This window comes from Pseudomonas sp. 57B-090624 (assembly GCF_003234055.1).
Lineage (GTDB): Bacteria > Pseudomonadota > Gammaproteobacteria > Pseudomonadales > Pseudomonadaceae > Metapseudomonas > Metapseudomonas tohonis.
The window spans coordinates 1-56480 of the sequence record NZ_QKRU01000048.1 but is presented as its reverse complement, the minus strand read 5'-3'; the positions used below and the strand labels follow the sequence as shown (position 1 = coordinate 56480).

Annotated in this window: 51 protein-coding genes and 2 pseudogenes; 25 read left to right on the top strand and 28 right to left on the bottom strand. The window is 62.7% G+C overall.

Annotated elements, in window-relative coordinates:
- The first annotated feature begins 249 nt into the window (after positions 1-249).
- The gene (locus DMX10_RS21570) at positions 250-1230 is read left to right on the top strand and encodes a GyrI-like domain-containing protein (protein ID WP_111262988.1); all 981 of its coding nucleotides are present in this window, start codon (positions 250-252) and stop codon (positions 1228-1230) included.
- Between the two features lie 579 nt (positions 1231-1809).
- Here DMX10_RS21570 and DMX10_RS32560 read toward each other — a convergent pair.
- From DMX10_RS32560 to DMX10_RS21560, 3 genes are read right to left on the bottom strand one after another with little or no spacing between them, the layout of a single operon-like run.
- Positions 1810-2148 carry a hypothetical protein gene (locus tag DMX10_RS32560; RefSeq protein WP_146603040.1) on the bottom strand — a complete coding sequence of 113 codons (339 nt, stop codon included), beginning with the start codon at positions 2146-2148 and terminating at the stop codon, positions 1810-1812.
- Entirely contained in the window at positions 2145-3086 is a 942-nt protein-coding gene (locus tag DMX10_RS21565) for an RHS repeat-associated core domain-containing protein (RefSeq protein WP_111262987.1), read from the bottom strand. The genes DMX10_RS32560 and DMX10_RS21565 overlap by 4 nt, the downstream gene beginning before the upstream one ends.
- A gap of 12 nt (positions 3087-3098) precedes the next feature.
- Positions 3099-7061, bottom strand: coding sequence for an RHS repeat domain-containing protein (locus tag DMX10_RS21560; protein WP_111262991.1), 3963 nt, complete (start codon positions 7059-7061; stop codon positions 3099-3101).
- A gap of 584 nt (positions 7062-7645) precedes the next feature.
- Here DMX10_RS21560 and DMX10_RS21555 point away from each other — a divergent pair.
- Positions 7646-8449, top strand: a complete 804-nt coding sequence (locus DMX10_RS21555) for a hypothetical protein (RefSeq protein ID WP_111262986.1) — start codon at positions 7646-7648, stop codon at positions 8447-8449.
- Positions 8450-8588: 139 nt separating this feature from the next.
- Here DMX10_RS21555 and DMX10_RS21550 read toward each other — a convergent pair whose 3' ends face one another.
- The 5 genes from DMX10_RS21550 to DMX10_RS21530 all read right to left on the bottom strand — a co-directional run bounded on the left by DMX10_RS21550 (position 8589) and on the right by DMX10_RS21530 (position 14546).
- Positions 8589-9500 (bottom strand): hypothetical protein, encoded by a 912-nt coding sequence (locus DMX10_RS21550; protein WP_146603039.1) that lies wholly within the window; start codon positions 9498-9500, stop codon positions 8589-8591.
- Between the two features lie 555 nt (positions 9501-10055).
- Positions 10056-11180: a TniQ family protein gene (locus DMX10_RS33690; protein WP_158545618.1), complete on the bottom strand. Its 1125-nt coding sequence runs from the start codon at positions 11178-11180 to the stop codon at positions 10056-10058.
- Positions 11135-12016, bottom strand: a complete 882-nt coding sequence (locus DMX10_RS21540; protein WP_111262984.1) for a TniB family NTP-binding protein — start codon at positions 12014-12016, stop codon at positions 11135-11137. The genes DMX10_RS33690 and DMX10_RS21540 overlap by 46 nt, the downstream gene beginning before the upstream one ends.
- Positions 12013-13938 carry a helix-turn-helix domain-containing protein gene (locus DMX10_RS21535; protein WP_111262983.1) on the bottom strand — a complete coding sequence of 642 codons (1926 nt, stop codon included), beginning with the start codon at positions 13936-13938 and terminating at the stop codon, positions 12013-12015. Before DMX10_RS21535 ends, DMX10_RS21540 begins: the two co-directional genes overlap by 4 nt.
- Positions 13935-14546 carry a TnsA endonuclease N-terminal domain-containing protein gene (locus DMX10_RS21530; protein ID WP_173178527.1) on the bottom strand — a complete coding sequence of 204 codons (612 nt, stop codon included), beginning with the start codon at positions 14544-14546 and terminating at the stop codon, positions 13935-13937. The genes DMX10_RS21535 and DMX10_RS21530 overlap by 4 nt, the downstream gene beginning before the upstream one ends.
- Here DMX10_RS21530 and DMX10_RS21525 point away from each other — a divergent pair.
- Together DMX10_RS21525 and DMX10_RS21520 are read left to right on the top strand one after the other, a co-directional pair.
- Positions 14545-15660, top strand: a complete 1116-nt coding sequence (locus DMX10_RS21525; protein WP_371921715.1) for an ATP-binding protein — start codon at positions 14545-14547, stop codon at positions 15658-15660. The two genes, DMX10_RS21530 and DMX10_RS21525, sit on opposite strands and share 2 nt — an antisense overlap.
- Positions 15661-15749: 89 nt before the next feature.
- Positions 15750-16556, top strand: coding sequence for a TlpA disulfide reductase family protein (locus DMX10_RS21520; protein ID WP_111262982.1), 807 nt, complete (start codon positions 15750-15752; stop codon positions 16554-16556).
- A gap of 70 nt (positions 16557-16626) precedes the next feature.
- Here DMX10_RS21520 and DMX10_RS33685 read toward each other — a convergent pair whose 3' ends face one another.
- From DMX10_RS33685 to DMX10_RS21510, 3 genes and pseudogenes are all read right to left on the bottom strand, one after another.
- A complete protein-coding gene (locus tag DMX10_RS33685) occupies positions 16627-17349 on the bottom strand; it encodes a methyl-accepting chemotaxis protein (RefSeq protein ID WP_371921716.1) in 723 nt (240 codons plus the stop codon).
- 132 nt (positions 17350-17481) lie between these two features.
- A pseudogene (locus DMX10_RS33680) lies at positions 17482-18603 on the bottom strand (Cache 3/Cache 2 fusion domain-containing protein); the annotation flags it as partial.
- A gap of 149 nt (positions 18604-18752) precedes the next feature.
- The gene (locus DMX10_RS21510) at positions 18753-19673 is read right to left on the bottom strand and encodes a LysR substrate-binding domain-containing protein (RefSeq protein WP_111262980.1); all 921 of its coding nucleotides are present in this window, start codon (positions 19671-19673) and stop codon (positions 18753-18755) included.
- A gap of 137 nt (positions 19674-19810) precedes the next feature.
- Between DMX10_RS21510 and DMX10_RS21505 the strand changes: the two genes are divergently transcribed.
- Entirely contained in the window at positions 19811-21199 is a 1389-nt protein-coding gene (locus tag DMX10_RS21505; protein ID WP_111262979.1) for a NorM family multidrug efflux MATE transporter, read from the top strand.
- On the opposite strand, the gene DMX10_RS21500 is transcribed toward DMX10_RS21505, so the two are convergent.
- Complete coding sequence (locus DMX10_RS21500; protein ID WP_178082992.1) at positions 21196-22872, bottom strand: bifunctional diguanylate cyclase/phosphodiesterase; 1677 nt, start codon at positions 22870-22872, stop codon at positions 21196-21198. The two genes, DMX10_RS21505 and DMX10_RS21500, sit on opposite strands and share 4 nt — an antisense overlap.
- Before the next feature lie 277 nt (positions 22873-23149).
- Between DMX10_RS21500 and rep the strand changes: the two genes are divergently transcribed.
- Both rep and DMX10_RS21490 read left to right on the top strand, forming a co-directional pair.
- Positions 23150-25162: a DNA helicase Rep gene (gene rep, locus DMX10_RS21495; RefSeq protein ID WP_111262977.1), complete on the top strand. Its 2013-nt coding sequence runs from the start codon at positions 23150-23152 to the stop codon at positions 25160-25162.
- A 125-nt stretch (positions 25163-25287) separates the two neighbouring features.
- Positions 25288-25860, top strand: coding sequence for a xanthine phosphoribosyltransferase (locus DMX10_RS21490; RefSeq protein WP_111262976.1), 573 nt, complete (start codon positions 25288-25290; stop codon positions 25858-25860).
- A gap of 83 nt (positions 25861-25943) precedes the next feature.
- Here DMX10_RS21490 and DMX10_RS21485 read toward each other — a convergent pair whose 3' ends face one another.
- From DMX10_RS21485 to dadA, 6 genes are all read right to left on the bottom strand, one after another.
- Positions 25944-26366, bottom strand: coding sequence for a cytochrome c5 family protein (locus tag DMX10_RS21485; protein WP_111262975.1), 423 nt, complete (start codon positions 26364-26366; stop codon positions 25944-25946).
- Between the two features lie 142 nt (positions 26367-26508).
- Positions 26509-27039 (bottom strand): sterol desaturase family protein, encoded by a 531-nt coding sequence (locus DMX10_RS21480; protein ID WP_111262974.1) that lies wholly within the window; start codon positions 27037-27039, stop codon positions 26509-26511.
- 166 nt (positions 27040-27205) lie between these two features.
- Positions 27206-27754 carry a cupin domain-containing protein gene (locus tag DMX10_RS21475; protein ID WP_111262973.1) on the bottom strand — a complete coding sequence of 183 codons (549 nt, stop codon included), beginning with the start codon at positions 27752-27754 and terminating at the stop codon, positions 27206-27208.
- A gap of 189 nt (positions 27755-27943) precedes the next feature.
- Positions 27944-29011 carry an alanine racemase gene (gene alr / locus DMX10_RS21470; RefSeq protein WP_111262972.1) on the bottom strand — a complete coding sequence of 356 codons (1068 nt, stop codon included), beginning with the start codon at positions 29009-29011 and terminating at the stop codon, positions 27944-27946.
- Between the two features lie 59 nt (positions 29012-29070).
- Complete coding sequence (locus DMX10_RS21465) at positions 29071-29424, bottom strand: RidA family protein (RefSeq protein WP_111262971.1); 354 nt, start codon at positions 29422-29424, stop codon at positions 29071-29073.
- Positions 29399-30697: a D-amino acid dehydrogenase gene (dadA, locus tag DMX10_RS21460; RefSeq protein WP_111262970.1), complete on the bottom strand. Its 1299-nt coding sequence runs from the start codon at positions 30695-30697 to the stop codon at positions 29399-29401. Before dadA ends, DMX10_RS21465 begins: the two co-directional genes overlap by 26 nt.
- A gap of 158 nt (positions 30698-30855) precedes the next feature.
- Between dadA and DMX10_RS21455 the strand changes: the two genes are divergently transcribed.
- From DMX10_RS21455 to DMX10_RS21445, 3 genes are all read left to right on the top strand, one after another.
- Positions 30856-31344: an Lrp/AsnC ligand binding domain-containing protein gene (locus DMX10_RS21455; RefSeq protein ID WP_031287530.1), complete on the top strand. Its 489-nt coding sequence runs from the start codon at positions 30856-30858 to the stop codon at positions 31342-31344.
- Between the two features lie 136 nt (positions 31345-31480).
- Entirely contained in the window at positions 31481-32812 is a 1332-nt protein-coding gene (locus DMX10_RS21450; protein ID WP_111262969.1) for an FAD-binding oxidoreductase, read from the top strand.
- A gap of 87 nt (positions 32813-32899) precedes the next feature.
- Positions 32900-34447, top strand: a complete 1548-nt coding sequence (locus tag DMX10_RS21445; protein WP_111262968.1) for a phospholipase D family protein — start codon at positions 32900-32902, stop codon at positions 34445-34447.
- A 1-nt stretch (position 34448) separates the two neighbouring features.
- Here the strand turns inward: DMX10_RS21445 and DMX10_RS21440 are convergent, their stop codons facing one another.
- Both DMX10_RS21440 and DMX10_RS21435 read right to left on the bottom strand, forming a co-directional pair.
- Positions 34449-35612 carry an MFS transporter gene (locus DMX10_RS21440; RefSeq protein WP_111262967.1) on the bottom strand — a complete coding sequence of 388 codons (1164 nt, stop codon included), beginning with the start codon at positions 35610-35612 and terminating at the stop codon, positions 34449-34451.
- Between the two features lie 166 nt (positions 35613-35778).
- Complete coding sequence (locus DMX10_RS21435) at positions 35779-37272, bottom strand: aldehyde dehydrogenase (RefSeq protein ID WP_111262966.1); 1494 nt, start codon at positions 37270-37272, stop codon at positions 35779-35781.
- 308 nt (positions 37273-37580) lie between these two features.
- Between DMX10_RS21435 and DMX10_RS21430 the strand changes: the two genes are divergently transcribed.
- A complete protein-coding gene (locus DMX10_RS21430; RefSeq protein WP_111262965.1) occupies positions 37581-37943 on the top strand; it encodes a cupin domain-containing protein in 363 nt (120 codons plus the stop codon).
- A gap of 143 nt (positions 37944-38086) precedes the next feature.
- On the opposite strand, the gene rpmG is transcribed toward DMX10_RS21430, so the two are convergent.
- The gene (rpmG, locus tag DMX10_RS21425; RefSeq protein WP_003457707.1) at positions 38087-38242 is read right to left on the bottom strand and encodes a 50S ribosomal protein L33; all 156 of its coding nucleotides are present in this window, start codon (positions 38240-38242) and stop codon (positions 38087-38089) included.
- A 10-nt stretch (positions 38243-38252) separates the two neighbouring features.
- On the bottom strand, positions 38253-38489 hold the full coding sequence (rpmB, locus tag DMX10_RS21420; RefSeq protein WP_039806568.1) for a 50S ribosomal protein L28: 237 nt from the start codon (positions 38487-38489) through the stop codon (positions 38253-38255).
- Positions 38490-38844: 355 nt separating this feature from the next.
- On the opposite strand from rpmB, the gene DMX10_RS21415 reads away from it, so the two are divergent.
- Together DMX10_RS21415 and DMX10_RS21410 are read left to right on the top strand one after the other, a co-directional pair.
- Positions 38845-40422, top strand: a complete 1578-nt coding sequence (locus DMX10_RS21415) for an ABC transporter substrate-binding protein (protein WP_111262964.1) — start codon at positions 38845-38847, stop codon at positions 40420-40422.
- 93 nt (positions 40423-40515) lie between these two features.
- Positions 40516-40980 (top strand): hypothetical protein, encoded by a 465-nt coding sequence (locus DMX10_RS21410; RefSeq protein ID WP_256604842.1) that lies wholly within the window; start codon positions 40516-40518, stop codon positions 40978-40980.
- On the opposite strand, the gene radC is transcribed toward DMX10_RS21410, so the two are convergent.
- Positions 40977-41651, bottom strand: a complete 675-nt coding sequence (gene radC, locus DMX10_RS21405; protein WP_111262963.1) for a DNA repair protein RadC — start codon at positions 41649-41651, stop codon at positions 40977-40979. The two genes, DMX10_RS21410 and radC, sit on opposite strands and share 4 nt — an antisense overlap.
- A gap of 136 nt (positions 41652-41787) precedes the next feature.
- Here radC and coaBC point away from each other — a divergent pair, with 136 nt between their 5' ends.
- The 5 genes from coaBC (at position 41788) to DMX10_RS21380 (ending at position 47610) form a co-directional block, all read left to right on the top strand.
- On the top strand, positions 41788-42996 hold the full coding sequence (coaBC, locus tag DMX10_RS21400; RefSeq protein ID WP_111262962.1) for a bifunctional phosphopantothenoylcysteine decarboxylase/phosphopantothenate--cysteine ligase CoaBC: 1209 nt from the start codon (positions 41788-41790) through the stop codon (positions 42994-42996).
- Positions 42997-43002: 6 nt separating this feature from the next.
- Positions 43003-43458 (top strand): dUTP diphosphatase, encoded by a 456-nt coding sequence (dut, locus tag DMX10_RS21395; RefSeq protein ID WP_111262961.1) that lies wholly within the window; start codon positions 43003-43005, stop codon positions 43456-43458.
- A 40-nt stretch (positions 43459-43498) separates the two neighbouring features.
- Positions 43499-46102, top strand: a complete 2604-nt coding sequence (locus tag DMX10_RS33675; protein ID WP_111262960.1) for a phosphomannomutase/phosphoglucomutase — start codon at positions 43499-43501, stop codon at positions 46100-46102.
- Between the two features lie 16 nt (positions 46103-46118).
- Positions 46119-47024, top strand: a complete 906-nt coding sequence (gene argB / locus DMX10_RS21385; RefSeq protein WP_111262959.1) for an acetylglutamate kinase — start codon at positions 46119-46121, stop codon at positions 47022-47024.
- 136 nt (positions 47025-47160) lie between these two features.
- Positions 47161-47610, top strand: coding sequence for a thioesterase family protein (locus DMX10_RS21380; RefSeq protein WP_111262958.1), 450 nt, complete (start codon positions 47161-47163; stop codon positions 47608-47610).
- A 6-nt stretch (positions 47611-47616) separates the two neighbouring features.
- Here DMX10_RS21380 and DMX10_RS21375 read toward each other — a convergent pair whose 3' ends face one another.
- Positions 47617-48201 (bottom strand): DUF4124 domain-containing protein, encoded by a 585-nt coding sequence (locus DMX10_RS21375; RefSeq protein WP_111262957.1) that lies wholly within the window; start codon positions 48199-48201, stop codon positions 47617-47619.
- Between the two features lie 26 nt (positions 48202-48227).
- On the bottom strand, positions 48228-48869 hold the full coding sequence (gene pyrE / locus DMX10_RS21370; RefSeq protein WP_111262956.1) for an orotate phosphoribosyltransferase: 642 nt from the start codon (positions 48867-48869) through the stop codon (positions 48228-48230).
- 81 nt (positions 48870-48950) lie between these two features.
- Here pyrE and DMX10_RS21365 point away from each other — a divergent pair, with 81 nt between their 5' ends.
- The gene (locus DMX10_RS21365) at positions 48951-49730 is read left to right on the top strand and encodes an exodeoxyribonuclease III (protein WP_031287526.1); all 780 of its coding nucleotides are present in this window, start codon (positions 48951-48953) and stop codon (positions 49728-49730) included.
- Between the two features lie 54 nt (positions 49731-49784).
- On the opposite strand, the gene DMX10_RS21360 is transcribed toward DMX10_RS21365, so the two are convergent.
- The gene (locus tag DMX10_RS21360) at positions 49785-50150 is read right to left on the bottom strand and encodes a DUF4870 domain-containing protein (protein WP_111262955.1); all 366 of its coding nucleotides are present in this window, start codon (positions 50148-50150) and stop codon (positions 49785-49787) included.
- A gap of 22 nt (positions 50151-50172) precedes the next feature.
- Positions 50173-50892 carry a ribonuclease PH gene (rph, locus tag DMX10_RS21355; protein ID WP_111262954.1) on the bottom strand — a complete coding sequence of 240 codons (720 nt, stop codon included), beginning with the start codon at positions 50890-50892 and terminating at the stop codon, positions 50173-50175.
- Positions 50893-51030: 138 nt separating this feature from the next.
- Between rph and DMX10_RS21350 the strand changes: the two genes are divergently transcribed.
- The 6 genes from DMX10_RS21350 to DMX10_RS21325 all read left to right on the top strand — a co-directional run bounded on the left by DMX10_RS21350 (position 51031) and on the right by DMX10_RS21325 (position 56288).
- The gene (locus DMX10_RS21350) at positions 51031-51894 is read left to right on the top strand and encodes a YicC/YloC family endoribonuclease (protein WP_111262953.1); all 864 of its coding nucleotides are present in this window, start codon (positions 51031-51033) and stop codon (positions 51892-51894) included.
- Between the two features lie 11 nt (positions 51895-51905).
- On the top strand, positions 51906-52526 hold the full coding sequence (gene gmk / locus DMX10_RS21345) for a guanylate kinase (protein WP_111262952.1): 621 nt from the start codon (positions 51906-51908) through the stop codon (positions 52524-52526).
- 122 nt (positions 52527-52648) lie between these two features.
- Entirely contained in the window at positions 52649-52912 is a 264-nt protein-coding gene (gene rpoZ, locus DMX10_RS21340) for a DNA-directed RNA polymerase subunit omega (RefSeq protein WP_111262951.1), read from the top strand.
- Positions 52913-52972: 60 nt separating this feature from the next.
- On the top strand, positions 52973-55081 hold the full coding sequence (gene spoT, locus DMX10_RS21335) for a bifunctional GTP diphosphokinase/guanosine-3',5'-bis pyrophosphate 3'-pyrophosphohydrolase (RefSeq protein ID WP_111262950.1): 2109 nt from the start codon (positions 52973-52975) through the stop codon (positions 55079-55081).
- Between the two features lie 29 nt (positions 55082-55110).
- Entirely contained in the window at positions 55111-55491 is a 381-nt protein-coding gene (locus DMX10_RS21330) for a RidA family protein (RefSeq protein ID WP_021218912.1), read from the top strand.
- A gap of 59 nt (positions 55492-55550) precedes the next feature.
- Positions 55551-56288: a hypothetical protein gene (locus DMX10_RS21325; RefSeq protein WP_111262949.1), complete on the top strand. Its 738-nt coding sequence runs from the start codon at positions 55551-55553 to the stop codon at positions 56286-56288.
- Positions 56289-56292: 4 nt separating this feature from the next.
- On the opposite strand, the pseudogene DMX10_RS21320 reads toward DMX10_RS21325, so the two are convergent.
- Positions 56293-56480: pseudogene (locus DMX10_RS21320) on the bottom strand (LysE family translocator); the annotation flags it as partial.

Below are 56480 nucleotides of genomic sequence, written 5' to 3'. Positions count from 1 at the left end.
TGAACGAGTAGAACAGGCGCTGCTGCCCTCCCGGTAACTGCCCCATCATGCTATTCGCCCCCGCGCTCGCTGACAGAGCAATTTTGCCAACGGCATGGGGAGGACGCTACTTTTTCAACAGAATCGGCCAATAGAAGACATTCAATGCTTCTACGCTGTATCGCTCGGGGAAGTAGTGGTTGAGCAGCTATCGTTGCTCAACCAACATGCTTACTGCCTATTTACAGGGACGTTTCGGATCCAGGGACCATGACCAGCAAATCTTGCGCCCAGGCATCACGCGCCGAGTACACGCGACGCATGAACCGCGTGCTCAACTACATCGATGCTCATCTCGATCAGCCTTTGGATGGCGAGCGATTGGCGGATATCGCCAATTTCTCGCGCTTCCATTTCCATCGCATTTTCGCCGCGTGGATGGGGGAAACGCTTGGCAGCTATGCGCGTCGGCGTCGGCTCGAGAAGGCGGCCTTTCGTCTGTCCTGCGGCCCCATTGAAACTGTTCTCGAAACCGCGCTGGCCACTGGCTTCCGTTCGGGCGAGGCGTTTGCGCGGGCCTTCAAGCTCAAGTTCGGCTGCACACCGTCGGACTGGCGCAGCCATGCTCCGCTGCGTGTAGCTGCACAGGCGGCCGCCCTCGGCCAGCAACCTGGCGTACTGAATAGCAATCCTGATCAGGTCTTCGGCAAAAGCAGTCAGGCATGCGAGGCTGCGTTCGGGGAGGCTGACGTCTCTTGTCTATCAACGGAAGAGACCTCCATGGACGTACGTATCATCGATCTACCCGGGGTGCGAGTCGCCTATCAACGCTTGATTGGCCCCTACGGCCCGGCAGTGAGCGCATTCTGGCGCGATACGATTGCGCCCTGGATGCTCTCGAACGGCCTCAGCGGGGAGGCTTGCTACGGCGTGGGTTATGACGATCCCTCGATAACGCCCGCCAGCAAGTGCCGGTATGACGCCTGCGTCGAAGTGCCCGCGCATTTCGTCGCCGGTGGCCAAGCCGATATAAGTACCCTGCCGGGTGGTCGTTATGCCGTCGCGAGCTTCAAGGGGAAGACGGAGAAGCTGGCGGACGCCTGGACGTGGCTGATGTGTGAATGGATGCCCTCGAGCGGCCTGCAATGCGACGACCGTCCATGCTTTGAGAGGTTCTCCGCTACCACGGCGGTCGACCCTGAAACCGGAGAGTTCAGCTGCGACATCTGTATTCCGGTGCGGGCGCTATAGCCCGGCGAGCGCTCTCACGGCCGCTCCTGTTCAATCTCGTCATCACTCACCTCTTCATGCCCGGCTGTGGTGGCCAATGGCATGAGGGGAGGGCGCGCGCGTCGGCATCGGCGTTTGGAACGGCTGAGAGAAGGCGATCTACTGCATATCGCGGCCCTTGAACGGCAAGGGCCAATGTTCCAGCACCTCCTTGCCATACTCGCGAAGGTGCGGGTCCGCATGCATTGCTATGATCTCCAGTGCAACCTTCGATTCGAGCGTCCCGATGCGCGCCAGTGCATCGGCACACTTGCGCTGGAAGGCGTGAAGGTTTTCCCACTAGACGAGGTAATAGAAGCATTTCCGCCGCCTTGGCGATAGCCGCTGTCGTGCTCGGCGAACTTATGAGGCTCAGCTCGAAGCCGATGTCGTAGTGGTCTTCATGCCAATTCTCCAGCAGCAGCTTCGCTCACAGCGGCTTTACATGAAAACTTGAGGTATAAGTTGCCATGCCGAACAATTCCGCCCCATCCAAAACGGCTATTATAATTCGGCAGACGCTACACTTTATACAAGTGTAGCGCTGCAGTTGATATAGCATTACCTCTGAGAGGTCAGCTTTGGAAGCTCCATATTTGCACAGAACTGATCTCCTGCCAAACTACAGATTTCAGATAGCCTTTTTAAGTTCTCAAGATAGTTAGGTGATATTTCTTTCGTGCAGTGACGCACGTACCAAGTTGCTATGTTTTCGAGAAACCAGCGGTCAGCCGAATCAAATTCCGCATTATTTAAGCATGGGAAAATGCCATGGGCTAATTCAAGCTCGTAGTATTCCACCCCTCTTCGAATCCGCTCCCAGAATGGAAGTGTGGAGCGATTTCGCGAAATAATAACCGCATCCCTTACTATCGACATATAAATATCTAGCTTAGTCATAATCCGATCCTGTTGCGAATGCTTTCTATCAAGCCGCGGCCTGGTAAGGGTCTGCTATTAGCAGGCGCATCAACACCGGACGTCCATCGGCCATTATTGATCAGATTTCTAAGTGGCTGAGAGTTTCCAGTCTCTCTCAATATTTCTCTAGCAGCTGCAACGCGAGTATGACCTTCTCCGATATGGTACACGCCATTCACGTCCTTGAATCCTCCTATTTGCCCTTCGGATATGGAGTAATCATATCTGCCATTCAACATGTCGTTTTTTATGGCATCGACTTTACTTGGGTCACGCAATCCCACTTGCGTCCCTCTAATTTCAGGAGGAGTCCAGCGGTCATCATCGTCAGGTGGCGGAGGGGAAGCTGGAGTTGATATCCAAGTTGACGGACTGCCTATGTTGGATCCGGGGGAGGCTAATGGGTCACTATCTTCAGGGGTTGATATATTCATCGCACCACCCGACACGCCATGGGCAGCTAGAGACAGCCCTAGAGACGTCATCACAGAGGCCCAAAAGTTGGAGAGTGCACTTTTTCCTGTCGGGTCAATAAATGTGTATGGGTTATTGTTTCCGTAGGCGTATCTATTAAAGCTAAAGTGATCTCCATCCTTGGGCCGAAGCGGATCTGCACTTATGAATCTACCTACGCTCGGGTCATAGTACCTAGCTTTCATGTACACTAAATCTAAATCGGGATCGTATATATGCCCTGTAAAATTGGGACCCTTCACGGCGGGGGTTAACTCCGTTGTACCATAGGGTCTATAGTCGATATTTCTTGTCACTACGCCAGCAGCATTAGTCTCCAGAACTGGACTTCCAATGGAGTCCACATGATAGTAGGTTATCGTTCCGGCTGATGCTTGGCTCGCCAGCAACAAACTCATAAATAGAGACAGAGAATAAGCAGAAAACAAGCTAAGTATATTCATTGTCGGCACACCCTATTCTTGCTCTTTGGCAACTAGTGTGCCGTTCACGTAGAAATAGTTTGTATATTTGCCTGAACTTAAGTCTCTTTCAAATAGCAATGCACCATCCTGGTTGTAGCCATAGATTGTGCGGACTCCGGTTGTGATTTCATCTTGTCCAACTCGGTTCCCATAAGCATCATAGTCGCTCCTTGATTTGAGCTGCTTAGTTAGTTGATCTGCCAAGTTGAAGGTTAAGATGGATGCATTTTTCCCGATCAGATTTCCTCTAGCATCATACTTATAGGTACTGATAGTCTCGCCATCTTGACTTACGGCCTCTAAAAGGTTTCTGGAGCTATAATTAAAATCCTTTGTTGTTCCTTTGTTTACTATTTTTCTTATATTATTTAGCGGGTCATACTGAAAAGTCTCCTTGCCCCAAATGGCTGGTGCATTTGCACTAGATAGACGATTCAGAGAATCATATGTCATGGACTTGTTTCGCAAGCCATTGCTCGTTGAATCAATTATTTGCGTTAAATTCAGGTTCTCATCTCTCGATACAACTTGCATGTAATGAGAAATTCCCGATTTTGCATAGGACATACCATCTATAAGCATCCGTGCGTTTTGAATCGCAGCATATTCGAACCCATTCCCGTAGGTCATGTGCTTAATTTGCCCATCGGGGAAGTAGCGGATATTTTTTACGTAGTCTCCAATTTTAGTAGGCTTGCCGTTAGGGTCCGGTGCTAATTCTATAGCGACTCCATTTGGGTATATGATTTTTGATCGGCTACCGTATAAATCATATTCGTAACCGACAACGGAGCCGCTACTTCCGGATGTCAATTTCTCAGAAGTTAATAGTCCGCGCTTGTTGTAGGTAAAGCTCCATTTGTTAGTCCCTGAAGTGGCTAGTACTGGTCGCCCCATCAAGTCGTAGACGTATTGGCGCCCTGGAGTCCCGTCCGGATAAGTGACTTTTATCAGACGATTTAGAGCGTCGTATTCATGACGAATTTTTTGCTCATTTGGCGCTGCCCTCTGGCATCCATCTCCAACTACTGCTTGTCCTGCTGCGTACCAGAGAATGTTTCCTACGCCATCTAAACCTTGCATGTAGCTGCCAGTTTCTGGTTCGCTAATCCGACAAAGTCGCATGTTCTCGTCGTAATAATAATTCTTTGTCAGGCTTAAATTTTGACCATTGAAACCACCGCCCTGGGTTACGCTCAGGACATTTCCATAGATATCTCTTCTTATGATCTGCTTAGTGCCCTGCAGTTGGACTTCAGTAGGTTCTGAATACGACGGTGAACCAAAGCTTTGGTATGAGACTGTCTTTGTGTACCCCTTGGCGTCCGTGGTTTCTGACTTTAATCCAGAAAGGTATTTGGTTGTCGTAACCAACCTTCCTAACTCGGAGTCCTGCTCAGTTCTGACAACTCGATCTAAAGCATCGTAGGATGTATAAAATCCCTTCAAATTTCCAAGCTGGCTAATGTCTCCTTCCTGAGGGTATGATTCAAATATTAGCCTACCTTTCCAATCGTACCTCTTGCCTTTGATGACGGTTGAACTTGGTGTGCTAACTACCTTGGCTATAGGGCGTAGCATTCCATCATAGTAGTTTTTCTCAGTTAATACGCCAGTGGTTTTTGTGACAATTAGGCGTGCTTCAGTTGAGTCGTAAGAATACGTAGTGTTATGCCATGGTGAAGAGTCATCAGTGGGCTGGGTCTCAGATATCATCCATCCAGACAAGTTATATTCGAAATTCCTCGTTGCATTACCCTGGTCCGTAACTGAGACCACTTCCCCGAACCCATTAACGACAGCAGTTGTAGTCGAGAGGTCTGGGTAAGTAACTGTTTGCGGAATCCCAAGCTTATAGTTACCTAGCCTTATCTCATTTCCATTGCCATCAAAGTAAGAGTGGAGATTGCCATCCACTCCCCAGTTGTACCTGGCCTGCAGAAGACCATACCCGTAGCGCTCGGTTAATTTTCCATTGGATGCGTCATACACATATCTGGCGATTTGATCGCCATTATCCGCATTCGATACTGAGTCGATTAGCGAAATTATCCATCTTGCTTTATTGCTGTAAAATGTGCTCTTCGTTCTAAACTGTCTTGCAGGTTCCACTGAGCTGGTTTTAGTTGTCAATACTGGATCTGCGAACTCATTGAAGGACTGTATTTCTTTTTTAAAAACAACCCCATCTTGAGTTGTTTCCTCAGACACTATTGGGGCATAAATACTCGGCGCCTGCATGTTCCCATCAAACATAGCGGTGGTGCCCAGCGAAGTTGGAAAAGCGCTATTTGAAACGACATACTGTTTTTTGACTGTTCTTAACGAGGAAATCGGATTGTTAGAAGAGTCTAAAGTGACACCATAATAAACTTCTTCCAGCGTTCCCTCTAATGCTCCAAAGACATTATTAAATACGTATAGGTCTTTGGTGCCATCTGGATTTTCTATTGTCGTCCTTGCTTTCTCGAAAGAGCTATTATCTATTGTCGATCCTGTAGAGGCATCAGATGCACTGTAATTATATTTCCAAGTTGCCTGCGAGCCATTGTCAATATATGACTTCTCTAAAAGAGTTGCATGGAATTCTCTGTCTGGATCAGCTGCGTATGGTATTGGCTCGCCCGTCTCGGATAGGTTGGCACAGCTCGAATATGGTTTTTTTGATATATGCCACTGCACTTGTCCTGTGAATTTGCCCACTAACCCTGTAGGGTGTGTAATTGTCCCTTGGCCTATGTTGCTATACGGCTTATGAATACAATAAGGGGGGTAACTGTATCCACCTGGAGTCATTGGTATCGTTGAGGTTAAAGTGCCCAGAGATATTTTCCACTTTCTACCATCGGGCAGGACAACCTCTGTGAGATTCCAATCGCCAGTCGGGTCTCCTGGGCTAGCGTACGGAGAGTATTTATATCGCCAGGTTTTGGTAGAAGTGTCGGGCCCAGTTAATTTAATTTCATCTATGTAATATGCAGGATTGTATGCTTGCGTATATCTGTTGTAATACAATAGGCCGTGGTCACTCCACGAAAAATCTACTCGCTGCCCATCGCTAGATGTTACGGCTTTTATATATTTACCACTGTATGTAATGTCAACATAATTCCCGCTGGGGTCTTCAATTCGCGTTGGCATCAACTTTGAATTGGTCAGAGCCATGTAATCAATGCCTGGATCGTTATTTTCTATTATAGGAGCTCCGACGGTTAGCCTCCCTATGAAATCATGCGCCATCCAGTTTAGATAATATTTAATTCCATCGGGAGAAATAGCGAGAAACCCCTCGCCGGGGTCTCCATTAACGGTGCTGCTCAGGCAGTCAATTTTCCAGTTTTTTTGAGTAATCAAATATGGCGAATTTTGTCCGGGATTGACCTTTGACTTATATTCAACCGAAGGTTTCAGCACCTCCTGCGTGCCACCACCGGGTACGATTAACTGTACGCCATCTGCCCAAACTTCGCGATTAGGGGGGGTCTGATTTGGGTTTACGATTCCAGTATCCGAGTAGACCAAACCAAACTCTGAGCACCTTTTATATGAGCCCGATGAAACACCTACTCGCCAATCACCTACCCACGGGGCTGCAACAAGTCCAGCTTGCCCTGGTGCTTGGGTAGTAGCTCTTATATGCGGTAGCACTAATCCCCAATCGGCAAATTCCTGCTGAGGGCGATTAAAGCCTGCCACTTTATCAGGGTTATAATTTCTTGTGAGGCCTAGCAGTTTTAATGCGCCGGTTTTAGGTAAGTCGGCATGTACAAACTGAAAGGACCCCTTATGGGGGCTGAGAGTCTCACCAAAACTGTCCTCGCCCAAACTTTGAATTTCAAAAGATGGCGTTAATCTCTTTATTATTTTTTCGGGTGAAACTTCATCAAGAGCAAAAGCGTTAGGACAAGAAACAATCCCTATCAATGCTGCAAGTTTAAATTTGGACTTGCTCATAGGTCCTCCTTGAGATTTCCGAATTAAGATTCCGTTCGTGGCTAAGCAGTCGAAGTCGTTATTTGGCTGGCTGTTTGAGCCGTGCGACTCTGGAGTGTCTGGTCTGCGGTGAGGCGACGATTTGACGCTGCTTCCTCACACGGAGTTCCGCTCGAGCTACCCTCCTTGCGCAGGCTGCCATTTCGGCTATACGCCCGTTATCCGCTGAAACCGGACTTGCCCGGAAGCCTGCTCATTGAGAAGCCAGATCAGCATACCTACCAGGCACGTGGCTGCTTGCCTCCCTTGGCTGTCGGTGAAACAAGGGTTATCCGACTGGCATGTGAGCCGGAGACTCCCGCCGAGCAATGCCTCCACCATCTAGAGCTCAAGGTTTTCCAGGATAACTAACCTTGGCCTCTCCCAAGGCTCGGCGATCCACGATCTGCTGCGTGGGTCGCCGGGACGGGAGAATAGGGAGCATGTGAATGGTGAAGAAAGGACCAGGTACCTACAGGCCTCAAATTTTTTTAATCACAGGTACCGACGATAGAGTCGCTGAGCATTAGCTTTGGCACATCTTCCACAGGTAGGTAACTCGAACAATGGGCACCCCATCTCAAGCCGTTCAAGTCTGCGAAGCGATCCTTCGATCGGAATTGGAGTACAACCAGGCACACAAAATCTGGCCAAGCGTAAACCGGGTTATTGAGCTCATGCTCGCTCGGCGGAACGAATTGAGCGACGCATACGAGGAGCTCTATGCGTCGCTATCGCACCGCCATCGAGCCCTGGAGGCTTTCTTTGACGTATTCGCCTCGACGCCCATGGCGTGGAGCCCTGAGAAGCTCAACAAAGCCCGCCAGGCGCGTAAAGAGCTCACCGACATCAACACGCGGATCGCCGCAGTAGCAGATGATCTCGTCGAACTGCTCGCGCGGCGCGACGAAATTAAAGAAACCTCCAGTTTCAGTTGCGACACCTTCTACCACGCCCTCGATCCTATAGAAGCTGCGGCCGAGTCAGAGGCAATTCACCTTTTCGAGTGGCATGTAAAAGAGCACTTGGACTCTCTGAAGGACCAGTACGACCTGAAATACTGGCCATCACTGAGCGCCGTCGTTCAGGCCATCGGTGAAGATGCCCAAAACGCAGAAGTCTACGCGCAGGATCCTGCCACCGCGTCGGCCACGGAAAGTCGTCGCCCAGGTCTGTCTGATTTTCTGAAGGCATACTTCGCTCGCATCAAAAACAACAGCATCAGCGCGCACGGCTTCATTCCGAACGACTTTAGCGTGTCTGATAACACCCTAGCGTCGCTGGTTAACTGCGCCCTTGATCTTGATGCCGACAAGCTTATTGATGGCGATTTCGTTAAGCGCTTCCGGCAGCGCGAGCGCGAACGCTAGCGATATCTTGCCTACATCGGAGCAAACGCCCTTGAGTCATCCGACAGCTCATTCCCTGCCTTTTTCACCATTTCCAAAGAGCAGACTTCCAGTGCGCCACTCGAGCGGACAGCGTGCCGGCCGTGATTCCCAGAAGGGATCACGCCGGAGGAACTGCGGGAACCCAGTACTCCTCTCCACGTAGGAGCACGGTGAAACCGGCTTGCCCACCATGCTCGGTGGGGGCGTATTTGAAGACCCTCGTACCAATACGACCCAGGCCGTGGAAACAGGACAACGCCATGCTGATCCAGCGCCGCTCATAGGCCTCACCAGTTCCGGCCTCAGCATACAACTCCAACAGCCTCCTCTCCTTCAGAGCATGAGCTGCCCTACATAACCAGGCGGGATCTACCCATGGGGTTAATTTCAGGGAGTGCCGCCGGTTCAAGTGCCCAACGAAACCGTAGAGCGACGCCCACAGCCCTGGCCGTTTGCGTAGTAGCTGCAGCAGATCCTTCTGATCTGGGAGACGCTGTCCATCCGCATCGGTACTGAACAGCAACCGAACGGCGCTGCTCAACGCGATCCTCATCGATCGCAGTTGGAGCTGCTCCAGATCCAGGCGCCGCTCAAGACAATGGTAGTACCCAAGCAGGGCTGTACGCCCAGGTCCCTCCGGCAACACCTTCAGTAAGTGAGCAATCCGTCTACGCTCGCTGGCTCGCTCTCGAACCTCCGGATCAACGTTCAACTGGCCAGTTTCCTGAAGCCAGTTAACCACGGAGCGAACACGGCGCAGCCCCTCCGCACTGAAGTGATCAACCAGCACTGCGTAGCTGGGCATCTCGGCCCAATGCTGGTGAAGCTCACTCAGGAAGGGGAGATAGCGTTGAAGATTGAGAGCTGCAAACTGAGCGCCTCTGCGTGCCTTGAGCCAGATCGCGAAACCAAACAAAGCCGCCTGTACCTGGGCGCTCTCGGTACCGTACTGCAGACGCGTCAGACGCGCCTCGAATGAACTATCCCAAGAACAGGCCTGGCATGACTTCACTCTTCCTGCAGGCATCATTTGCGTACACATCGGGCAAGGCACCTCGCCAAGAGCAAAGCACCTTTTGCAGAGCGGCGCCCCCTCTGTCGTGACGGATGCCCTTGGAAGTCGGCACGACGAGCAAGTCGTACTGTTTTGCTTGGATATGCAGGTAGGACAGCATCTCAGCACGTTCCCATCGATCTCTCGCCGGACCAATCGTGTCGAGGCCGTAGAGCAGCGCTCGCAAGGTTCAGCTTCTCGGAAGTAGTGAGAACATGAGGCGCAGGCCGGGCCTGCAGGGGTCAGCTTGCCGATGTTGCCACCAGTCCGCTTGCATCGGACGCAGGGCTTCTGGACCTCACACCTCCGACAGACCGTGCTGGTGTCGAACACGGGCAGTCGCGAGAAATTCCCACAGCCGGAACACAGCTGGCGTTTGAACAGCCGGGCGTAACAGGTCATGCAGAACTTGCGCCCGCGATGCACCTTCTTGGCCTTGTCCATTCCGCGCCGACACTCATCGCACCTGAGGGAGGGGGTGTGAGCAGCCTGGTGGATGTTCAACGTCGTACTCTCTCTTGCTACCTTCATCTACCGAATGACTCCTGCACGGCTAGCCTTCCTTTGAAACAGAAGCCAGGACCGCAGAACTGAATTCTTACTGCGAGGTGAAAGGCGATCTGGTGCGCCATGCACGTGAGCCCGAGGAGTTGTCTTGGGCAGCAAGTGAGTCAGGCATGAGAGGTTCCGGCCGATGGCCGCCTGACAGCTCGAATGGCATAAGTGAGCTGTGTCAGCCGCCTCTGAGAATCTTGCCGAACCAGCCCTCAGAACCGAGTTCACCGCCGATAGGTAGGCGACGCGATCTGGTACAGGCAAGCACTCCAACGCCAGCCCCAAGCTCACGCTTGGAAGATCATCGATATCCACATCCAGGTGCTCTAGGAACTCCCTGGCTGGGCCTGTGCGATGGATCGACAACGCTCGCATCAGCCGGTGCAGCCCTCGCATCAGATCAAACCAATCCTCGGGGCTCAGCCTCAAACCGCCGAAGCCATCAGATCGACCTCGCACGATCGAATCAGCGAACAACTCCAACTCTTCGGCACCGGCTGATGAGTGCTCAGGATCTACCTCAGAAAGCAGCCCATGGCATTGGTGGCAACGCCTCAAGTCTAGAGCCTGATAGTCCAGGCGATGAGGGGCTAGGACTGCATGACAACGCGGACAACGATCCCGGAGTAACACCCCGTGCTCAGAACAGCAGGTATGCCATGCCAGGCGCCATTGCACCTTGTAGTAAGGCCGAGGCCCCGTGAAACAGATGGGGCAGTACTGAAGCCCACCAGCACGCCTGGTATTTCTACCACCCAGAGTGAGCACCCATGGAGTAATGCCAACTCGCCGCAGCTCATGGCCAAGCAGCTTGCAGACCGGCTCCAGAGTTGCCTCCCGCAGTATTTCTTCTCTGAGACCCGACTGCTTAGAGAGTGTCGCAACAGACAACCCGCAAATCCCCAGATCGCAGTCGCGTGTCCAGATACGACGGTCAGGCCATAGCAGCTGTGCCAACTCAAGCGGATCACAGCCATGGCAAAGAGCGCAGCGGATCAGCCAAGACGAGAAAAGCTCATCCTGGCGAAGGGCTGGAACGAGGGGCCAACGGGGATCTATAGCACGACTTCCCGTATGCCAAAGTTGACGTCCTTCTTCCACTTGGGTGCACCCAGTAGGTCGAGGTCTATGCACTCTTTGCCGGAGGTAATCGCCAGTCGAGCGCACCCAAGCAAAAGCTCCTCAACCTTCGAGGTGTTGCCTTCCGTAATGCGCAGAATAAGCGAGGCTTTTTCCTTGCTGGACAGGTGAGAAGCATGTTTCAGCGGGAGCCATGACTCGAAGCCTTTCAGGAACTGTCGGAAAGCTGGAGAAGCCGTCCAATCAGGCACGTTCACCGCCACAAACCGATTGGCGTACTGCTCGTCCTTTTGCAACAGTTGCTTGGCAGACTTCACCCCAACTCCAACGATGGATATGCCGGTTTTATTGCTTACCCGCTTGATGAGCCTCGAAATTGCTGTCATCTCACGAGCGGTGCCCTGGGTAAGCGACTGGACCTCGTCAATGATCAGCATCTTCGTTTTGCAGTTCTCCAGCAGATTCATTGCTTTGAAGAAGAGATTCTCGAAGGGTGCGTCGGGATTGAAGGGTGAGATTGAGGTGCTAAGAATTTCTATCAGAAACTGCTTAGGACTTGGCTGGTCCATCTCAATCATGAGGACAGGTTTCTCTCGAATACCCTCTTCATTGATGAACTGCGGTGCGCGAATATCAATAAATCGCTTAATCAAAGTTGTTTTGCCCATTCGAGAGTCGCCCAGAAGAAAAATGTCTGGCTGATCCCGATGACCCGAGAGTTTCGCGAAGAGCATGTTATGGAGCTTGTCTGCAAACTCATAATCGATCCATCGCGGGGCGATCTGAGATAAGCGCTCGGAATCCGAAAGGCCAAACTGCCACCGAAATTCTGGAAGAACATGACTGAAGTCTGTCATGCGACGCCTCCATATAGACCAACCTCAGTATCATCACCCCAATCATCTAAAGCAACTACAGGAGCAGTCTGGGTTGAGTTATTTATCACTCCCTGCTCGCCGGCAAGGACAGTTCCTGGAGACTTTAACTTGGCATTGTTCTTGGCGTTCTGTTGCGTTCTGCGAGCAGATTTCGTCTTTGCAGCCGCATCAGAAACAATGTTCTTTTGGAGAGCGATCATTTTTCTGACAAGAGATGAATCCGCCATCCCCATGCCTTCCTTCTTCACAATAAGCTTCGCTTTTCGATACTCCTCCACGGTTACACCTGGGTAAGGCTCGTCTGAGATAGGTATCTTATGATACTTCCCCTCTACCGGCTCAAAGAACCAAATATAGTTGATGTCTCTTGGGTCACGCCTAAATACCAACCTTTCAGTTTTGTTCGTAGCAGGATCCTTACGGCCTATGTATGGACGTAGAACCTCTGCATAGTAAAAGGCATTCCACTCAACCCCATAAGTCTGCACTGTTTTATAAGCAGATGGCAGAAAATCAATTTCCAAAGTAACGGGACACTGCGGCACTGGCGGAAGGCCGCAGATAGGTTTCCTCAAACTACTACCAAAAAATGCTTCGTGCCACTTACTGGCTGGAGACATAAAAGCTATACCACTGTGCGGCTTATTGTTGTATTTAACTATTTCTGCAATTAGCCACTTCTCTAGGTCAGCAAAAGTCAGAATCGCCTCGTTATCTGAATTTACCTCACCGCGCTCATTGATATTCCGCCAGGTGGCACCAGGCAGCGTCGCAAACGCTCGCGCTTTGGTGTTCATCAAAGACTCAATATGCCCCCCCCAGTGGGGCGTGTCTTTTGGCCTAAACTCACGCTCTATGTTGTGGAGAGTGCATGATTGGATAAGAGACCCAGTTTTGAAGTCGGGACCGTTGTCACTATGCACTTCATAGGGCTTCCCCCATGCATTCCATTCTGCATCTATTTCGTGGAGATTAAGCCATTTATGTTTAGGCAACATGGCCTGAACTAGACACATGGCGACAGATAGTGCAGACGGCCCATGCAAGGACAAGTAGTAGCCAACTATAAGTCGCGTATACATGTCGATTGCGAGAGTTAGAGTTGGGCGACCGATTGGACGTCGATACACATCATCAACAATTATTACGTCTGCAGGAGTATGGTCGATCTGGATGCGGTGAAGAGGATAGTTTGCCTCATAACTGTTAGGTGTTGGCTCATAGGTATCCTTGGCAATATCTCCGTGACCACGAGCCTTTAATCTAGTTTTCCTTGGCACCTGCTCAATTCGCCGGGAAACCGCTGGCAAAGAAGGTGGTGGCAGGCCTTGCATCTCACAGGCATCTGAGATAACGCCGTGTACCTCTAACTTCGTCGGCCTACTCGTAGACAGATATGATGTTTGAATAACATTGGCAATGATGAGCTCTACTTGCTTGCTTAACCTCGCAGAGCCCCCTCTCCAGCCTCGTCGGCGAGGTACTAACGATAAAAATTCACCAGTGCTCTGATAGCGTTCGATCCAACGGTAAACAGAAGCCCTACTGACATTGCACGCTTGCGCTCGTGTTTCCACAGCGCCAGCCTTGTAAAGGTCACCTTTAATTAACGGCAAAATGATTGCCCAACGCCTCTCAGCCTCCGCCCAATCTTGATCTGCAATGTGGTCGAGAGAGGAGCTAGAGGAGCTGACCTTCACGTCCTCAGAAGTGACACGCCTTAGCTCTTGAATTGGCAAAAGTTTGGATATACCAGAAACGACATGGATACCAATCATGTGGTGGTAATCCATGTTCGCTGACAGCCGATAATTCTGACCTTTGAAGTTTACGAACTCGCCGATCAGAAGACTCACCGCTGCTCTGCTGGGAGCAAACCCTTTGGTTTCAGCCCCTTTCATTTACGCGCCCTCATAATAGTGAACTCGTCCAATGGCTCCTCGAGATCAGCGAGCGCCTGGCCGGTGGCAATGAGGTGCCAGAGATGCGAACGGCCAATGGCCTCGTTCCCCGTAAAATGCCGCGCTATGAGATGGTGGAACGGCGCCGCTTTCATGTTCGAGAGCGTGTTCAGCACAGCCGAAGTGAAAGTCGGATCGAAATTCAGGTTTCGGTACCGCTGGAGGAACTCGACGCTCTCAAGCACAGGGCCGCGAATCCGCGTCTCGTCATAGATCCGAAACTCCCATCCCCGATCACAGGCATAGCGGTATGCGGCCTTCCATTTGGGGAGCCATTCGCGCCAGTTGGGCACCCACTGCTCCCGCATTTTTACTTCAACAAGCAGCGGCTTACGGCCCGTCCGCTCATCAAACTGGACGAAGAAGTCAGGTGGATAGATGTAGCTGCGACCGTTACGCGCAGTAAATGGGATCTGAGCCGGCTGCGCGACAATCGCAACGACCTCCGGATCCAGGAGCCAGATTCGGATGAAATCACGCTCCAGGCCCGACTCGTACGAAACGCCCTGACCGCGGAAGGGCAGCACTCCTGAGAGGCTGCGGGTCATGGACTTGCTACGGCGGGTCTGCGAGATCAGCTCGCCATTATGGACAGTAGAAGACATAGGGCACCCATCGGCTGTATTGCCAGAGATGCTACCCAGCGACGTGTGGCGAAAAGGCCCAATCTGTGCCCATGGAGGGATCAGAACTAGAGAAGAGGGCGAAAAACTGCGGGTTTTCGCTAGCCGGAACGCAATTCTTGCCTTGTGTAGCAAGAGCTACGGCATGAGCGTAGACACGAAAACCAACTCGAAAACGAGCTGCTTAGACTCTCTCGCGATGACCTTCATGCCTGGATATGAGCCTGAGACAGATGGCTCCTCGGACATGATCTCAGCTATTTCGTACTTTTCTGGACCTAGTCGCAGCTATTGCGTTAATTCGTCTCATAAATTGGGTATAAAAAAAACGAAGGAATGCGGGCTCCAGGGCATTTTTGTCTCATCTATTTCGTTTTGCCCTAGAGGCAGCAAGCCAAGGCCCGGCGAGATCACCCTCGCGCATCAGGGCGTGCTGTTCCTGGACGAGCTATCCGAGTTCGATCGCAAGGTGCTCGAAGTGCTCAGGGAGCCCCTGGAAAGCGGCGAGATCGTGATCGCTCGCGCCAACGACCGCGTGCGCTTCCCCGCGCGTTTCCAACTGGTCGCCGCGATGAACCCCTGTCCCTGCGGCTACCTGGGCGACAGCGCAAACCGCTGCCGCTGCACGCCCGAACAGATCCAGCGCTACCGCGCCAAGCTCTCCGGCCCGCTGCTCGATCGCATCGACCTGCACCTGACCGTGGCCCGCGAAGCCACGTCGCTGGACGACCCGCTTCCCGGTGGCCAGGACAGCGCCAGCGCCGCTGCCGACGTGGCCCGTGCCCGCCAGCGCCAGCTCGATCGCCAGGGCTGCGCCAACGCCTTCCTCGACCTCCAGGGCCTGCGTCGCCATTGCCCGCTGCCCGAGGAAGACCGTCGCTGGTTGGAAGGTGCCTGCGAGCGCCTCGGCCTGTCGCTGCGGGCCGCACACCGCATCATCAAGGTCGCCCGCACGCTCGCCGACCTCGAGGACACCGAGGCCGTCGCCCGCCACCACCTCGCCGAGGCACTGCAGTACCGCCCCTCCTCGGAGCCCTGAGCCGGCAAAGCAGGGAAACACTTGCACCCAGGCGCTCGCCGAGGCCGGTGGCATACTGCGGCCCCACCCGCCCAGCCCCGGTCCTCCCGATGAACAGCCTGCAACTCGGTCCCCTGGCCATCTCCTCCGCACAAGCCCTGTTCTACCTGGGCTTCTTCGCCGCGCTCGCCTGCGGCTGGTGGCAGGGCCGCCGACGCGGAGGCAATCCCGAGCCCGTGCTGTTCGCCATGCTCTTCGCCGGCGTGCTGGCGGCTCGACTTGCCTTCGTCGTCCTCTACTTCGCCGAGTACCGCACCGAACCCTGGCGCATGCTGGACATCCGCGATGGCGGTTTCCTGCTGCTTCCCGGCCTGGCGATGGCGGCGCTGGTGGGGTTCCTGAGTGCCCGCCGCCAGCCGGCCGTGCGCCGCCCGCTGGGCATCGCACTGCTGGTGGGCGCCATGCTCTGGGGCGGCGGCAGCGCGGTGATCGCGGCACTGGAGCGTGGCCGGCAACTGCCGGAGGTGGCACTGACCGACCTTGCGGGCAAGCCCGTCGACCTGCGCGAACTGGATGGCCGCCCGCTGGTGGTCAACCTGTGGGCCACCTGGTGCCCGCCCTGTCGCCGCGAGATGCCGGCCCTGCAGGCAGCGCAGAAGGCCCGACCCGACCTGCGCTTCGTCCTGGTCAACCAGGGCGAGAACCGCGAGCAGGTGCAACGCTTCCTGCGTGAGCAGGGCCTGGACGTGCAGGAAGTGCTGATCGACGGCAGCAACCGCTTCGGCGCCCTGACCGGCTCCTACGGCCTGCCGACCACACTGTTCTATGACCGCCAGGGGCGCCTGCTCAAGAGCCACATGGGCGAGCTGTCCAGCGCCAGCCTGAGCCGCTCGCTGGAAGACCTGGGCAGAGACTGAGCACCGGCACGACCCGCCCATGAAAAAGGCGCCCCGAGGGGCGCCTTTTCTCATCGCGGTGACAGCGGGCCTAGCGGAAGCGCCCCACTTCCTGGCGCAGCTCCTCGGCCAGGCGATCCAGCTCCTGGGCGGTCTGCGCCAGGTTGGCGACCACCTCGCGCTGCTCGCTGTTGGCCAGGGCGATGCTCTGCAGGTTGCTGCTGAGCAGGGTCGCGGTGCTGCTCTGCTCCTGGGTGGCGGTGGTGATGGCGGCGAACTGCTCGCCGGCGGCGCTGCTCTGCTGGGCGATCTGCGCCAGGGCGGCGGCGACCTTGGCGTTGCGCTCAAGGCCGTCCTGCATCAGCGCCTTGCCGTGCTCCATGGTGCTGATGGCGCTGGCCGTCTCGTCCTGGATGCTGCCGATCATGCTGGAGATCTCGGTGGTCGCCTCGCGGGTGCGGGCGGCCAGGTTGCGCACCTCGTCCGCCACCACGGCGAAGCCGCGGCCCTGCTCACCGGCCCGGGCCGCCTCGATGGCGGCGTTGAGCGCCAGGAGGTTGGTCTGGTCGGCGATGGCGGTGATCACACCGACGATGCCGCCGATCTCCTGGGAGCGCTGGCCGAGGGTATTGATCACTTCGGCGGTGCCATTGAGGGCTGTGGATATCTGTTCCAGCGCCGCCGAAGCCTCGCCCATCGAGCTCTGGCCGATGCGTGTCTGCTGGGCGTTGTCACTGGCCAGGCGCTCGGTGGCGCGCATGTTGTCGGCGATGTTCAGGGAGGTGGCGCTGAACTCCTCCACCGCGCCGGCCATGCTGCTGATCTCGCCGGACTGCTGCTCCATGCCTTCATAGGCGCCGCTGGAGAGCCCGGACAGCACCTGGGAACGGCTGCCGACCTGCTGCGCCGAGCTGCGGATGTGCGCCACCATGGTCGAGAGCGCCTCGCCCATCTGGTTGAAGCTGCGCGCCAGCTCGCCGATCTCGTCGAGGCTGGAAACATCCAGGCGCACGCTGAGGTCGCCCGCACCCAGTGCCCGTGCCTGCCCCACCAGCTCGCCCAGCGGGCGCAGGCGCCTGCGCAGCAGCCAGATCACCGCCGCCACCGCCAGCGCCATGGCCAGCAGGCTGCCGAAGGCCAACTGGCTGCCGACGCTCCAGGTGACCTCGCGGATCTCCGCCTTGGGCATGCTCGCCACCACCTGCCAGGGGCCGTCGGCGAAAGGCACGGCGACGCTGAAGAAATCCTGTGCACCGTCATTCCAGAAGCGGCCATGGCCGGACTCGCGGGCAAGCGCGGCGAGGGTGTCGCCGATAGCCTCGGGGCGATGCACGCCGGCCGGGGTCACCAGCCACTTGCCGGTTTCGTCCATCAGCGCCAGGGAACCGGTCTTGCCGATGCGGAAGCGCTGCAGGTTGGCGAACTGGGCGTTCTGCGCGTCGGTGTAGTCGAAGCCGACGAAGAGCACCGCGATGACCTGGCCGCCGCTGTCGCGCACCGGCGTGTACTGGGTCATGTAGTAGCGATCGAAGAGCAGGGCGCGGCCCACGTAGTTCTGCCCGGACAGCAGGCGCTGGTAGGCGGGGTGGGCATGGTCGAGCACGGTGCCGATGGCGCGGTTGCCGTCCTGCTTGTTCAGCGAGGTGGTGATGCGCACGAAGTCCTCGCCATCACGGACGAACACCGTGGCCACGCCGGCGGTGAGGTGGCGGAATTCGTCCACCAGGGTGAAGTCGTTGTTCAGCGCCTGGCCGTTGAGGTACAGGGCCGGCGGGTTGAGCGCGGCGACCGGCACGCGCTCGTCGGCATGCAGGGCGACGCCACTGGCGAAGCGCTGCTCGAACAGGCTGGCCAGGCGCTGGGTGCTCTCGCGCAGGCTGCCGTGGAAGGTGCTCAGCTGGTCGGCGAGCAGGCGTGCCTCGCTGGCCAGGTGCTCTTCACGGGTCGCGATGTTGGCCTGGTCGAGGGAACGCAGGGCGAAGAGCGTGCTGCCGCTGATCAGCAGCACGAGGATGAGGGCGAGGGCGGCGGCGAGCTGCCAGGCGATTCGTGACCTGGGCGGGTTCATGGGGTTTCTCCAGTATTTTGCAGGCAAGGCTGGCGAGGAGCTTCTATGGCTCCTTCGGCGGGCGGCGAGAATACTTGACTGCCCTAGTGAGGTATAGGACGCATCTGCCCAAAGCACCGGAAAAATCTGTAAGCGGACGCCACGCGGCTCTAGCGTTTGAATTCCACCGCCGGCAGGCGCATGGCCGCCACCTCGGCCAGCAGGTAGTCGCGCAGGCGGCGCAGGCGGTCCTGGCCGCTGCGCACCTTGGGCCAGACCAGGTGGTAGCTGTCGCCACTGGGCACCGCCGTGGGCCAGGGCAGGCCGATGCGGCCTTGCTCCACGTCCTCGGCGACCATCACCAGGTCGCCGATGGAGACGCCGTAACCCCGCGTGGCGGCGACGATGCCCAGCTCCAGGGTGTCGAACACCTGCCCGCCCTTGAGCGGGATGTCCTGCTCCAGCCCCATCGCCTGCAACCAGCGCCGCCAGTCACGCCGGTCCGGCGTCGGGTGCAGCAACTCGGCCTGCTTCAGCCGCGCCAGGTCCCAGGGCCCTTCGGCGGCGGCCGAGGCCGCGCTCACCGGGATCAGCCATTCGGCGAACAGCTCGACGCTTTCCCACTCGTCGCTGAAGCCGCCGCTGCTCAGCAACACCGCGCAGTCGAAGGGCTCGTGGTTGAAGTCGACCTTGTCGACGTCCATCCAGGCACTGGTCAGCTGCACTTCAACATCCGGGTTCTGCAGGCGGAAGCGCGACAGCCGGGCCAGCAGCCAGCGCATGGTCAGGGTCGAGGGTGCCTTGAGGCAGAGGATGCTGTCGTCCACCCGCAGGGTGGCGCAGGCACGCTCCAGGGAATCGAAGCCCTCGCGCAGGCCGGGCAGGATCATCCGTGCCGGCTCGGTGAGCTGCAGGTTGCGCCCCTTGCGCTCGAACAGGCGGCAGGCGAAGTGCTCCTCCAGGGTACGGATGTGGCGGCTCACCGCGCTCTGGGTGATGGCCAGCTCCTCGGCGGCACGGGTGAAGGAGGCGTGGCGCGCCGCGGCTTCGAAGGCGCGCAGGGCGTAGAGCGGTGGCAGGCGGCGCGTCATGATGCATCCACTCATGAGTCAAAGTCATGGAAGGCATCATTTTTTTCCCTTTGTGGCGCGGATTCAAGCGCTGGAGAATCCATCGTCCCTGGCCCGATGCGTTTTCGGGCTCCGCTTCCCACAAGTGACCCAGACTCATGCCACAGCAGATCCGCTCCGAACTTTTGGCCATTCTTCGCCTCGCCGGTCCGCTGATCGCGGCGCAACTGGCCAACGTGCTGATGGTCTTCACCGACACGGTGATGATGGGCCTGCTCGGCCCGGCGGAACTGGCCGCCGGCGGCCTGGGGGCGGCGAGCTACTCCTTCGTCTCGATCTTCTGCGTCGGCGTGATCGCCGCCGTGGGCAACCTGGTCGCCATCCGCCATGGCGCGGGCGACAGCGCCGGGGCGGCGCGCCTGACCCAGGCCGGGCTGTGGCTCGGCTGGGGCCTGGCCCTGGGCGCCGGGCTGCTGCTGTGGAACCTGGGCCCGCTGCTGGCCCTGTTCGGCCAGGAGGCGCACAACATCGAAGGCGGCATGCGCTTCCTCTCCACCCTGGTGTTCGCCCTGCCCGGCTACATGACCTTCATGGCCCTGCGCGGCTTCACCAGCGCCATCGGCCGTCCCGGGCCGGTGATGGCCATCAGCATCGGCGGCGCGCTGGCCAACTTCGCCCTCAACTACATGCTCATCCATGGCTGGTTCGGCTTGCCGCCCCTGGGCCTGGCCGGCATCGGCCTGGTCACCGCGCTGGTGATGAGCGCCATGGCAGCGCTGCTGGCCTGGCACGTGACCCGCCACCCGGCCTATGCCGCCTATTCCCTGCGCCATGGCCTGCTGCACCCGCGCCTGGACGACCTGCGCGAGCTGCTGCGCCTGGGCCTGCCCATCGGTGGCACTTATGCGGTGGAGTCCGGCCTCTTCGCCTTCGCCGCGCTGTGCATGGGTGCCCTGGGCAGCCTGTCGCTGGCGGCGCACCAGATCGCGATCATGTCGGTGTACGTGGCCTTCATGGTGCCGGTGGGCATCTCCTACGCGGTGACCTTCCGCATCGGCCAGCACTTCGGCGCCGGCCGCCTGGAGGACGCACGTCGCGCCGGGCGCCTGGGCATCGCCGTGGGCGCCGGCTGCATGCTCAGCTTCGCCGCACTGTTCTGGCTGGCGCCGGAGTGGGTGGTGGGGCTGTTCCTCGACCGCAACGCCGGCGAGTACCGGGAGGTGGTCGCCCTGGCCGTGAGCCTGCTGGCCATCGCCGCGCTGTTCGAGCTGTTCGACGGCATCCAGACCATCGCCATGGGCGCCATCCGCGGGCTCAAGGACGCCAAGACCACCTTCCTCGTCGGCCTCGGCTGCTACTGGCTGGTGGGCGCTCCCGCGGCCTGGCTGCTGGCATTCCCGCTCGGCATGGGCGCCCAGGGCGTGTGGTGGGGGCTGGCTTCCGGGCTCGCCTGCGCGGCGGTCGGGCTGACCCTGGGCTTCGAATGGAAGACCCTGCGCATGCTGCGCCCGCAGGTGCCGCTGACCGGGGCCTGCAGGGCCCTCTAGAGGCTCGGCAGGTTGCCCAGCAGCGGCTGGCGCACGCCGAACACCAGAAAGCGCGCGAGGTCGGCCAATGGCAGCGGCTTGCTGATCCAGTAACCCTGCACCTGGTCGCAACCGAACTGGCGCAGCAGGGCCAGTTGCTCGGAGGTCTCCACGCCTTCCGCCACCACTTCCAGGTTGAGGTTGTGCGCCAGGTTGATCATCGCGCGCACCAGCTGGCGGTTCTCGGGGCGGTCCTGCATGCCGCCGACGAAGCTCTTGTCGATCTTCAGCAGGGTGATGGGCAGGCTGTTGAGGTGGACGAAGGAGGAGAAGCCGGTGCCGAAGTCGTCCAGGGAGAAACGCACGCCGACCTTGCCCAGTGCCTGCATGGTCTGTTGCACCTGCTCGCTGCGGCGCATGACCGCCGTCTCGGTGAGTTCGAACTCGAGCCACTGGGCGTCGACGCCGCGCTCGCTGATCAGGCGGTTGAGGGTCGGCAGCAGCTGGCTGTCCTGGAACTGGCGGAAGGACAGGTTCACCGCCATGTGCAACGCCGGCAGGCCGCGCCCGCGCAGCCATTGCATGTCGCGCAGGGCACGGGATATGACCCAGTAGCCGAGCGGTACGATCAGCCCGCTTTCCTCGGCCAGGGGCACGAATTCGTTGGGCGAGAGCAGGCCGCGCTCGGCGTGGCGCCAGCGCACCAGGGCCTCGAGGCCGACGATGCGGCCGGTCTCCAGGCACAGGCGCGGCTGGTAGTGGAGCTCCAGTTCGTCGCGGCGCAGGGCCCGGCGCAGCTCGCTTTCCAGGTCGGCGAGGCTGCGGGCGCTGCGGTTGATGCGTTCGTCGAACACGTGGAAGGTGCAGCCCTGCACGGCCTTGGCCTGCTGCATGGCGATGTGCGCGTGCCACATCAGCGGATCGGCGCCCTCGTCGGAGCGGGCATGGGCGATGCCCAGGCTGCAGCCGATCAGCAGGCTCTCGCCATCGACCCAGTAGGGCTCGCCGAGCGCTTCGGCGATGCGCTCGGCGACCTTCTCGGCGCGGGACGGGTCGCGGCGGGTGTCCAGCAGCAGGGCAAACTCGTCGCTGCCCAGGCGGGCCAGCTGGTCGCCGGCAGCCAGCTCGCCCTTGAGCCGCGCCACCACCTGCAGGATCAGGCGGTCGCCGGCCTGGTAGCCGAGGGCATCGTTGGCGTGGCGAAAATTGTCGAGGTCCAGGTGGCCCAGCGCCAGGCCGCGCCCGGCGAACTCGGCCAGGCGGGCCGCCAGCAGGGTCTGGAAGCCCTGGCGATTGGCGATGCCGGTGAGCGGGTCCTGCTCGGCCAGGCTCTGCAGGGTGTCCTGCAGGGTGCGGCGCTCGCGCAGGTAGCGCAGGCTGCGGCGCAGCAGGTCCGGGGTCAGTTGGTCATGCACCAGCCAGTCGCTGACGCCGGCGGGGGCCTCCTCGGGCTCGTGCTCCAGCAGCAGGATGGTGGGCAGGTGGCAGCGACCGGGTGCCGGCAGCAGGCCGGGGGTGCACAGCAACAGGCCGCCCTCGGCATCGTCGAACAGGCTGCTCGCGGCTTCCCAGGAAGGGGCGGTTATGAGCGGGGCGACGCTGCCCAGCGAGCCGAGCAGCTCGCGTAAGGATTCCGCCCAGCCAGGCGTTTCCGCCAGCAGGAGCATGCGCGTGGGCTCGGCAAGCGCGGACAAATGACCTCCCCGGGGTCACAAAACAATGGCTTCTAAGGCCTGATTCGCGTCGTGATCGACGTCGTTCTTCTAGTGCGTTCCTGGCACATTGCCGCGAACTCTGCGCGAAATGTGAACAGCCATCAACACCGATTGTCGGAACAATCGTACTTGATGAATGGAAATATCCAAGCATGACCCTTCATCAAGGGGCGCTGCGTCACACTGTTCGGCACAGATCGGCATATCCGGGCCGGCCTGCTAGAATGCGCGGCCATTCCCCCGTGATACATCCAGCATGTCCCGACTCAATCCCCGGCAGCAGGAAGCCGTGAACTATGTCGGCGGCCCTCTCCTGGTGCTCGCCGGCGCCGGCTCCGGCAAGACCAGCGTGATCACCCGCAAGATCGCCTACCTCGTGCAGGAGTGCGGCATCCGCGCCCAGTACATCGTGGCCGTCACCTTCACCAACAAGGCCGCCCGCGAGATGAAGGCGCGCGTCGGCACGCTGTTGCGCGGCGCCGAGGGCCGCGGCCTGACGGTATCCACCTTCCACAACCTGGGCCTGAACATCATCCGCAAGGAACACGCCCGGCTGGGCTACAAACCGGGTTTCTCGATCTTCGACGAGTCGGACATCAAGGCGCTGCTGACGGACATCATGCAGAAGGAGTACGCCGGGGACGATGGCGCCGACGAGGTGAAGAACTACATCGGCTCCTGGAAGAACGACCTGATCCTGCCCGAGGAAGCGCTGGCCAACGCGCGCAACCCCAAGGAGCAGACGGCCGCGGTGGTGTACCTGCACTACCAGCGCACCCTCAAGGCCTACAACGCGGTCGACTTCGACGACCTGATCCTGCTGCCGGTGAAGCTGTTCCAGGAGAACCCGGACATCCTCGAGAAATGGCAGCAGCGCGTGCGCTACATGCTCGTGGACGAATACCAGGACACCAACGCCAGCCAGTACCTGCTGGTTAAGATGCTGGTGCAGCACCGGGCGCAGTTCACCGTGGTCGGTGACGACGACCAGTCGATCTACGCCTGGCGCGGCGCACGACCGGAAAACCTGATGCAGCTCAAGGACGACTTCCCGTCGCTGAAGGTGGTGATGCTGGAGCAGAACTACCGCTCCACCAGTCGCATCCTCAAGTGCGCGAACGTGCTGATCGCCAATAACCCTCACGTGTTCGAGAAGCAGCTGTGGAGCGAGATGGGCGTCGGCGACCCGATCCGGGTGATCCGCTGCCGCAACGAGGACGCCGAGGCCGAGCGCATCGCCATGGAGATCCTCACGCTGCACCTGAAGACCGAGCGCCCCTACAGCCAGTTCGCCATCCTCTACCGCGGCAACCACCAGGCCAAGCTGATGGAGCTGAAGCTGCAGCACCACCAGGTGCCCTACAGGCTGTCGGGCGGCACCAGCTTCTTCGGCCGCCAGGAAGTGAAGGACCTGATGTCCTACTTCCGCCTGCTGGTGAACCCGGACGATGACAACGCCTTCCTCCGCGTGATCAACGTGCCACGCCGGGAAATCGGCTCCACCACCCTGGAGAAGCTCGGCAACTACGCCACCGAGCGCAAGATCTCGATGTACGCCGCCGCCGACGAAGTCGGCCTCGGCGAGCACCTCGACAGCCGCTACACCGAGCGCCTGCAGCGCTTCAAGCGCTTCATGGACAAGGTCCGCCAGCAATGTGCGCAGACCGATCCCATCGCCGCCCTGCGCAGCATGGTGATGGACATCGACTACGAGAACTGGATTCGCCAGAACGCCTCCAGCGACAAGGTCGCCGAGTTCCGCATGGGCAACGTCTGGTTCCTCATCGACGCCCTGAAGAACACCCTCGAACGCGACGAGGACGGCGAGATGACCATCGAGGAGGCGATCGCCAAGCTGGTGCTGCGCGACATGCTGGAGCGCCAGCAGGAAGAGGAGGAGGGCGCCGACGGGGTGCAGATGATGACGCTGCACGCGTCCAAGGGCCTGGAATTCCCCTACGTGTTCATCATGGGTGTGGAGGAAGACATCCTGCCCCACCGCTCCAGCATCGAGGCCGACACCATCGAGGAGGAGCGCCGGCTCGCCTATGTCGGCATCACCCGCGCCCGGCAGAACCTGGCCATGACCTTCGCCGCCAAGCGCAAGCAGTACGGCGAGATCATCGACTGCGCGCCGAGCCGTTTCCTCGACGAACTGCCGCAGGAAGACCTGCAGTGGGAAGGCATGGAGGACACGCCAGTCGAGGTCAAGGCGGTGCGCGGCAACACGGCGCTGGCGGACATCCGCGCCATGCTCAAGAAGCCCTGAGCCCCCGCACCCGGCTGCCGGGGGGCGCCCGCGCGGGCTGTCACAAGGGCATCGCGCGATGCCCCCGCGCCGAGGTAGAATGCCGCGCTTCATCAGCGACAGCAGCTTCGCAGGAAGCCCCTCCCGTGAACATTCTCAAAGAAAAGATCCTCTCCGAAGGCATCGTGCTTTCCGACCAGGTGCTGAAGGTGGACGCCTTCCTCAACCACCAGATCGACCCGCAGCTCATGAAGCACATCGGCCATGAATTCGCCGAGCGCTTCCGCGGCCAGGGCATCACCAAGATCGTCACCATCGAAGCCTCGGGCATCGCCCCGGCGGTGATGGCCGGCCTGGAGCTGGGCATCCCGGTGATCTTCGCCCGCAAGTTCCAGTCGCTGACGCTGAAGAACGACCTGCTGATCTCCAAGGTGTTCTCCTTCACCAAGCAGACCGAGAGCACCATCGCCATCTCCGCCAAGCACCTGACGGCATCCGACCACGTGCTGGTGATCGACGACTTCCTCGCCAACGGCCACGCCGCCAAGGCGCTGATCGACCTGATCAGCCAGGCGGGCGCGAGCATCGCCGGCCTCGGCATCGTCATCGAGAAATCCTTCCAGGATGGCCGCGCCCTGCTGGAAAGCGAAGGCTACCGGGTGGAATCCCTGGCCCGCGTCGGCTCCCTGGCCGACGGCAGCGTCACCTTCATCGATTGACGGGCGCCTGCGACAACGGGTCGCAGCAGCCGGACACGAAAAAGCCGCCCGAGGGCGGCTTTTTCATTGATGCCAGGTCCTTGTTACAGGCCGGACATCTTCTTGATGGTCGCTTTCAGCTCGTCATCGGTGCAGTCGGCGCAGGTGCCTTTCGGGGGCATTGCGTTGATACCGGTGATGGCCTTGGCCAGGATGCCGTCGAGGCCGCCCTGGTGGTCGGCACGCTCTTTCCAGGCTGCGGTGTCGCCGATCTTCGGTGCACCCAGAACGCCGGCGGTGTGGCAGGCGCCACAGTGCTTGGCGATGATGTCGTCCGGCGTCTTCGCGCCACCGCCAGCAGCAGCGGCTACGGCTTCGACGCCTTTGCATTCCTGGCCCTGGACACAGACTTCGCCCACCGGCTTGATGCGTTCGGCGATGGCATCGTCGGTCGCGGCCTGAGCGCTTACAGCCCAAAGGGCCAATACGGCAACGTGCGCTGCCAGCATCTTGTTTATTAGGTTCACCCTTACACCCTCATCGTGGCTAGTGACGCCCGCGGCCACGGTTTCGCGGGCGGGCGCCAGTATAACGGTTAGCCCGCCAGGCTGAAACAACCCAGCTTGTCGCACGACCAAAGCATGAGGCCGCTGCGACCAGGGTCGGGGGTCAGCCCGCTGCGGTCTCCTTTTCGGCAACGCGGACGTAGGTGCCGAAGATGTGATCCCAGAGCGGCGAAGAGACGCCGAAGTTCTTCTCGATCCCCTTCCTGTGGTGCAGGTCATGGTTGGACACCAGGCCGGGAATGAAGCGGTAGAACCAGTGCCCGGGGCGATGCATGACGTAGTGCAGGGAGATGTAGAGGAAGTAGCCCGCGACCAGCCCGGCATAGAGCGAGGCCAGGCCGAGGTAGGCGCACAGCGGGAGCAGCAGCGCGTAGACCGCACTGGTCTTCCAGCTGGAGATGCCGATGAACGCCAGCACGTCGAGGTGGTGGGTCCAGTGCTCGCGGCGATACAGCGAGTGGAACAGGAAGCGGTGCACGCCGTACTCGATGAACGACCACAGCAACAGGCCCCCGACCAGCTGCCAGGGCAGGACCGGGCCGATCAGCAGTGCGATGAGGACGAACAGCGGGGCGGTGAAGAAGTCCAGGTAGTAGGCGAGCGAGGACATCAGCCATTTGTTGGAGGCAGCCATGGAATCTCCCTGTCATGGGCCCGGCGCAGGCGGCACGACTCTGGTGTACGGGGTCAGGCCGCCCTCTGGCGGCGCACGCGAGTAGCCGCAGGCCGGTGCAGGACGGTTGGCTGCACGGCATGCACCGCGCAGGCGGCGCGAAGCCCCTGCGCAGGGACGGAACAGGTTAGAAATTGGCCGGGGTGGTCGCGCTGATCAGGCGGGCCGGCAGGTCGAACGGATTGCGGAAGCGGTGCGGCTTGCTGCTCTCGAAGTAATAGCTGTCGCCCGGTTCGAGGATGAACAGCTCGTTGCCGACGGTCAGTTCGAGGCGACCCTCGACCAGCATCCCGGCCTCTTCGCCTTCATGGGCGTACATCTCGTCGCCCGTGTCGCTGCCCGGCGGGTAGGTCTCGTCGAGGAAGGCGATGGCGCGACTGGGATGGGCCTTGCCCACCAGCTTCATGGTGATCGCACCGCTGCAGATATCGGTAAGTTCGGAAGCCCGGTAGACGACCTGGGTCTGGTTGTCCTGTTCCAGATCGAGGGAAAAGAATTCCACCAGCGACATGGGGATACCCCCGAGCACCTTTTTCAGCGAACTGATGGAGGGGCTCACGCTGTTCTTTTCGATCATGGAAATCGTGCTGTTGGTAACGCCTGCACGTTTGGCGAGTTCACGCTGGGAGAGGCCTTTGAGCTTGCGGATAGCTTGCAGTCGAACACCGACGTCCAATGGTGGGATCCTCCTTGGGATTCTTGTTGAGGGGGGTGGTCACGGTGGCCGTATCATGCGGCCACCGTTCAGTATTTACAACACTTCGGCCGTAAATCCTGCGCAAACTTTCACCACCCCGGGAAACCCCAAGGAAAATCAGATAGTTGGACCATCATCAGCGCGCCGGATGACCGCCGGCCGCGGGTTTCAGCGGTAGATCAGCGGCACCCGGCGCAGGTTGCAGAAGATCTGGTAGGGAATGGTGCCGGCCTGGATGGCGACCTCACTGGCCAGTACCTGAGTGCCCCAGAACTCGACCCGGCTGCCGAGCCCGGCCTGCGGCAGATCGGTGAGGTCGACGGTGAGCATGTCCATGGACACGCGACCGATCAGGCGCGACAGCTGCCCGTCGATGGCCACCGGCGTGCCGGTCGGCGCATGCCGGGGATAGCCATCGGCGTAACCCAGGGCGACCACACCGACACGGGTCGGCCGCTCGGTGACGAAACGCGCGCCATAGCCGACCGGCTGGCCGGCCGGCAGCTCACGCACGCTGATGACCTTCGACTCCAGGGTCATCACCGGCTTCAGGCGTGCAGCCAGTTCGTGCGGTTGCTCGAAGGGCGTGGCGCCGTAGAGCATGATCCCGGGGCGCACCCAGTCGCTCGGCACCTGTGGCCAACCCAGCACCGCCGGGGAGTTGCGCAGGCTGACCTCCGCCGCGAGCCCCGCGCGGGCCTGCTCGAATACCGCGACCTGCTCGGCGGCGCTGCCGCTGTCCAGCTCATCGGCCCGGGCGAAGTGGCTCATCAGCACGATCTTGTCGACCTTGCCGCTGGCCATCAGGCGCTGGTAGCCGTCGCGGTACTCGGCGGGATGCAGGCCGACCCGGTGCATGCCCGAGTCCATCTTCAGCCACACCGTGAGCGGCTGGCGCAGGCTGGCGCGCTCGATGGCCTCCAGCTGCCAGGTGGAATGCACCACGCACCAGAGTGCGTGCTGCTCGATCAGGGGGAGTTCGTCCGCCTCGAAGAAGCCTTCCAGCAACAGGATGGGGCCGGTGATACCCGCCTGGCGCAGCTCCAGCGCTTCCTCGATGCAGGCCACGGCAAAGCCGTCGGCCTCCGCCTGCAACGCCTGGGCGCAACGCACCGCACCGTGCCCGTAGGCGTCCGCCTTGATAACGGCCAGGGCCTTGGCACCGGTGGTTTCACGGGCGAGGCGGTAGTTGTGGCGCAGCGCTTCGAGGTCGATCAGGGCACGGGCGGGACGCATGGCAGGGGCTTCTTCTGGTTATGTAAAAACCCGGCGCGGACGCCGGGCAGAGCAAGGGTTCAGGGCAGGGCGGCGACCACGGTCATTTCCACCAGCACCTCGGGCGAGTACATCTTCGCCTCGACGCAGGCACGGGCCGGGGCGGCGCCCTTGGCGACCCAGGCGTCCCACACGGCGTTCATGCCGGCGTAATCCGCGTCGATGTCCTTGAGGTAGATGGTCACCGAGAGGATGCGGCTCTTGTCGGTGCCGGCCTCGGCGAGCATGCGGTCGATGGCATCGAGGGTTTCGCGGGTCTGGCGCTCGATGCCCGGGTTCAGCGCTTCATCCAGCTGGCCCGCCAGGTAGACGGTGCCGTTGTGGATGACGATCTCGCTGTAGCGGGCTTCAGTGCGCAGGCGCTGTAGTGACATGTTTCTGGCTCTCCTTGGTGTTGCCATAACGGAAGATGTCCAGGCCTTCGGCGCTGATCTGCGGACGCTTGCGCGCCATCAGGTCGGCGAGCAGGCGGCCGGAGCCGCAGGCCATGGTCCAGCCAAGGGTACCGTGTCCGGTATTCAGGAACAGATTGCGGAACGGGGTCGCGCCCACGATCGGCGTGCCGTCCGGGGTCGCCGGGCGCAGGCCGGTCCAGAACTCGGCGCGGGCCAGGTCGCCACCCTGCGGGTAGAGGTCGGCGGTGATCATTTCCAGGGTTTCGCGGCGGCGCGGGTTCAGCGACAGGTCGAAACCGGCGATCTCGGCCATGCCGCCGACGCGGATGCGGTCGTCGAAGCGGGTGATCGCGACCTTGTAGGTCTCGTCGAGAATGGTGGAGGTCGGGGCCATCTCCGGGTTGGTGATGGGCACGGTCAGCGAGTAGCCCTTGAGCGGGTAGACCGGGGCCTTGATGCCCAGCGGCTTGAGCAGCTGCGGGCTGTAGCTGCCGAGGGCGAGTACGTAGCGGTCGGCGGTTTCCAGCTTGCCGTCGATCCATACGCCATTGATGCGGTCACCGGCGAAGTCCAGGCGCTGGATGTCCTGGCCGAAGCGGAACTCCACGCCCAGGCCACGGGCCATCTCGGCGAGGCGGGTGGTGAACATCTGGCAGTCGCCGGTCTGGTCGTTGGGCAGGCGCAGGGCGCCGGCCAGCTTGTCGGTGACCCTGGCCAGGGCCGGCTCGGCGCGGGCGATGCCGGCGCGGTCGAGCACTTCATAGGGCACGCCGGAGCTTTCCAGCACGGCGATGTCCTTGGCGGCGGCATCGAGCTGGGCCTGGGTACGGAACAGTTGGGTGGTGCCGAGCTGGCGGCCTTCGTAGGCGATGCCGGTTTCGGCGCGCAGTTCGTCGAGGCAGTCGCGGCTGTACTCGGACAGGCGCACCATGCGCTCCTTGTTCACCGCGTAGCGGGCGGCGGTGCAGTTGCGCAGCATCTGCGCCATCCACAGGTACTGGCCGATGTCGCCGGTAGCCTTGATGGCCAGGGGCGCGTGCTTCTGCAGCAGCCACTTGATGGCCTTCAGCGGCACGCCGGGAGCGGCCCAGGGCGAGGCATAGCCGGGGGAGACCTGGCCGGCGTTGGCGAAGGAGGTCTCCATGGCGACGGCGTTCTGCCGGTCGACCACCACGACTTCGAAGCCTTCCCGGGCCAGATAGTAGGCACTCGCCGTACCGATCACACCGCTGCCCAGCACCATCACTCGCATGTCTGCCTCCCGCGCAACGGGCATCACCGTTGCGTTTGTTATTTTGAGCGTAGATGCCGCGCAGTATATGAAGAGCGCCCCAGTGATATTCACTATATAGCCAGCTATATTTGGCGATAATTCTTGGCCAATACGGCTTTTGCGGAGGGGCATCCACCATGCGTACCCAGCATCAATCGCGTCGTGAGCTAGACAAGATAGACCGGAATATTTTACGAATCCTCCAGGAGGACGGCCGTATCTCCTTCACCGAGCTGGGCGAGCGCGTGGGCCTGTCCACCACGCCCTGCACCGAGCGGGTACGCCGCCTGGAACGCGAGGGGATCATCATGGGCTACAACGCCCGGCTGAACCCGCAGCACCTCAAGGCGAGCCTTCTGGTGTTCGTCGAGATCAGCCTGGACTACAAGTCCGGCGACACCTTCGAGGACTTCCGCCGCGCCGTCCTCAAGCTGCCCCACGTGCTCGAATGCCACCTGGTTTCCGGTGACTTCGACTACCTGGTGAAGGCGCGGATCAACGAGATGGCCTCCTACCGCAAGCTGCTCGGCGACATCCTCTTGAAGCTGCCGCACGTGCGCGAGTCGAAGTCCTACATCGTGATGGAAGAGGTCAAGGAATCCCTCAACCTGCCCATTCCCGAGTGAACCCGGAGGCGCCGACGCGCGCCTGGATAGTTGCCTGCGGGGCACAGGGATTTTTCCTGAGCGCCCCTTGGCGGTTGGCGTGCTTCGTGCTTATCCTCCGTCAAATTTTCCAAACACAATAATCAGGATTCCGCACATGAACGCCCGCGTTCGCCATCCGGTCCACAGCGACCAGCACGCCCCCTCCTATTACGCCGCGACCGCCAACCGTCGCATCGAGCATCCGCCCCTGGCGGGCGAGGAGGTGGCGGACGTCTGCGTCGTCGGTGGCGGCTTCTCCGGGCTGAACACCGCCATCGAACTGGCCAGGCGCGGCTTCTCGGTGGTGCTGCTGGAGGCGCACAAGATCGGCTGGGGCGCCAGCGGGCGCAACGGCGGCCAATTGATCCGCGGCGTCGGCCACGACGTCGAGCATTTCGAATCGGTGGTGGGCCAGGACGGCGTACGCGCCCTCAAGCTGATGGGCCTGGAGGCCGTGGAGCTGGTGCGCCAGCGGGTGGAGGAATTCGCCATCGACTGCGACCTCACCTGGGGCTATTGCGACCTGGCCAATACGGCCCGCGACCTCGCCGGCTTCGCCGAGGACATGGAGGACCTCAAGTCCCTCGGCTACCGCCACGAGATGCGCCTGCTGCAGCCGGGCGAGATGCGCAGCGTGGTGGGCTCCGACCGCTACGCCGGCGGCCTCATCGACATGGGCTCCGGCCACCTGCATCCGCTGAACCTGGCCCTGGGCGAGGCCGCCGCCGCCAGCTCGCTGGGCGTGCGCCTGTTCGAGCACTCGGCGGTGCAGCGCATCGACTACGGCCCGGAGGTCAAGGTGCACACCGCCCAGGGCCAGGTCCGTGCAAAGACCCTGGTGCTCGGCTGCAACGCCTACCTCAACGACCTCAACCCGACCCTCGGCGGCAAGGTGCTCCCGGCGGGCAGCTACATCATCGCCACCGAGCGCCTGCCCGAGGCGCTGGCCAGGCAGCTGCTGCCGCAGAACATGGCGGTGTGCGACCAGCGCGTAGCCCTCGACTATTACCGCCTCTCCGCCGACAACCGCCTGCTGTTCGGCGGCGCCTGCCACTATTCCGGTCGCGACCCGGCGGACATCGGCGCCTATATGCGGCCGAAGATGCTGGAGGTGTTCCCGCAACTGGCCGATGTGCGCATCGACTACCAGTGGGGCGGGATGATCGGCATCGGCGCCAACCGCCTGCCGCAGATCGGCCGCCTGCCGGAGCAGCCCAACGTCTACTTCGCCCAGGCCTACTCCGGCCACGGGGTCAACGCCACCCACCTGGCGGGCAAGCTGCTGGCCGAGGCCATCAGCGGCGAACAGGGCGGCGGCTTCGACGTGTTTTCCAAGGTGCCGCACATCACCTTCCCCGGCGGCAAGCTGCTGCGCTCGCCGCTGCTGGCCCTCGGCATGCTCTGGTACCGGATCAGGGAAAGCGTGGGCAACAGCCTGGCGAAATGACCCTCGGCCCGCGCCAGCCGCGGGCTGCCTGAATCTTCCGGCTACGCTGGCGTCTGAGCTCAAGGACCCGGCGAGTCGGAGGCCGACGTGCGCATCTCCCTGCTGTTCATCTGCCTGCTGGCCACGCTCGCCGGCTGCGTCACGCCGCCCCCGGCGTCACCGAGCCAGGCCATCGCCGCAGCGGAGTCGCCCTTCGGCCGGCGCCTGCTGGCCCTGGCGGCCACGCATCCCGGTCAATCCGGCTTCCGCCTGCTGCCGGCCAGCAACGAGGCCTACAGCGCCCGTGCCGAACTGATCCGCTCGGCACGCAGCAGCCTCGACCTGCAGTACTACATCGTCCACGACGGCCTCTCCACCCGCGCCCTGTTCGACGAGCTGCTGCGCGCCGCCGACCGCGGCGTACGCGTGCGCCTGCTGCTCGATGACACCAGCAGCGACGGCCGCGACGCCAGCATCGCCCTGCTCACCGCGCACCCGAACATCCAGGTGCGGCTGTTCAACCCGCTGCACCTGGGCCGTGCCACCGGTGCCACGCGCACCCTCGGTCGCGCCCTGGACCTGGGCCAGCAGCACCGGCGCATGCACAACAAGCTGTGGCTGGCCGACAACGCTGCGGCCATCGTCGGCGGGCGGAACCTGGGGGATGAATACTTCGACGCCGAGCCCAGCCTCAACTTCACCGACATCGACCTGCTGGCCATCGGCCCGGTGGCGGAGCAGCTGGGGCAGAGCTTCGACCAGTACTGGAACAGCGCCCTGAGCAAGCCGATCCAGCAGTTCCTCTGGCGCCAGCCGGAACGCCAGGAGCTGGACGAAGCCCGCCAGCGCCTGCGCGGCTACCTGGCCCAGGCGCGGGCCCGGCAGAAGACCCTCTACGATCGGCTGCACACCTATCGCGACGACCCGCGCCTGGACCTCTGGCTGCGCGAACTGATCTGGGCGCCGGCCAGCGCCCTGTGGGATGCGCCGAGCAAGGTGCTGGCCAGCGGTCCACCCGATCCGCAGCTGCTGCTGGCCAGCCAGTTGCAGCCGGTACTGGACGAAGTAAAGGAGGACCTGGTGCTGGTCTCGGCCTATTTCGTTCCCGCCCCGGAAGGCATGGACTACCTGATCGGCAAGGCCGATGGCGGCGTCGACATCCGCCTGCTGACCAACGCCCTGGAAGCCACGGACGTACCCGCCGTCCACGGCGGCTACGCACCCTATCGCCAGCGGCTGCTGGAGCACGGCGTGCACCTCTTCGAACTGCGCCGCCAGCCGGGGGATGGCGCGGGCAGCGGCGAATACAGCTTCAGCGGTTCGTCCAACTCCAGCCTGCACAGCAAGGCGATGATCCTCGACCGGCGCCGCGCCTTCATCGGCTCCTTCAACTTCGATCCGCGCTCGGTGCTATGGAATACCGAGGTCGGCGTGCTGATCGACAGCCCCGAGCTGAGCGCCCACTTGCATCGCCTGGCGCTGCAGGGCATGAGCCCCGGGCGCAGTTACCAGGTGCGCCTGGGCCCGGGCGGGGAGATGCTGTGGATAACCGGGGAGGGTGAGCGCCGGCAGGAGCTGCGCCGCGAGCCGGGCAGCCTGTGGCGGCGCTTCAACGCCTGGTTCGCCGAGCGCGTGGGGCTCGAGCGGATGCTCTGACTCAGCGGTTGCCCGCGACGGCCGACTCATCGCCCGCGTCGTCGAACAGCTCGCGGGTCCAGGCCAGCCAGACGAAGCCGGCAGCGCCGATGGCCATCATCAGCGGCAGGGCGTGGCCGCTGATCCACTGGCTGGCGGCACCGGTCACCAGCGGGCCGATCAGGCAACCGATACCCCAGAGCTGCGCGACGTGGGCGTTGGCGCGGACCAGCTCATCGTCACGGTAACGCTCGCCGATGAGGATCAGCGCCAGGGTGAAGAGCCCGCCCGCGCTGGCGCCGAACACGACCCAGATCGGCCAGATCAACGGCGTGTGCAGGAACAGCGGGATGCTCAGGCTCGACACCAGCAGGGCCAGCCCGCAGCCACGGAACAGCGTGCGCCGCGACATGTGGTCCGCCAGCAGGCCGATGGGCAATTGCAGTGCCGCATCGCCGACCACCACCACGCTGGCCATGAGCAGCGCGATCTCCTGGTTGAAGCCCTGGCGCAGCCCATAGATGGGCAGCAGGGTCAGCATCATCGCCTCGAAGGCGGCGAACAGGACCACCGCCCAGGCGATGGTCGGCAGCCGCGTGCAGAAGGTCAGCAACCCGCGCCCGGAAGCACTGTGGGCGTCGACGCTGGGCGCGCCGGTGCGCCCGAGGAGCATCAGCGAGCCCCCCACCAGCAGCCCGGTGCCGGTCCAGAAGCCGAGGTCGTTGCCGGTCCCCAGCACGCTGAGCAGCAGCGGCCCGGACAGCTGGCTGAGGGCGTAGCCGGTGCCGTAGAGCGCCACCAGGCGACCGCGCCACTTCTCCACCGCCAATTGGTTGATCCAGCTCTCGCCAAGGATGAACACCACGGTCAGCGCCACGCCGATGAACAGGCGCAAGGCCAGCCAGATCGGGTAGCTCTGCACCAGCGCCAGCATCGCCACCGACACGGCACTGACCAGCAGGCACAGCTGCATCAGGGTCGTGGTGCCGAAACGCGCGGCCAGCCGGCCGGCCAGGGAGGCACCAAGCAGCACGCCCACCGCCGGGGTGCCGGCCATCACGCCGATGGCGAAGGCGTCGTAGCCCCAGCTTTCCAGGCGCAGCGAGACCAGGGGCATGGTCACCCCCAGCGCGAGCCCGATGCTGATCACCGCGCCGCAGACGGCGAAGTAGGTCCCCCAACGCATGCAGGTGTCCTCCGTTCCATGGGCCGGTATCCCGGAGGATCCTGGCAGGCAGAAAAGCAAAAACGGCCGGGCTCCTGTGAAGGAAACCCGGCCGCAGGCTTGGCTCCGTGGAGCCGGCCTTCCCGCAGGAAGGCGGACCTTTATGGGGCGGTCGCGCCGCCCTGGTTCAGAGCTTGATCCAGGTGGCTTTCAGCTCGGTGTACTTGTCGAAGGCATGCAGCGACTTGTCGCGGCCGTTGCCCGACTGCTTGAAGCCGCCGAAGGGCGCGGTCATGTCGCCACCGTCGTACTGGTTGACCCAGACGCTGCCGGCGCGCAATGCCTTGGCGGTCAGGTGGGCCTTGGACAGGTTGCTGGTCCACACCGCTGCAGCCAGGCCATAGACGGTGTCGTTGGCGATGGCGATGGCGTCCTCGACGTCGTCGAAGGCGATGACCGAGAGTACCGGGCCGAAGATTTCTTCCTTGGCGATGCGCATGGCGTTGTCCACGCCGTCGAAGATGGTCGGCTCGACGTAGGTGCCGCCGGTTTCCTCCATCACGCGCTTGCCGCCGGCCACCAGCTTGGCGCCGTCGTCATGGCCGGCCTGGATGTAGGACAGCACGTTGTTCATCTGGGTGGTGTCGACCAGGGCACCGACGTTGGTTTCCGGGTCCAGCGGGTTGCCCGGCTTCCAGGCCTTGATCGCCTCGACCACCATGGGCACGAACTTGTCCTTGATCGAACGCTCCACCAGCAGGCGCGAACCGGCGGTGCAGACTTCGCCCTGGTTGAAGGCGATGGCGCCCGCGGCGGCCTCGGCGGCGGCCTGCAGGTCCGGTGCGTCGGCGAAGACGATGTTCGGGCTCTTGCCGCCGGCCTCAAGCCAGACGCGCTTCATGTTGGATTCGCCGGCGTAGACCATCAGTTGCTTGGCGATCTTGGTGGAGCCGGTGAACACCAGGGTGTCGACGTCCATGTGCAGCGCCAGGGCCTTGCCCACGGTATGGCCGAAGCCCGGCAGCACGTTGAACACGCCGGCGGGGATGCCGGCCTCGATGGCCAGCTGAGCGATGCGGATGGCGGTCAGCGGCGACTTCTCGGACGGCTTGAGGATCACCGAGTTGCCGGTGGACAGCGCCGGGCCGAGCTTCCAGCAGGTCATCAGCAGGGGGAAGTTCCACGGCACGATGGCGGCGACCACGCCCACCGGCTCGCGGGTCACCAGGCCCAGCTCGTTGTGCGGGGTGGCGGCGACTTCGTCATAGATCTTGTCGATGGCCTCGCCACTCCAGCGGATGGCGCGGGAGGCGCTGGAGACGTCGATGTTCAGCGAGTCGCTGATCGGCTTGCCCATGTCCAGGGTTTCCAGCAGCGCCAGCTCTTCGCCATGGGCATCGATCAGATCGGCGAAGCGGATCATCACCGCCTTGCGCGCGGTGGGCGCCAGGCGCGACCAGACACCGGACTCGAAGACGGCACGGGCATCCTTCACCGCCAGCTCGGCATCGGCCAGGTCGCAGCTGGCGACCTGGCCCAGCACGCGCCCATCCACCGGGCTGATGCAGTCGAAAGTCGCGCCGGAGACGGCGTGGGTGTACTCGCCATGGATGAAGGCGCGGGTTTCGATCTGCAGGGACTTGGCGCGCTGTTCCCAGTCGGCGCGAGTCAGGGTGGTCATGGGGCGTTCCTCTTATTAGTAGATAAGTGCCGGATTCCAGACCCGGCACTGTCAAGAATTCTGCAAGGCCGGCATGCGGCCGGACCTGATCGCAACCCTAAACCAGAGGGCCCTGGATTTTCAATATTTTTGACAAAATTCAGGTAAACGCCCTTGTCATGTTCGTTTTATTAAACATAGACTCCAGGTCGGATCGCCCAGCCGTTTTTCCTTTCACTCTTCGGGAGCGTGGAAAGACCCCACAGCCGGGCAGAATAAAAAACAGGCCCAATGAACGAGGGCCATCCGCCAGCCGCAACGGAACCGCCATGAACATCGAATCCATCGTCGACTTCGCCAACAGCCCAGCCGCCGCCGAACACTACCGTCCCGCCCCCGAGAAAATCCTCAAGGGCGACCCGGAGCAGAGCGTGCGCAACCACTACGGCAGCCCGTGCGGGCAGTTCAACGTAGGGATCTGGGAGGGCGCCATCGGCCAGTGGACGGTGAACTACACCGAACACGAATACTGCGAGATCCTCCAGGGCGTCTCCGTCATCCGCGACGCCGCGGGCAATGCCAAGACCGTTCGCGCCGGCGACCGCTTCGTCATCCCGGCCGGCTTCTCCGGCACCTGGGAAGTGCTCGAGGCCTGCCGCAAGGTCTATGTGATCTTCGAACAGGCCAAGTGATCCACCGCTTCACCTCCATGCTTGTCACCCCCTTGAGCCCGCGCAAGCGGGCTTTTTTATGGGCGTCGTCGCAGCCGACGGCAAATCGCGGGCATGAAAAAGCCCGCCATGTAGGCGGGCTTCTTCGACAAGGGCCGGATCAATTACTTGATCTTGGCTTCCTTGTAGATCACGTGCTTACGCACGACCGGATCGAATTTCTTGATTTCGATCTTGTCGGGAGTAGTGCGCTTGTTCTTGTCGGTGGTGTAGAAGTGGCCGGTACCGGCGCTCGACACCAAACGGATCAGTTCACGCATGATTAGCTCCTTATACCTTCTCGCCGCGGGCGCGCAGTTCGGAGAGAACTACGTCGATACCACGCTTGTCGATGATACGCATGCCCTTGGCGGAAACGCGCAGACGCACGAAGCGCTTCTCGGACTCGACCCAGAAGCGGTGGTGCTGCAGGTTCGGCAGGAAACGACGACGGGTTTTGTTGTTTGCGTGGGAAATGTTGTTCCCGGTAACCGGACCCTTACCGGTTACTTGACAGACTCTAGACATGCCTCAGCCCTCTAAACCTCATGCCCAACCCGGCATGGGTTGGCCGCTTGAACTCTCACTTGTGGGCGTTTTAGCGCCCGTCTCGTCAGGGTCTTACCGGCCACACAAAGACTGCGAAAGACCGGGCCCCTAGAAAAGAGCGCTGCTTTATATCAGAAACCCCCTGGAGCAGCAAGGGCTGCGGCATCCGGGCGAAAGTCCAGGCATCTGAGGGGGCGCCTGCGACCGCATCGGCGCGGCCTGCGTGAAAAATGACCGCTCGTCGCCAAAAGCGCGTTGCTCCGGCTCCGGCCATGGTCTAGCGTAAGGCCTTTCGCCCGCAGCCCGCCCAGGGCCCTTGCATAAGGAGCACCCCATGCGTCTCGCCGCCCTGCCCCTGCTGTTCGCCCCGCTGCTCGCCCAGGCAGCCAGCCTGAGCGTCTGCACCGAGGCCAGCCCCGAGGGCTTCGACGTGGTGCAGTACAACTCGCTGACCACCACCAACGCCTCCGCCGACGTACTGATGAATCGCCTGGTGGAGTTCGACGCCCAGCGCGGTGAGCTGGTCCCGGGCCTGGCGCAGCAGTGGGAGGTCTCGCCCGATGGCCTGAGCTACCTCTTCACGCTGCGCCCTGGCGTGCGCTTCCATGCCACCGAGTACTTCAAGCCCGGCCGCGAACTAAACGCCGATGACGTGCTGTTCAGCTTCCAGCGCATGCTCGACACCGCCCACCCCTGGCACAAGGTCGCCCAGAGCGGCTTCCCCCATGCCCAGTCGATGCAACTGCCGCAGCTGATCAAGGCCATCGACAAGGTCGGCCCGCTGCAGGTGCGCTTCACCCTGAACAAGCCTGACGCCACCTTCCTCGCCACCCTGAGCATGGGCTTCGCCTCCATCTATTCCGCCGAGTACGCCGGGCAGTTGATGCAGGCCGGCACGCCGGAGAAGCTCAACGCCCAGCCGATCGGCACCGGCCCCTTCGTCTTCAGGCGCTTCCAGAAGGACGCTGCCGTGCGCTACGCCGCCAACCCGGACTACTTCGCCGGCAAGCCTGCGGTGGACGGGCTGATCTTCGCTATCACCCCCGACGCCAACGTGCGCCTGCAGAAGCTGCGCCGCGGCGAATGCCAGATCGCCCTCTCGCCCAAGCCGCTGGATGTCCAGGCCGCGAGCCGGGATGCCAGCCTCAAGGTGCTGCAGACCCCGGCCTTCATGACGGCCTTCGTCGGTATCAACAGCCAGCACCCACCGCTGGACCAGCCCAGGGTGCGCCAGGCCATCAATCTGGCCTTCGACAAGCAGAGCTACCTCAAGGCAGTGTTCGAGGGCAGCGCCAGCGCCGCCAGCGGCCCGTACCCGCCCAACACCTGGAGCTACGCCAAGGACCTGCCCGGCTACCCCCACGACCCGGAGAAGGCTCGCGCACTGCTGGCCGAAGCCGGCTTCAAGGACGGCTTCAAGACCACGATCTGGACCCGCCCCTCCGGCAGCCTGCTCAACCCCAACCCCAGCCTTGGTGCTCAGCTGCTGCAGGCCGACCTGGCCAAGGTCGGCATCCAGGCCGAGATCCGCGTGATCGAGTGGGGCGAGCTGATCCGCCGCGCCAAGGCCGGCGAGCACGACCTGCTGTTCATGGGCTGGGCCGGTGACAACGGCGACCCGGACAACTTCCTCACCCCGCAATTCTCCTGCGCCTCGGTGCAGTCCGGCCTCAACTTCGCGCGCTACTGCGACGCCGCGCTGGACAAGCTGATCAGCGACGGCAAGACCCAGCGCAACCAGACCGACCGCAGCGCCCTCTATATAAAGGCGCAGCAGATCATCCAGGAGCAGGCCCTGTGGTTGCCGCTGGCACACCCTACCGCCTTCGCCCTGGCCCGCTCCGGCGTCGACGGCTACCAGGCCAACCCCTTCGGTCGCCAGGATTTCTCCCACGTCAGCGTGAAGCCCTGATGGAGCTGGGCGAGCGCTATCTGCCGCAGTTCCAGTTCGTCGAGCGGCATCAGCTGCCGTTGCGGGCAACCGCGGCGGCAAGCGCTGGACGCGGTGGGCGATCTCACCGTGCATGACGACCCGCTGGTGCGTGCCCTGCTGCGCATCCGCGAGGCGCCGGCCCGCCTGGCCGTAGCACTGGGGCGCGAGAACCGCCTCAAGGACAGGCCGCCTTTCGGGCTTCACGCGTTCACCCTGCTGGGGCGGGACGCCGACCAGGCGCTGGCCTATGGGTTGATCGGCCGTTTCTGGCGCAGCGACTTCGGGCTGGAACGGGTGGATGACGCCGACGCCTTCGACACCTATGCCGAACCCGGGGTCGCCAAGCTGCTCATGGGGTTCCACTGCAGCCCCGGCACCGACGGCGGCATCGTCCTGCACACCGAGACCCGCGTGCACTGCCCGGACCGCCGTAGCCGCCTGCTCTTCACCCCTTACTGGCTGGCCATCCGACCGGCCAGCGGGCTGATCCGCCGGCGTCTGCTGGCAGCCATCCAGCGCCAGGTCGATGCACCCTAGAGCCAACCGTACTCGGCCATCGACAACGGCTCGCCATCGCCCACCACGAAGTGGTCGAGCACCCGCACCTCGACCAGCGCCAACGCCTCCTTGAGGCGCTGGGTCAGCGCACGGTCGGCCTGGCTCGGCTCGGCGACCCCGGAGGGATGGTTGTGGGTGAGGATCAGCGCGGCAGCGTTATGCGCCAGCGCGCGCTTGACCACCTGGCGCGGGTAGACGCTGGCGCCGTCGATGGAGCCGTGGAACAGCACCTCGAAGGCCAGTACCCGGTGCCTGGAGTCGAGGAACAGGCAGCCGAACAGCTCGTGGGGTTCGTGGCGCAGCTGCGCCTTCAGGTAATCGCGCACGGCCTGAGGACTCTCGAGCACCGAGTCGCGGCGCAATCCTTCAGCCAGATGCCGCCGCGCCATCTCCAGCACGGCCTGCAACTGCGCGTACTTGGCCGGCCCGAGGCCGAGCCGGAGGCAGAAGGAATCGATGTCCGCCTCCAGCAGGGGGCGCAGGCCGCCGAAGTCGTTGAGCAGGTGGCGGGCGAGGTCGACCGCGCTCTGCCCGGAGACCCCGGTACGCAGGAATATGGCGAGGAGCTCGGCGTCGGTGAGGGCCGCCGCACCCTGTTCGAGAAGCTTCTCCCGCGGGCGCTCCGCCGCAGGCCAGTGACGAATGCTCATGGCACCTCCGTGGTTGAGCGGGGCCGCTGTTCCCATGCGGTCGCTGTGCTATCTTAATTCACCTTTTTTGCGCGGCGATTGGCCTGGGGAGGCGTCGTCGCCGCAGCGCAAATTCAAACATCCATAAGGCAGGCCTATGCAGCGGCTCTATCGGAAACGCATCGTACTGGGCGTGGGCGGCGGCATTGCGGCCTACAAGAGCGCGGAGCTGGTTCGCCGCCTGCGCGACCAGGGCGCGGAAGTACGGGTGGTGATGACCCATGGCGGGCGAGAGTTCATCACGCCGCTGACCCTCCAGGCCCTTTCCGGCCACCCGGTGCACCTGGACCTGCTCGACCCCGCCGCCGAAGCGGCCATGGGCCATATCGAGCTGGCGCGCTGGGCCGACCTGGTGCTGATCGCCCCCGCCACCGCCGACCTGATGGCGCGCCTGACCCAGGGTGTCGCCGACGACCTGCTGACCACCCTGGTGCTGGCCACCGATGCGCCGGTCGCCCTGGCCCCGGCGATGAACCAGGCCATGTGGCGCGACCCGGCCACCCAGGCCAATGCCGAAGCCCTGGCCAAGCGCGGCCTGCACCTGTTCGGCCCCGCCGCCGGCAGCCAGGCCTGCGGCGACGTCGGCCTGGGCCGCATGCTCGAAGCCGACCAGCTCGCCCAGGCGGCCGCCGATCTGTTCCAGCACAAGGCCCTGACCGGCCGCCACGTGCTGATCACCGCCGGCCCGACCCAGGAGAACATCGACCCGGTGCGCTACATCACCAACCACAGCTCCGGGAAGATGGGCTTCGCCCTCGCCGAAGCAGCGGTGGAAGCGGGCGCCAAGGTCACCCTGATCACCGGCCCCGTGCACCTGCCCACGCCCGACCGGGTCAACCGCATCGACGTGGTCAGCGCCCGCGACATGCTCGCGGCCTGCGAGGCGGCGATGCCCTGCGACCTGCTGATCGCGGCGGCCGCCGTGGCCGACTACCGCCCGGAAGTGGTGGCGGCGCACAAAATGAAGAAGGACCCCACCAGCGGTGAAGGCCTGCTGCTGCAACTGGTGCGCAACCCGGATATCCTCGCGACCCTCGCCGGGCGTGCCGATCGCCCCTTCAGCGTGGGCTTCGCCGCCGAGACCGAGAACCTGCTCGAATACGCCTCGCGCAAGCTCAAGGACAAGAACCTCGACCTGATCGTCGCCAATGATGTGGCCAACCCCAGCATCGGCTTCAACAGCGAGGAGAACGCGATCACCATCATCGATCGCGCACTGCACCAGAACAGCTTCGCGCAGACCAGCAAGGGCAAGATCGCCCGCCAGCTGATCGCCTTCATCGCCGAACGCCTCAACCAGGCCTGAGACCCCATGCATTCACTGCAAGCCAAGATCCTCGACCCCCGCATCGGCCGCGATTTCCCGCTGCCCCAGTACGCCACCCCGGGCTCCGCCGGCCTCGACCTGCGCGCCATGCTCAAGGAAGACCTGACCCTGGAGCCGGGCCAGACGGTGCTGATCCCCACCGGGCTGTCCATCTACATCGCCGACCCGGGCCTCGCCGCGCTGATCCTTCCGCGTTCGGGCCTGGGCCACAAGCACGGCATCGTGCTGGGCAACCTGGTCGGCCTGATCGACTCCGACTACCAGGGCGAACTGATGGTCTCCTGCTGGAACCGCGGCCAGAGCGCCTTCACCATCGCCATCGGCGAGCGCATCGCTCAGCTAGTCTTGGTGCCAGTCGTGCAGGCGCACTTCGAGCTGGTCGACCAGTTCGACGAAAGCCAGCGCGGCGCCGGCGGCTTCGGTCACTCCGGCAGCCACTGATTCGGAACGACTTCAGGATGATCCGCGGGGGAGACCTTCAGTGAAACTCTTCAAGCGCAACGCCAAGGACGCCGACACCGAGATCCTGGCCAGCCCTGCTGAAAAGAAGACGCCAGCCCGGGACAAGGGCCTGGGCGAGCTGCTGCCCGGCGCCATCGCCGCGGCCCTGGGCGTCGCCGCCGCTGGCGTGCTGCTCTGGGCCGCGCTGATCAACGGCGCCCAGCAGACCCAACGCAACCAGCTCAGCCAGGCCTGGGGTGAAAGCCAGGCCGGTGCACTGCGCCAGGCCCTGGCGCAGCTTGTCGCCGATACCGCCGCCGCCGCACGCAACCCGGCCCTGGCCGAGGCACTGAACAGCGGTGATGCCGGCCAGGTGCAGGCCGCCGAACGTGGGCTCGGCTACTGGAACGCCGTGGTCGACGCGCACCTCAACCTGCCCGGCCAGGCCCAGCAGAACAGCCAGCGCGCAGCCCCGATGAACTTCGCCGCCCTGGACATGCTGCGCCGCGTCGAGGCCGGGCAGAAGCCCGCGCCCGAAGCCTACCGGGTCGGCCAGCGCTGGCTGGTGTACAGCGCCGCGCCACTGCGCCTGACCGACAGTTCGCCGGTGCAGGGCACCCTGCTGCTGGTGGTCGACCTCGAACGCCTGCTCGGCGCCCTTGCGCCGCTGCCCGATGGCGTCGGCCAGCTGCAGTTCACCCAGCAGTTCGGCAACGCCCCGGCGCAGACCCTGGCCTCGCGCGGCATTCAGGCCGAAGGCACGCCCATCGCGCTGAACACCGGCAACCCGAACTGGAAGCTGTCGTTCACCCCCGGCGCGCAACTGAGCGATTCGGGCATGTCGCCGATCCTGCTGGCCATCGCCGGGCTGCTGGCCCTGGCCGGCGCCCTGGTCGGCCTCTATCTGCTGCGCGGCAGCCTGCAACGCAAGCTGCTCATGGACGTCGTGCAGCTCAATCAGATGATGCAAGAACTCTCCAGCGGCAAAAGCGTCAAACCCTTCAGTCTGCGCCTGTCGGCGCTTGACGCCCTGGCCCAGTCGCTCGCGCGACAGTCGCGGCGCAAGCCTGAGCCGGCGGCGGGCAGCGCTAACGGCGATCGGCAACCCGGCCCGGCGGTTACCCCCGCCCCGGCCCAGATGATCGAGCCCCCCGTGTTGGCCGATCCGCTTTTCCAAGATACCGACATCCTCGATATCGACATCCTCGACGAAGACCAGGACCTCCTGGGATTGGAGCAAGCCCCCGCCATGAGCACCCCGCAAGCAGCACCCACCCTGCCCGCAAGCATCTTCCGCGCCTACGACATCCGTGGCGTGGTCGGCGATACCCTGACCGCCGAAACCGCCTACTGGGTCGGCCGCGCCATCGGCTCCGAGAGCCTCGCCCGTGGCGAGCCGAACGTCTCGGTCGGCCGCGATGGCCGCCTCTCCGGCCCCGAGCTGGTGCAGGCGCTGATCCAGGGCCTGCTGGACTGCGGTTGCCAGGTCAGCGATGTCGGCATGGTGCCGACCCCGGTGCTCTACTACGCCGCCAACGTCCTGGCCGGCAAGTCCGGCGTGATGCTCACCGGCAGCCACAACCCGCCGGACTACAACGGCTTCAAGATCGTCGTCGCCGGCGAGACCCTGGCCAACGAGCAGATCACCGCGCTGCACACCCGCATCAAGGAAAACGACCTGGCCAGCGGCGTCGGCAGCGTCGAGCAGGTCGAGATACTCGACCGCTACTTCAAGCAGATCCGCGACGACATCGCCATGGCCAAGCCCATGAAGGTGGTGGTGGACTGCGGCAACGGCGTGGCCGGCGTGATCGCCCCGCAACTGATCGAAGCCCTGGGCTGCACCGTCATCCCGCTGTACTGCGATGTGGACGGCACCTTCCCCAACCACCACCCGGACCCGGGCAAGCCCGAGAACCTGGTCGACCTGATCGCCAAGGTGAAGGAAGAGAAGGCCGACCTGGGCCTGGCCTTCGACGGCGACGGCGACCGCGTCGGCGTGGTGACCAACCAGGGCACCATCATCTATCCCGACCGCCTGCTGATGCTGTTCGCCAAGGACGTGGTCTCGCGCAATCCGGGCGCCGACATCATCTTCGACGTCAAGTGCACCCGCCGCCTGACCGCGCTGATCAGCGGCTACGGTGGCCGCCCGGTGATGTGGAAGACCGGCCACTCGCTGATCAAGAAGAAGATGAAGGAGACCGGCGCGCTGCTGGCCGGCGAGATGAGCGGCCACATCTTCTTCAAGGAGCGCTGGTTCGGCTTCGACGACGGCATCTACAGCGCCGCCCGCCTGCTGGAGATCCTCAGCCAGGACAAGCGCGACGCCGAGCACGTGTTCTCCGCCTTCCCCAGCGACATCTCGACGCCGGAGATCAACATCACCGTCACCGACGAGAACAAGTTCCGCCTGATCGAGCGCCTGCAGCGCGACGGCACCTGGGGCGACGCCAACCTCACCACCCTGGACGGCGTGCGCGTCGACTATCCCAAGGGCTGGGGCCTGGTACGCGCCTCCAACACCACGCCGGTGCTGGTGCTGCGCTTCGAGGCGGACACCGAGGACGAGCTGGAGCGCATCAAGGAAGTGTTCCGCGCCCAGCTCTACACCGTAGCCCCCGACATCAACCTGCCGTTCTGATTCACCGGAGCCCTGCATGACCCTCAGCCGTGACGCCGCATCCCAAGTCGCCCAGGTCCTGTCCGAAGCGTTGCCGTACATCCGCCGCTTCGTCGGCAAGACCCTGGTCGTGAAATACGGCGGCAACGCCATGGAGAGCGACGAGCTGAAGGCCGGGTTCGCCCGCGACATGGTCCTGATGAAGGCCGTGGGCATCAACCCGGTGGTCGTGCATGGCGGCGGCCCGCAGATCGGCGACCTGCTCAAGCGCCTGTCCATCGAGAGCCACTTCATCGACGGCATGCGCGTCACCGACGCGCAGACCATGGACGTCGTGGAGATGGTTCTCGGCGGCCAGGTGAACAAGGACATCGTCAACCTGATCAACCGCCACGGCGGCAGCGCCATCGGCCTGACCGGCAAGGACGCGGAGCTGATCCGCGCCAAGAAGCTCACCGTCAGCCGCAAGACGCCGGAGATGACCCAGCCGGAAATCATCGACATCGGCCATGTGGGCGAAGTCACCGGGGTCAACACCGAGCTGCTGAACATGCTGGTGAAGGGCAACTTCATCCCGGTCATCGCGCCCATCGGCGTGGGTCCGGATGGCGAGTCCTACAACATCAACGCCGATCTGGTGGCCGGCAAGGTGGCCGAGGCGCTGAAAGCCGAGAAGCTGATGCTGCTGACCAACATCGCCGGCCTGATGGACAAGCAGGGCCAGGTGCTCACCGGCCTCTCCACCGAGCAGGTCAACGAGCTGATCGCCGACGGCACCATCTACGGCGGCATGCTGCCGAAGATCCGCTGTGCCCTCGAGGCGGTGCAAGGCGGCGTGACCAGCGCCCACATCATCGACGGCCGCGTGCCCAACGCGGTGCTGCTGGAGATCTTCACCGACAGCGGCGTCGGCACCCTGATCTCCAACCGCAAGCGTCACTGAGCCTTCCCGAGGCCCAGGCGGTAGCCGAATAAGCCGGAGCGATCCGGCTTATTCATATCCGCGATCCACACACCTCCGCACTTGCCGTGGCGCGCCCGGGCGTCGAAGCTGGCCGCTCACTGCATGGAGCACGAGCATGGCCGCCACACCCCCCTCCCTGAACGACTTCACCTTCCTCATGCCGCTGCGCGTGCGCTGGGCCGAAGTGGACCCGCAAGGCATCGTCTTCAATGGCCACTACCTGACCTACGCCGACGTCGGCATCACCGAATACTTCCGCGCGCTGGGCGTTCGCTACCCGGAGGACCTGGCACAGGACGGCGGCGACTTCTTCGCCGTGCGCACGCTCCTGGAATACCTGGCCCCGGCGCGCTTCGACGACGAACTGTCCATCGGCGTACGGGTAGGGCGGCTGGGGGGCTCGAGCCTCACGTTCAACATCGGTATCTGGCGCGGCGAGGCGGCCTTGACGGCGGGCGAGATCGTCTACGTCCACGCGGACGGCAAGAGCCGCAACAGCAAGCGGCTGCCGGACTGGCTGCGGGAGAAGGTCAGGGCATTCGAGCGGCGTGCCGCCGAGGATTGACTCGGCTCAGCGCTGCAGCAGCTGGGCCAGGCGCTCACGGTCGGCGGCGAAGCCGGCCTGGGCGGTCTTGCGGTCCTGCTGGTAGCGGGTGATGTCCTGCTCCAGGCGTTGCTGCTCGGCACGCAGGTTATCGATCTGCGCCACCAGTTGCTCCGGCACCTGGCGCCCGGCACGCTCGTTGTCGGCGGCCTGGGCCTGCAGGTTGGCCTGCTGGGTGCGCAGGGATTGCTGGTTGCCACGGGCCACGCTGATCAGGCCGTCGAGCTCGGCCAGCTTGCGCTGCAGAGCGCGATCGACATCCTCGACGCTGGTGTACAGGCGCAGCAGCTGCGCATCGGACCCGGCACGGGCCTTTTCCTCCTGCATGCGCTTGCGCTCTTCCAGGGTGGGCGCCGGCGGTATGGTCTTGACCACACGGCCCTGGTCGTTGAGGACTTCGTAGCCCTTGTCGATGTACTGCGAAGGCACTCCGAGCCGGTCGAGCACAATCACGCCCTTGTCATTGGTGTAGCGATAGAGCTCGGCTTGCGCCAGAGCAGGCATCAACACACCCATGAGCAAGGCAAAGCGGACTGCACCCGATTTCGGCATAGGGACACCCTGTCGTTGTTGGCGAATCAGATTCCGTAGCTGGCGCGGTAGCTTTCGACCGCCGGCAGGTACGTCTTCAGTTCAGCATCACCTGCGAGATATTCCAGCACCTGCTCCAGGGAGACGATGCTCACCACCGGCATGCCGAAGTCACGCTCGACTTCCTGGATGGCGGACAGCTCGCCCTTGCCGCGCTCCTGGCGGTTGAGGGCGATGAGCACGCCGGCGGCCTGGGCCTGCTGCGCCTGGATGATCTGCATGACCTCGCGAATCGCGGTCCCGGCGGTGATCACGTCATCGATGATCAGCACGCGGCCGGCCAGCGGGGCGCCCACCAGGGTGCCGCCTTCGCCGTGATCCTTGGCTTCCTTGCGGTTGAAGCACCAGGGGATGTCGATGCCATGGTGCTCGGCCAGCGCCACCGCCGTGGAGGCGGCCAGGGGAATGCCCTTGTAGGCGGGCCCGAAGAGCACATCGAAGGGAATGCCGCTGTCGACCACCGCCGCCGCATAGAAGCGACCCAGCTGCGACAGCGCGAGCCCGCTGTTGAACAGGCCGGCATTGAAGAAATAAGGGCTGGTACGCCCGGACTTGAGAGTGAACTCACCGAAACGCAGTACACCGCGTTCGATGGCGAAGCGAATGAAATCGCGTTGATACGCCTGCATGTAAAAGCCCCGGACGGCACGGATTTAGCTAAATAGAAAGAGCTCGGGTATCATACACGCACGAGTTTTTAGGGGCCATTTATGCGGATCATCAGTGTGAACGTGAATGGTATTCATGCGGCAGCCGAGCGAGGACTCCTCAGCTGGCTGCAGGCACAGAATGCCGACGTGATCTGCCTGCAAGACACCCGCGCCTCTGCCTTTGATCTGGACGACCCGGCCTTCCAACTGGACGGCTATTTCCTCTATGCCAGCGATGCTGAAGTGCCAAGCCAAGGCGGCGTGGCGCTTTATTCGCGTTTGCAACCCAAGGCAGTGATCTGGGGTCTCGGTTTCGAGACCTGCGATCGTTATGGGCGCTACCTGCAGGCGGACTTCGACAAGGTGAGTATCGCCACCCTGCTGCTGCCTTCGGGCCAGGGCGGCGACGAGAACCTGAACCACAAGTTCAAGTTCATGGACGACTTCACCCACTACCTGAACAAGCAGCGCCGCAAGCGCCGCGAGTACATCTATTGCGGCTCGCTCTACCTCGCCCACCAGAAGCTGGATGTGAAGAACTGGCGCGACTGCCAGCAACTGCCCGGCTTCCTGGCGCCCGAGCGCGCCTGGATGGACGAGGTATTCGGCACCATGGGCTACGTGGACGCACTGCGCGAAGTCAGCCGCGAAGGCGACCAGTACAGCTGGTGGCCGGACAGCGAGCAGGCCGACATGCTCAACCTCGGCTGGCGTTTCGACTACCACATCCTCACGCCGGGGATGCGCCGCTCCGTACGCAGTGCACGCCTGCCGCGCCAGCCGCGCTTCTCCCAGCATGCGCCGCTGATCGTCGACTACGACTGGTTGCTGAGCATCTGAAATCGCGAGCATGAAAAAAGCCGGCATCAGCCGGCTTTTTCGTTTCCGCGATTGCTACTTCACCGGGCGCCAGGTGAAGGGATAGCGATAGGCCTGGCCTTCGTTGGCCTTGATGCCGCCGATGATGGTCAGTACCAGCGCTATCAGCCCCACCAGCGGCAGCAGCACGAAGCCGATCAGCACCAGCATCAGCAGCATGCACAGCAGGCCGGCGAGGGTGACGGTGATCTGGAAATTCAGCGCTTCCTTGCCCTGCTGGTCGATGAAGGGATCGACGTCCTTCTTCACCTGCCAGAGGATCAGCGGGCCCAGCAGATTGCCGAAAGGCAGCACCACGCCGAGGAAAGCGGCGAAATGGCAGAACATCGCCCATTGCCTAACTTCCTGGTTGGGCTGCGGAACTTGGGTTGGCTCATTCATGCGTGTTTCCTCGGGTGGGTGATCAGTCGACCAGTGCCGCGCGCTGCAGCTCGAACAGCTCGGTGACGCCCTGCTTGGCGAGGGCCAGCATGGCGGTCAGCTCTTCCGGCTGGAAGGGCGCGCCCTCGGCAGTGCCCTGCACCTCGATGAAGCCGCCGGCATCGGTCATGACCACGTTCAGGTCGGTTTCGGCAGCGGAATCTTCAAGGTAGTCCAGATCCAGCACCGGCTCGCCCTGATAGATGCCGACGGAAACGGCGGCGACCATCTGCTTCAGCGGCTCGCCCTTCAGCGCGCCGCGCTTCTTCAGGACCTTCAGCGCATCCACCAGGGCGACCATGGCGCCGGTGATGGAAGCGGTGCGGGTGCCGCCGTCGGCCTGGATCACATCGCAATCCAGGTAGATGGTGTTCTCGCCCAGCTTGCTCATGTCCAGCGCGGCGCGCAGGGAACGACCGATCAGACGCTGGATCTCCAGGGTACGGCCACCCTGCTTGCCACGGCTGGCCTCGCGCTGGTTACGCTCGCCGGTGGCACGCGGCAGCATGCCGTACTCGGCAGTGAGCCACCCCTGGCCCTGGCCCTTGAGGAAACGCGGCACGCCGGATTCGACACTGGCGGTACAGATCACCTTGGTATCCCCGAATTCGACCAGCACCGAGCCTTCGGCATGCTTGGTGTAGTTGCGGGTGATGCGGATCGAACGCAGCTGGTCAGCCGCGCGGCCACTGGGACGTTTCATCTGGGAATACCTGTCGAGGGGAAAATCTGACGGCCATTATAGAGGGCCGCCAGCCGCTGGGACATCGCCGCGTTGGGAGGGCCGCCGCTCTGGGCTACAATCGCCCTCTTCAACCCTGCCAACACCGAGAGGAAACCCATGGTGCACAGCATGACCGCCTTTGCCCGCGTCGAGCAGGCCGGCACCCACGGCACCCTGATCTGGGAACTGCGCTCGGTCAACCATCGCTACCTCGAGCCCCACCTGCGCCTGCCCGAGTCCTTCCGCGACCTCGAAGGCGCAGTGCGCGAAGCGCTGCGCCAGGGCATCTCCCGCGGCAAGGTGGAATGCACCCTGCGTTTCGCCGAGGAAAATGCCAGCCAATCCCTGCAGGTGGACCGCGAGCACGCCACGCAACTGGTCGAGGCCGCCGAGGCCGTCGCCGCGCTGGTCAAGCAGCCGGCTCCGCTGAATCCCCTGGAGATCCTCGCCTGGCCGGGCGTCCTGGTCGCCGACTCGGCCGACCCGCAGGCGCTCAACGCCGCCGCCCTGGACGTCTTCGCCAAGGCCCTGGACGAACTGCGCAATGGTCGCGCCCGTGAGGGTGCCGAACTGGCACGACTGCTCAACGAGCGCCTCGACGGCATCCTCGAGGAGGTCGAGGCCCTGCGCAAGCTGGTGCCGCAGATGCTCGCCAACCAGCGCCAGAAGATCCTCGACCGCTTCGGCGAGATGAAGGCGGAACTGGACCCCCAGCGCCTGGAGCAGGAACTGGTCCTGCTGGCGCAGAAGAGCGACGTCGCCGAGGAACTGGACCGCCTGAGCACCCATGTCGGCGAAGTCCGCCGCGTGCTCAAGGCCGGCGGCGCGGCAGGCCGTCGCCTGGACTTCCTGATGCAGGAACTCAACCGCGAAGCCAACACCCTGGGCTCCAAGGCCTTCGACCCGCGCTCCACCCAGGCGGCGGTCAACCTCAAGGTGTTGATCGAGCAGATGCGCGAACAAGTGCAGAACATCGAGTAAGAGACAGACACATGAGCGTCACTCCCGGCACCCTCTACATCGTTTCCGCGCCCTCCGGCGCCGGCAAGACCAGCCTGGTCAAGGCCCTGATCGACGCCGAGCCGCAGGTTCGCGTATCGGTCTCCCACACCACCCGCGGCATGCGCCCTGGCGAGGTGGACGGCATCAACTACCACTTCGTCGGCCGCGAACAGTTCGTGCAGATGCTCGAGCACGGCGACTTCCTGGAGCACGCCGAGGTCTTCGGCAACCTCTACGGCACCTCGCAACGCTGGCTGCAGAAGACCCTCGCCGAAGGTTTCGACCTGATCCTCGAAATCGACTGGCAGGGCGCCCAGCAGGTCCGCCACCTGATGCCCCAGGCCAAATCCGTGTTCATCCTCCCGCCGAGCCAGGAAGCCCTGCGCCAGCGCCTGGACAACCGGGGCCAGGACAGCGCCGAGATCATCGAGCGGCGCATGCGCGAAGCCGTCAGCGAGATGAGCCACTACGTCGAATACGACTACCTGGTGATCAACGATGACTTCGACGTGGCCCTGGAAGACCTCAAGGCGATCTTCCGCGCCAACCGCCTGCAGCAGGCGCACCAGCAGCTGGCACACGGCGCCCTGCTGGCGCAGCTGCTGGACTGACCGCCCGGAAGCACTGTTAAATCAGCGCTTCCATAAATGCTGGTGATTTTTTAGACTATCCAGTCCGCTCGCCCACTCGGGCAAATGCTTCCGCATCCAAATCTAGTGCTACGAGGAACACCATGGCCCGCGTTACCGTTGAAGACTGCCTGGACAACGTCGATAACCGCTTCGAGCTGGTCATGCTCGCGACCAAGCGTTCCCGTCAGCTCGCTACCGGCGGCAAAGAGCCCAAGGTAGCCTGGGAAAACGACAAGCCCACCGTTGTGGCCCTGCGTGAAATCGCTGCCGGCCTGGTGGACTACGACGTCATCGCCCAGGACGACATCGTCGAGGACGAGCCGCTGTTCGCCGCATTCGAGGACGAGGCCAACGAGGCCCTGTAAGTCCATGCCGGGTCGACGTCGTACGGCGCAGGGCCGCAACAGCCGGGAAGGAGTGTCACCTTGCCGAGCATAGACGCCCTCGCCGAACGCCTTTCGACCTACCTCGGCAATGACCAGGTCAACCTGGTCCGCCGAGCGTATTTCTACGCCGAGCAAGCCCATGACGGGCAGCGCCGCCGCAGCGGCGAGGCCTACGTCACCCACCCGCTCGCCGTCGCCAGCATCCTCGCCGACATGCACATGGACCATCAGAGCCTGATGGCCGCGATGCTGCACGACGTCATCGAGGACACCGGCATCGCCAAGGAAGCGCTCACTGCGCAATTCGGCGATACCGTCGCAGAGCTGGTGGACGGGGTCAGCAAGCTGACCCAGATGAACTTCGAGTCCAAGGCCGAGGCCCAGGCCGAGAACTTCCAGAAGATGGCCATGGCCATGGCGCGCGACATCCGCGTGATCCTGGTCAAGCTGGCCGACCGCCTGCACAACATGCGCACCCTGGAAGTGCTGTCCGGCGAGAAACGCCGGCGCATCGCCAAGGAAACCCTCGAGATCTACGCCCCCATCGCCAACCGCCTGGGCATGCACAGCATGCGCATCGAGTTCGAGGACCTGGGCTTCAAGGCCATGCACCCGATGCGCTCCGAGCGCATCCGCGCCGCCGTCCGCCGCGCCCGGGGCAACCGCAAGGAAATCGTCAACAAGATCGAGGAATCGCTGACCCATTGCCTGGCCCGCGAAGGCATGGAAGGCGAGGTCATCGGCCGCGAGAAGCACCTCTACAGCATCTACAAGAAGATGCGCGGCAAGCGCCGGGCCTTCAACGAGATCATGGACGTCTACGCGTTCCGCATCATCGTCGACAAGGTCGATACCTGCTACCGCGTGCTGGGCGCCGTGCACAACCTGTACAAGCCGCTGCCAGGCCGCTTCAAGGACTACATCGCCATCCCCAAGGCCAACGGCTACCAGTCCTTGCACACCACGCTGTTCGGCATGCACGGGGTGCCCATCGAAATCCAGATCCGCACCCGCGAGATGGAAGAGATGGCCAACAACGGCATCGCCGCCCACTGGCTCTACAAGTCCGCCGAGGACGACCAGCCCAAGGGCACCCACGCCCGCGCCCGCCAATGGGTCAAGGGCGTGCTGGAACTGCAGCAGCGTGCCGGCAACTCCCTCGAATTCATCGAGAGCGTGAAGATCGACCTCTTCCCGGACGAGGTCTACGTCTTCACGCCCAAGGGCCGCATCATGGAGCTGCCCAAGGGCTCCACGGCCGTCGACTTCGCCTACGCGGTGCACACCGACGTCGGCAACACCTGCATCGCCTGCCGCATCAACCGCCGCCTGGCGCCGCTGTCCGAACCGCTGCAGAGCGGCGAGACGGTGGAAATCGTCACCGCCCCCGGCGCGCGGCCCAACCCGGCCTGGCTCAACTTCGTGGTCACCGGCAAGGCCCGCACCCACATCCGCCACGCCCTCAAGCTGCAGCGCCGCTCCGAGTCCATCAGCCTCGGCGAACGTCTGCTGAACAAGGTGCTGGCCGGCTTCGAAAGCGGCCTGGACCGCATCGCCCCCGAGCGTGTGCAAGCCGTGCTGGCCGAATACCGCCTGGACGTGATCGAAGACCTGCTCGAAGACATCGGCCTGGGCAACCGCATGGCCTATGTGGTCGCCCGGCGCCTGCTGGCCAGCGAAGGCGAGCAGTTGCCCAGCCCCGAGGGCCCACTGGCGATCCGCGGCACCGAAGGCCTGGTGCTCAGCTATGCCAAATGCTGCACGCCGATCCCGGGCGACCCCATCGTCGGCCACTTGTCCGCCGGCAAAGGCATGGTCGTACACCTGGAAAGCTGCAAGAACATCGGCGACATCCGTCATAACCCGGAGAAGTGCATCCAGCTCTCCTGGGCCAAGGACGTCGCGGGCGAGTTCAACGTCGAACTGCGCGTCGAACTGGAGCACCAGCGCGGCCTCATCGCCCTGCTGGCCAGCAGCGTCAACGCCGCCGACGGCAACATCGAGAAGATCAGCATGGACGAGCGCGATGGCCGCATCAGCGTCGTCCAGCTGGTGGTCAGCGTGCACGACCGCGTGCACCTGGCCCGCGTGATCAAGAAGCTGCGCGCGCTCAAAGGGGTGATCCGCATCACCCGGGTGCGCGCGTAGCAGAACCCCCAGGACCCAAGGAGTTCCGCATGAGCAAGACCGTGATCAACAGCGACAAGGCACCCGCCGCCATCGGCACCTACTCCCAGGCGATCAAGGCCGGCAACACCGTCTACATGTCCGGGCAGATCCCGCTCGACCCCAAGACCATGGAACTGGTGGAAGGCTTCGAAGCCCAGACCGTCCAGGTGTTCGAGAACCTGAAAGCCGTGGCCGAAGCCGCTGGCGGCTCCTTCAAGGACATCGTCAAGCTCAACATCTTCCTCACCGACCTGTCGCACTTCGCCAAGGTCAACGAAGTGATGGGCCGCTACTTCGAACAGCCCTATCCCGCCCGTGCCGCCATCGGCGTCGCCGCCCTGCCGCGCGGCTCGCAGGTGGAAATGGACGCCATCCTGGTGATCGAATAACGATCGCCCGTGCGGGGCGCAAGCCCCGCCGCTCCACCCGCTTCAGGAAGGAACACGCCATGCGCTCGACCCTCGCCCTGCTGATCGCCACGGCCGTGCTCGCCGGCTGCTCCAGCGCGCCCACCGACCCGAGCGGCATCTGGATCAACCAGACCGCCATCGACGAGGCCGCCAAGGAGGGCAAGCTGCGCGAATCACTGCTCGCCTATGGCCCCAACCTGGAATGGCAGATCGACGCCAAGGCCGGCACCGCCAACTACAGCAACGGCTTCGAGCTGGGCGAAGGCCGCCTGGTCAGCCAGGGCAAGACACACTGGCGCGTCGACTTCTACGGCGATGAATTCCACGAGCAGCTCAGCCTCGACGGCCAGGAACTGGTACAGAAAGCCAGCGAGAACCTGCCCGAGCAGCGCTTCGTGCATCCCGCCAAGCCCGCTGCGGCAGACGCCCCGGAAGGCAGCAGTTTCGAATACGCCCTCTACCAGGCCTACCTCGGCGGCACCTGGAAGATCCTCGAAGGCACGGGCCAGGGCGGCCTGGTGCTGTTCCACCCCGACGGTCGCCTCGAAGGCCTGCCCGGCGCCGACCGTTTCGCCCTGTGCCTGGCGGGCGACTGCGCTGCCATGAGCGGCGAGAACGACAGCATCTGGCTGCAACTGGGCGCCCAGGGCAACCCCTGGATCTTCGTCCACGACGGCAACCGCCTGGAGATACTCGAGGCCGGCAACCGTTCGCAGATCGACGAGATGCCCGAGTACGCCCCCGGCAAGCGCGCCTGGCTGCTGGAACGCCAGTAGGCCCTCAGCAAGCGCCGGCCACCAGCCACGCGCCCAACGCCGCCAGCAACGCCCCGCAAACCCTGTCCAGCAGCGCCACCCGGCGCTGCAGCCAGAGCCGCCAGCGCGAGTGTCCCAGCAGGCGCACCAGCCCCATGTCCCAGGCCAGCACCACCAGGGTCATCCACAGCATCGACAACCCCAGCCCCCACC

What these genes read in the sequence shown, in the direction of transcription:
- DMX10_RS21570 (WP_111262988.1), top strand. Translation starts at nt 250, where the DNA reads ATGACCAGCAAATCTTGCGCCCAGGCATCACGCGCCGAGTACACGCGA.
- DMX10_RS32560 (WP_146603040.1), bottom strand. Translation starts at nt 2,148, where the DNA reads ATGACTAAGCTAGATATTTATATGTCGATAGTAAGGGATGCGGTTATT.
- DMX10_RS21565 (WP_111262987.1), bottom strand. Translation starts at nt 3,086, where the DNA reads ATGAATATACTTAGCTTGTTTTCTGCTTATTCTCTGTCTCTATTTATG.
- DMX10_RS21560 (WP_111262991.1), bottom strand. Translation starts at nt 7,061, where the DNA reads ATGAGCAAGTCCAAATTTAAACTTGCAGCATTGATAGGGATTGTTTCT.
- DMX10_RS21555 (WP_111262986.1), top strand. Translation starts at nt 7,646, where the DNA reads ATGGGCACCCCATCTCAAGCCGTTCAAGTCTGCGAAGCGATCCTTCGA.
- DMX10_RS21550 (WP_146603039.1), bottom strand. Translation starts at nt 9,500, where the DNA reads ATGATGCCTGCAGGAAGAGTGAAGTCATGCCAGGCCTGTTCTTGGGAT.
- DMX10_RS21540 (WP_111262984.1), bottom strand. Translation starts at nt 12,016, where the DNA reads ATGACAGACTTCAGTCATGTTCTTCCAGAATTTCGGTGGCAGTTTGGC.
- DMX10_RS21535 (WP_111262983.1), bottom strand. Translation starts at nt 13,938, where the DNA reads ATGAAAGGGGCTGAAACCAAAGGGTTTGCTCCCAGCAGAGCAGCGGTG.
- DMX10_RS21525 (WP_371921715.1), top strand. Translation starts at nt 14,545, where the DNA reads ATGGACTTGCTACGGCGGGTCTGCGAGATCAGCTCGCCATTATGGACA.
- DMX10_RS21530 (WP_173178527.1), bottom strand. Translation starts at nt 14,546, where the DNA reads ATGACCCGCAGCCTCTCAGGAGTGCTGCCCTTCCGCGGTCAGGGCGTT.
- DMX10_RS21520 (WP_111262982.1), top strand. Translation starts at nt 15,750, where the DNA reads ATGAACAGCCTGCAACTCGGTCCCCTGGCCATCTCCTCCGCACAAGCC.
- DMX10_RS33685 (WP_371921716.1), bottom strand. Translation starts at nt 17,349, where the DNA reads ATGGCCGGCGCGGTGGAGGAGTTCAGCGCCACCTCCCTGAACATCGCC.
- DMX10_RS21510 (WP_111262980.1), bottom strand. Translation starts at nt 19,673, where the DNA reads ATGACGCGCCGCCTGCCACCGCTCTACGCCCTGCGCGCCTTCGAAGCC.
- DMX10_RS21505 (WP_111262979.1), top strand. Translation starts at nt 19,811, where the DNA reads ATGCCACAGCAGATCCGCTCCGAACTTTTGGCCATTCTTCGCCTCGCC.
- rep (WP_111262977.1), top strand. Translation starts at nt 23,150, where the DNA reads ATGTCCCGACTCAATCCCCGGCAGCAGGAAGCCGTGAACTATGTCGGC.
- DMX10_RS21480 (WP_111262974.1), bottom strand. Translation starts at nt 27,039, where the DNA reads ATGGCTGCCTCCAACAAATGGCTGATGTCCTCGCTCGCCTACTACCTG.
- alr (WP_111262972.1), bottom strand. Translation starts at nt 29,011, where the DNA reads ATGCGTCCCGCCCGTGCCCTGATCGACCTCGAAGCGCTGCGCCACAAC.
- DMX10_RS21465 (WP_111262971.1), bottom strand. Translation starts at nt 29,424, where the DNA reads ATGTCACTACAGCGCCTGCGCACTGAAGCCCGCTACAGCGAGATCGTC.
- dadA (WP_111262970.1), bottom strand. Translation starts at nt 30,697, where the DNA reads ATGCGAGTGATGGTGCTGGGCAGCGGTGTGATCGGTACGGCGAGTGCC.
- DMX10_RS21455 (WP_031287530.1), top strand. Translation starts at nt 30,856, where the DNA reads ATGCGTACCCAGCATCAATCGCGTCGTGAGCTAGACAAGATAGACCGG.
- DMX10_RS21450 (WP_111262969.1), top strand. Translation starts at nt 31,481, where the DNA reads ATGAACGCCCGCGTTCGCCATCCGGTCCACAGCGACCAGCACGCCCCC.
- DMX10_RS21440 (WP_111262967.1), bottom strand. Translation starts at nt 35,612, where the DNA reads ATGCGTTGGGGGACCTACTTCGCCGTCTGCGGCGCGGTGATCAGCATC.
- DMX10_RS21435 (WP_111262966.1), bottom strand. Translation starts at nt 37,272, where the DNA reads ATGACCACCCTGACTCGCGCCGACTGGGAACAGCGCGCCAAGTCCCTG.
- DMX10_RS21430 (WP_111262965.1), top strand. Translation starts at nt 37,581, where the DNA reads ATGAACATCGAATCCATCGTCGACTTCGCCAACAGCCCAGCCGCCGCC.
- rpmG (WP_003457707.1), bottom strand. Translation starts at nt 38,242, where the DNA reads ATGCGTGAACTGATCCGTTTGGTGTCGAGCGCCGGTACCGGCCACTTC.
- rpmB (WP_039806568.1), bottom strand. Translation starts at nt 38,489, where the DNA reads ATGTCTAGAGTCTGTCAAGTAACCGGTAAGGGTCCGGTTACCGGGAAC.
- DMX10_RS21415 (WP_111262964.1), top strand. Translation starts at nt 38,845, where the DNA reads ATGCGTCTCGCCGCCCTGCCCCTGCTGTTCGCCCCGCTGCTCGCCCAG.
- radC (WP_111262963.1), bottom strand. Translation starts at nt 41,651, where the DNA reads ATGAGCATTCGTCACTGGCCTGCGGCGGAGCGCCCGCGGGAGAAGCTT.
- coaBC (WP_111262962.1), top strand. Translation starts at nt 41,788, where the DNA reads ATGCAGCGGCTCTATCGGAAACGCATCGTACTGGGCGTGGGCGGCGGC.
- dut (WP_111262961.1), top strand. Translation starts at nt 43,003, where the DNA reads ATGCATTCACTGCAAGCCAAGATCCTCGACCCCCGCATCGGCCGCGAT.
- argB (WP_111262959.1), top strand. Translation starts at nt 46,119, where the DNA reads ATGACCCTCAGCCGTGACGCCGCATCCCAAGTCGCCCAGGTCCTGTCC.
- DMX10_RS21380 (WP_111262958.1), top strand. Translation starts at nt 47,161, where the DNA reads ATGGCCGCCACACCCCCCTCCCTGAACGACTTCACCTTCCTCATGCCG.
- DMX10_RS21375 (WP_111262957.1), bottom strand. Translation starts at nt 48,201, where the DNA reads ATGCCGAAATCGGGTGCAGTCCGCTTTGCCTTGCTCATGGGTGTGTTG.
- pyrE (WP_111262956.1), bottom strand. Translation starts at nt 48,869, where the DNA reads ATGCAGGCGTATCAACGCGATTTCATTCGCTTCGCCATCGAACGCGGT.
- DMX10_RS21365 (WP_031287526.1), top strand. Translation starts at nt 48,951, where the DNA reads ATGCGGATCATCAGTGTGAACGTGAATGGTATTCATGCGGCAGCCGAG.
- DMX10_RS21360 (WP_111262955.1), bottom strand. Translation starts at nt 50,150, where the DNA reads ATGAATGAGCCAACCCAAGTTCCGCAGCCCAACCAGGAAGTTAGGCAA.
- rph (WP_111262954.1), bottom strand. Translation starts at nt 50,892, where the DNA reads ATGAAACGTCCCAGTGGCCGCGCGGCTGACCAGCTGCGTTCGATCCGC.
- DMX10_RS21350 (WP_111262953.1), top strand. Translation starts at nt 51,031, where the DNA reads ATGGTGCACAGCATGACCGCCTTTGCCCGCGTCGAGCAGGCCGGCACC.
- gmk (WP_111262952.1), top strand. Translation starts at nt 51,906, where the DNA reads ATGAGCGTCACTCCCGGCACCCTCTACATCGTTTCCGCGCCCTCCGGC.
- rpoZ (WP_111262951.1), top strand. Translation starts at nt 52,649, where the DNA reads ATGGCCCGCGTTACCGTTGAAGACTGCCTGGACAACGTCGATAACCGC.
- DMX10_RS21330 (WP_021218912.1), top strand. Translation starts at nt 55,111, where the DNA reads ATGAGCAAGACCGTGATCAACAGCGACAAGGCACCCGCCGCCATCGGC.
- DMX10_RS21325 (WP_111262949.1), top strand. Translation starts at nt 55,551, where the DNA reads ATGCGCTCGACCCTCGCCCTGCTGATCGCCACGGCCGTGCTCGCCGGC.